This window comes from Tsuneonella sp. CC-YZS046 (genome assembly GCF_035581365.1).
Lineage (GTDB): Bacteria > Pseudomonadota > Alphaproteobacteria > Sphingomonadales > Sphingomonadaceae > JAWKXU01.
Genome location: NZ_CP141590.1, coordinates 56226 through 112910, shown reverse-complemented (window position 1 = coordinate 112910; position 56685 = coordinate 56226). Strand labels below are relative to the sequence as shown.

The window sequence follows — 56685 nt, the reverse complement described above, 5'->3', positions numbered from 1 at the left end:
GCGGAACTGCTGGCGGCGAACGATCCGCGCATCGGCTCCGCCGGGCAGGTCCGCACCGATGTGGAAGCGCTCTGCATCGATGCCGATGGCAACCCGCTGCCCGCAGGTCAGGCGGGAGAGGTGGTCGTCCGCGGCGATGTCGTGATGCCGGGATACTGGAACAATCCGGAAGCCAGCGCGGAAGCCCTGCGGGGCGGATGGCTGCATACCGGGGACATCGGCTATTTCGACGAGCACGGCTATCTCTTCCTGCTCGACCGCGCCAAGGACATGGTGATCTCCGGCGGCAACAACATCTATCCGCGCGAGGTCGAGGAAGTGATCATCCTGCATCCGGCGGTCGCCAATTGCGTCGTGTTCGGCATTCCGGATGCCTACTGGGGCGAGGCGGTTCACGCGGTAGTCGTCCCCAAGCCGGGCGAGGCCCTGACGGCGCAGGACATCATCGCCTTCTGCGGCGAGCACCTGGCCGGCTACAAGAAGCCCAAGGCCGTGGACTTCGTCGATGATCTGCCGGTCAGCGGCTATGGCAAGATCCTGCGCCGCGAAGTGCGCGACCGATACTGGCAGGGCCATTCCGGCCGGATCGGCGGCGGCGCAGCGGTGGAGGCCAAACCGCATAGGGCAAGCGAAGCATGAGGCGCGTCGCCATCGTGGGCGTCGGCATGACGCAGTTCGGCAAACAGCCGGGACGGGGCCTGCGCAGCCTGTCGGTGGAAGCGACCGAGCGAGCCTACAGGTCGGCGGGCCTCGCCTTCACGGACACGAACCGGGTCTATTTCGGCAATGCCATCGCGCCCACCGTCCTCCAGCAGGACATGATCAAGGGCCAGGTCGCTTTCCGCGATCACCCGCTCGGCCATTTGCCGCTCATCAATGTCGAGAACGCCTGCGCCTCGGGGGGTTCGGCCCTCCTGCTCGCGGTGGAAGGGGTGGCGAGCGGCTGTGCGGAAGTGGTGCTGGCGCTGGGGGTGGAGCAGATGTTCCATGCGGACCGGACGCGCGCGTTCAACGCGCTGCGCGGTTCGACGGATATCGACGACATCGGCGAAGCGGAACCGGGCGTCGAGAGCACGAACTCGATCCTGATGGATTATTATGCGCAGGTCGCGCAGAGCTATCTGGACGACTATGGCGCAACACCCGAGGATTTCGCGCGCATTGCCGTGAAGAACCGTGACAATGCCACCCGTAATCCGCTGGCGCAGATGCGCACGCCCCAAACCATCGAAGACGTGCTGAATGGCCGGATGATCGCGCCGCCGCTGACCCTGGCGATGTGCTCGCCGATGACCGATGGAGCGGCCGCCATTCTCGTCTGCTCGGAGGAGCGCGCCCGCGGCCTGCCTGCCCCCGCCATCATTGTGCGCGCCTGCCAGAATGCCTCGGGCGCGGCCGGCAGGCCGGTCGCGGATGCCGCCGCCAAGGCCTATGAAATCGCCGGGCTGGGCGCGGCGGATTGCGACGTGATCGAGCTGCACGACGCGGCGGCGCCGGCCGAGTTGATCCAGTATCACGAGATCGGCCTGTGCGCGGAAGGGGAAGGCTTCGTCCTGGCGCGAGAGGGACTGACCCAGCCGGCCGGCCCGCACCCGGTCAATATGAGCGGCGGCCTGCTGAGCCGTGGCCATGCGCTGGGGGCGACCGGCTGCGCGCAGCTTTGCGAGCTTGTCCTGCAATTGCGCGGGGAAGCCGGGGACCGCCAGATCGACAAGGCAAGGATCGGCATGGCAGTGAATGGCGGCGGATGGCTCGATGGCTCCTATGCGCTTGCCATCGCGACAATCCTCGAGCGGGAGGGAGGCAGCCGATGACGACAGCTTACGACACGATCATCCTGGAACGCCCGGCGGACGGGGTCGCCCTCATCACGCTCAACCGGCCGGACAGGGGCAATGGCGTGGTCCCCGAACTCGCCGCCGACCTGATCCATGCGCTCAACGTGCTGGAAGAGGATTTCTCCGTCCGCGTCCTCGTCATTACCGGGGCGGGCAAGCAGTTTTGCGCGGGGGCCGATCTGGTTGAGTTCAAACGCTATCTCGATGAAGATCACGCCGGGACGCAGGAGCCCTACAACGCCCGGGTGCTATGGCCGGTGACGCAGAAGATCGTCTCCTGCCGCCTCCCCGTGATCGCAGCGATCAATGGCGGGGCGACCGCCGGCGGGCTGGACTTCGCGCTGGCCTGCGACATCCGGATCGCCTCCACCCGGGCGAAGCTCGGCGAAACCTACATCAAGCTGGGGCTCAATCCCGGCAATGGCGGAACCTATTTCCTGCCCCGGCTGGTGGGCAGCGGCATGGCGGCCGAACTCGCCCTGACCGGGGATCTGGTCGATGCCGCGCAGGCGCTGGAGATCGGACTGGTCAATCGCGTGGTGGAGCCGGAGGAGCTGCTGGACACGGCGGTGGGGCTGGCCGCGCGCATAGCGGAACGCCCGCGCCTGGCCATCGAAGCGACCAAGCAGCAGCTGCGCCAGAGCTGGCACATGGATCTGCAAGGCTCGATGAACGCCAGCTTCTGGGCGGTCGCGGCGCTGACCTACAGCGACGATCTGCGCGAGGGCGTGAATGCCGCGCTGGAAAAGCGCGACCCGATCTATAACCGGAACGATGGCCCGAGATGATCGACGGCCAGATCATCGTCGATGCGGTGGTCCATCCGTGGGACATGTCGCCGGAAAACCAGAACCCGGCGGCAGAAGCGCAGATCGAGGCCGTTTACGCCTCGCACAAGCTCTCCTTCGATGAAGCGCATGCCGATTACGCGCTCCGGCCGGACGAGTTCTTTCGCGACCATTCCTTCGACACGATAGGCAGGGCCGAATTCGTCGAAAGCCCGGTCGATTTCGCGGTGCTGCACGCCCTGCCCAATCTCGGCTTCGGCCTCGGCCATATAACCCTGCCGGAAAAATGCGCCGCCTTCCGCGACGCGCACCCCGACCGGGTGAAGATGTATGGCACGGCCGGCAATCCAGGCGTCGCAAGCGCCAAGGAGGAGTTGAGGCAGCAGGTGGAGGAATTGGGCATCGACGGGGTGAAGCTCTATCCCGCCTTCTTCTATGGCGGGGTCGGCCAAGGCTGGCGGATGGACGGGGCGGATTGGGCAACGCCATTCTTCGAATATTGCCAGTCCCTCGGCATCAGCCGCATCGCGGTCCACAAGGCGCTTTGGCTCGCGCCAGCGCCGAAAGAAGCTTTCGAGATCGACGACATGGACTCGCCGCTCGCGCGCTTTCCGGACATCCGGTTCGAGATGGTGCATGGCGGAGCGGCCTTCCTCGATGAATCGATCGAGCTGATGAAGCGCCATCCCAATCTTTACATGACGCTGGAATCCACCTTCTCCTTCCTGCTCACCAGGCCGCGCGTCTTCGCCAGGGTGATAGGCCGGATGGTGACGGAAGTCGGGTCGGACCGCCTGCTGTTCGCCAGCGGCAATAATCTCACCCATCCGCGCCCGTTGATCGAGGCATTCCGCGATTACCAGTTCCCGACCGAGTGGCAGGAGGAGTTCGGCATCCGCGCGCTGACCCCGGAAGACCGGGCGAACATCCTGGGGCGCAACGGCCTCGGGCTCTATGGGTTCGACGCGGACGCGCTGCTGCCCCGCATTGCGGAGGACGTTTTCGCGCTGGCCCGCGCGGAGGGCATTCCCCAGCCCTGGAGCGCCATTCGCGGATGACCCGGGACCAGGCCCTGATGCTGGAAGTAATCCACGCACGGCTCGATGCGATTACGGACCCCTGCAGCATCGCGATGGGCAAGCCGATGAGCCTGCTGGAAATGGGGCTGGTCGAGAATGTCGCCATTGCGGCCGACGGCGCCGTGACCATCACATTGTGCCTGACGGACACGGCCTGCGTCCACTTCGGGGGAATGCGAGACTATATCGAACAATCTCTCCGGAATATCGCGGGGATCTGCTCCGTCCGCGTCGATCACACGACCGAGGTCATCTGGACCGACGAGAGGATACTCTCCCGGACGATGCCGCGCACGAAATTGCCGTCAGCGCGATAGGCCGGACCGTGCCCTGCGCCGAGGGGCGCGACTCGACCTCCAATCCGCTTCTTCCATTGCTCTCCCCAAGGCATTCGCCATGCCGCGCATCATCTCCGTGCCCTTCATTGCACTGACGGAAAAAGAGCGCCCTTTGCCCGGCTGGGAAGCCGCGCCAACTGGCTTAAAAAGCCGAACATCGTTCCAGCAAACTTTCCGATCCCCTTGGGTTTTTTCCCGAACAATGTTCTAAACTGGTTACTTTGTATATTATCCGAATTGGCAATAATTGGAATACAATCAACTGTTTTACAGTGATATTTTCGATAATAAAAATCGTAAATCAGTTGACATGATGCTCGGCGATCGTATTTTGCGTATCCGTTCACGCAAAAATACGTGGAACTTGTGAACGCTCTACAAGGGGAGGATCATATGAAGGCCATTGCTGCCGTAAGCGTCTTTGCGCTGGCTGCCGGAATCGCGGCACCGGCATTTGCCCAGCAAAGCGAAAGCGGATCGTCCACCGGCGGTCTTGAGGAAATCGTCGTCACCGCCACCAAGCGCAGTGAAAACCTGCAGGACGTTCCGGTCGCCGTTTCCGCAATCTCTTCCTCCGCCCTCCAGGCGAAGGGCGTCTTCGAAACATCGGACCTCAACGGCTCGATGCCCAATCTGCAAGTATCCTCGCCCTATGGCAGCCAGCAGCCGAATTTCTCCCTGCGCGGCGTCGGTGTGGGCACCGAATACAATGCCAACGCGGCTTCGCCCGTCGGCGTCTATGTCGACGAGGTCTATCAGGCCTTCCGCGCCAGCCATGGCCAGCAGCTCTACGATCTGGAGCAGGTCGAAGTGGTGCGCGGCCCGCAGGGCACGCTCTACGGCCGCAACACCACCGGCGGCGCGATCAACTTCATCACCCGCAAGCCCGACCTGGAAGGCACCAATGGCCAGCTGACGCTCGGCTACGGCAATTACGACCGCTACAACGCCGAAGGCGCCGTGGAATTCACCCCTGTCACCGACAAGATCGGCATCCGCCTCGCCGGCACCTACGTCAATTCCGATCCCTACATCCACAACCGCCTGCCGGCGGGCCTCAACACCTGGGCTGCCGGTGGCGCCTCCGGCCTGAACCTCGCGACCGGCCGCGATCCGGGCGGGGTCGAAAGCTATGGCATCCGCGGCACGCTGCGGGTCAAGCCGTCCGATCGGCTGGATATCTCGCTGAAGGGCTATTACGCCAAGGCCAAGGGCGGCGCCGAAGGGCCGCTGCCGACGGGCCAGGACAGGAACAGCGACGTCATCGACTATAACAGCCCGAACTTCCTGCTCGGTGGGCTGTTCCAGGCGCTTGGCCCGAACGGGGCCGGCATCCTTCCCGCCTCCTACAGCCAGTCCGGCAATGGGCTGGGCGTCAACGAACTGGAAGCGGACACGATCGGCACCGCCATCACCCGCGCGGAAGGCGCGGTCCTGACCGTGAAGGCGGAACTGACGGACAGCCTCAACCTTACCTCGATCTCGGGTTACGATTCAGGCCGCTACCTGAACTCGCCGACGGATTGCGACGGAACCCCGTTCCGGGGCTGCTCGATCGGATATGAATCCAACTTCAACGCCTTCAACCAGGATGTCCGGCTGGATTATGGCGATGGCCCGTTCAAGATGATCGTGGGCGCCTATTACGGGCGCGACAGCATCACGGCGGACAACAGGCCGGACTTCTTCAACTCGCTGCGCGACGTGAATGCCGCCTTCGGTGCGCTCGGAGCCTACGATGCGATCCCCGGCGGCTGGCAATCCTATTTCAATCCGGCCGGCGGCTTCAACGGCACCGCCCTTTCCGCCAGCTCGCTGCCCACCGGCATCACCGCGACCCAGCACTTCAAGCAGGTCCGCAAGAGCTGGGCGATCTACGGGGAAGGCAGCTTCGAAGTGACGCCGACCCTGAAGCTGACCGGCGGCCTTCGCTACACCATCGACAAGAACGCCTTCAAGGACGGCCTCACCACCTATTACGACGATGCCGGCGTGGCGCGGATGCTGTCCGTATCCGCTTTCGAGGACCCCTATTTCCTTGAAAACGTCTATGATGAAGCCGGAAACATCGTCATCCCGTCCTTCGCCGATCTGGGCATTCCGGTTCCCGAGGGGCTGGAGCGGCGCGGCAAGTCAAAGAAGCTTTCCGGCCGCGCGATCCTGGACTGGAAGCCGGTCGACAATGTCATGATGTATGCCAGCTACAGCCGGGGCTACCGCGCGGGCACCTTCAACGGTCTGGCCTATGGCAGCAGCGCGCAGGTCTACTTCGTCGATCCGGAAGAGGTGAACGCCTATGAGATCGGCTTCAAGACCCGGTTCTTCGACAACCGCCTGCAGATCAACGGGGCCTTGTTCTACTATGACTACATGGGCCAGCAGGGTCAGGTCGTGGACAATACCGCCACCGCCAATCTGATCTCGCTCGACGGCACGCTCAAGGGCCTGGAACTCGACGTCCAGTTCGCCGCGACCGATCGCCTGAAGCTGTCGGCCTCGCTCGGCCTGCTCGACAGCAAATACAAGGGCTACGATCAGGCTGCCTGCGCTGCGCTGGATCTTTCCGGCCAATTCCCGGCGCAGGACGGTTCCTGCGTCCAGTCGTCCGGCGGCAATGTCAGCGTGGGCGGAAATCCTTTTCCCTATGCGGCAAAATCCTCGATCAACCTCGCCTTCGACTGGGATGCGCTGGACATCGGCGAGGGCACGATCAGGGTGCATGGTGACGCATCCTACACCGGCCGCTTCTACTATGACGCCTACAAGGACTACAGCCGCGGCGTCCTGCCGACGGTCGCCACCGGCAAGTTCACGCAGGGCGAAGGCGACTACTGGGTGCTCAACGGCCGTGTGACCTATGACGCGGGCCGCTACAGCCTCTCGGTCTGGGGCAAGAACCTGACCAACGAGACTTATTATCCGTTCGGAATCTCGATCGAGAACCTGTTCGGCAATGGCTATCGCGCGCGTGCTCAACCGCGCACCTACGGGGTGGAGGCAACCTTCCGCTTCTGAACGCGCCAAATCAGCGCTTCTTCGCCGGGCCGCGGTCTTCCGTGGCCCGGCTTCTTGTATGCGCTTCCGAGAAACGGAACGCCTCATGCCGGCCAACTTTATGCAAGCACGGGATCGGGGGAATGCCGGATGACGCGCAGGCTCCGGCTTGCCGAACCTGTCTTTCGGCCGCTCATGCCTTTCTTATGACATATAATGGCTGATTTGATCGAGCAGCAGTCCGCCCTGAAAATTACTGATTTAAAACAATCTTAGACAGTTACAGCTATCGCCGCTCCGGGAATGTGTCGGTAGAATGACTATAATGATAAAAATTATCCTGATCCTGTCATATCTTGCTTGTGACTATCAGGCCTTCGTCGACCGGCTGGCGTCCGTCGGCGGCGGAGCGGCGCTGCTCGTGTTCTTCGCGCTCTATGCCTTGCTGGCGGCAAGCCTGTTCCTTTGCGCATTCATCCGCGCCCACACGGTTCGCGTGGCGCTCGCGGCGCTGTTTTCAGCCGCATCCGTCTTTCAGCAATCCTTCGAATGGACCACGCAAGGGGCCTTCACATACGAAGCGTTCCTCAACCTCTATAATGCGAGCGGACAGATCGGCGATGCGGTTGCCCAGCATGGGCAAGTCCTGTTCAAGACGATACTGGCCGCGGCACTGCTGTTTCTGGGCATTGCATTGCCACCCCGGCGGGTGCGTTTCGATCCGCGATTTGCGCCTGCCGCGCTGCTGATCGCGTTCGGGTCGCTTTCGGGGCTGCTCTACCTGCGGGGCGGCGAGGGTTCGCGCGCCCTGCCCGCCGCCTATCCCGCCATCTCCTATGTCACGCTGATGGCTGGCGAACGCCTGCTGGAAGACAAGGGGCCGCGCGAAAAGGTGGCCATTCAACGCAATGCCGCCCCCGTGGCCCGAGACATCGTGCTCCTTGTCGATGAAAGCGTGAGCGGCAATTATCTGGATATCAACAATCGCAACGGCGTGCGCAGCGGATTGCTGGAGCCGCGCGCGCGGATGCGGCTTGTCAATTTCGGCTATGCCGGCTCGATCCACCGCTGCAGCGCCAATTCCAATATCGTTCTGCGCTATGGCGGCACGCAGAAGAATTATCAGCAGGCGATCGCGCATTGGCCTTCGATCTGGAACTACGCCCGGCAGGCGGGCCTGCGCACGGTCTATATCGACGGGCAATCGACCGGCGGCGAACTCCAGAACATGATGGACAAGGCCGAACGCAGCGAAATCGACGACTTCATCCAGTTCGACGGAACCCCGGCGGTCGAGCGCGACATGCGGATCGCGGCGGCGCTGGCCGGCAGGATCAACAATGGCCGCCCTGAATTCATCCTGGTCAACAAGGTCGGCGCCCACTTCCCCATTCAGGACAAGTTCCCCGAAGCAGCCACACAATATCGGCCGGTGCTCGAACGGGGCGACCACCCGCTGGCGATCTGGACGAGCGATCGCACCGGCTTCAACGGAAGCGCGGAGGAATGGGTGCGCTACCGCAATTCCTATCGCAACACGCTGCTATGGAACGTCGGCACGTTCTTCGACCGCCTGCTGGACAAGGCGGACCTGAGCAAGGCGACCATCCTCTACACCTCGGATCATGGGCAGGATCTCCACGAGCGGGGCAATCCGGGCAACAACACCCATTGCGGCGCGGAATTCGCCGCGCAGGAGGAAGGGCTGGTGCCGCTCGCGGTGATCGAAGGCGCAAGCGGGCGCTCGCTGGACTGGGCCTCGGCGCTTGCGGCCAATCGCAACGGATCGAACCATTTCCGCATCTTCCCGACATTGCTCGTGCTGATGGGTTACGATCGGCCGGAGGTGCGCGAACGCTATGGCTCACCGCTGGACGAAGCGGGCGAACCTGCGCTGGCCTATAATGTGAATTTCTACACTTACCTCGGCCGGACGCCGGAATTCCGCCAGATCGAGCTGCGGGAGATCGTCGATCCGCCAGCCTCGGACTATAACGCACTGGTACGGAAATAGAATTATTTCACGCCATCCATCGGATTTCATAACCGGAACAGTCGTTGCGGGCAGTCCGCTTCACGTGCAATAGAAGCACCGCAGAGTTGGAGGCTGGAAATGATCGTGCGTGACATCATGCTGCAGGCAAACAGCTATCCGGAGCCGACCCCCGCCTGGGCAATGGAACGCACTGCGGAACTGGCCGCGCAATTCAACGCAAAGATCACCTTAGGGGTCTGCCAGGTTCATATTCCGCCCGTTTCGAACTGGCTGGCAAACTCGCTTCTCAATATTGATGGGATGATCGGCAGCGAAAATAAAAAAAGCATCGACAATGTAAACACGCTGGTATCTCAGTTCACTTCCATCGTGCCGGCGGAATATCGGGGCGAAACCATCGTGATTGATTGCCCCGGCACCGTCACGCCCTGGCAGCTCGCCGTCCAGGCACGGGTCCATGACCTGATCGTCGTTCCCGTTTACGAGCACGGCCAGATTTCCGCGATGACCGAGGGACTGGTCTTCGAATCCGGGCGCCCGGTGCTGTTGCTGCCCGCGATGGATGGCGGCGCATTGAAGCTCGACCGGATGGTCGTGGCATGGGATGGCAGCCGCGTGGCGGCTCGCGCCTTGGCCGATGCCCTCCCGTTCTGCCAGCAGGCGCAGGCCGTTTCGATCGTGCAGGTGACTGGCGAAAAGGATCTGTCGAAGACCCTGCCGCTATCCGGCGTGGTGCGCCATCTCGCCCTGCACGGCATCGCGGCCGAACCCGTTGAAATCGAGCTTGAAGGCCAGGATGCCGCCGCAACCCTGCACTCCTATTGCGAGCGCGTCGGAAGCACCCTGCTCGTCATGGGAGCTTACGGCCATTCGCGGGCGCGCGAATTCGTTTTCGGCGGCGTCACTCGATCCGTTCTCCATGACTCGAAATTGCCGGTGTTGATCTCGCATTGAGTTCTTCCTTCCCGGCCGAGGGCTGAAAGCGCCCTTCGCGCCATCAAGGGGAAGGAAGAGTTGGCACGACCCAACCTTCGAATAGAACGACCCGCGCGTCAGGGCTGCTTCTTCGAGGCCATATCTCATCCTGCCGCCGGCATTTCCTTTCTCCAGCGACGAAAATGCCCGGTTGATCCGCGTCAAAGACCCGCTTCCCCGAACAGATAAACAAAAAGCGCTTCGACACTGTTCGTATAAGCCTGAGAGGAAGCAATCATGACCCGCCTGCGCTTTGGAGCCTTTATCGCACCGCATTTTCCATCGAACGAGCATCCATCGCTCGCGATGGAAGAGGATATGGACCGCGTGGTCCTGATGGAGCGACTGGGCTTCGACGAAGCATGGATCGGCGAGCATCATTCCAGCGGGTGGGAAATCAACGGCAGCCCCGAGCTGTTCGCGGCTGCGGTTTCCCAGCGCACCAGCCGGATAAAGCTGGGCATGGGCGTCGTCTCCTTGCCCTATCACAATCCATTCATGGTCGCCGACCGCATTCGTCAGCTCGACCACATCACCAAGGGGCGGACGATATTGGGCATGGGACCCGGCTCGCTTCCATCCGACGCTTATATGATCGGGGTGCCAACGTCCGAAGCGCGCGACCGGATGGAAGAAGCGATCGAGCCGATCGTCCGGCTGCTGAATGGCGAAGTGGTTTCGGCGAGAACCAGCTGGTTCCATCTTCAGGAAGCCCAGCTCCAGCTCGATTCCTATAATGAGGGTGGCGTGAAATCGCGGTCGCCAGCCAGGTTTCGCCGACAGGCGCGATAGCCGCCGGCAAGCATGGCCTCTCACTGCTGTCCATCGGCGCGACTTCGGCAGGCGGTTACAATGCGCTCGCCAGCAATTGGCAGATCGCGGAGGAAACGGCAGCGGAAAGCGGCCAGAGCGTCAGCAGGGCCGGATGGCGTCTGGTCGGGCCGGTCCATATCGCAGAAACGCGCGAGAAGGCGCGCGCGAATGTCCGCTACGGCCTAGAGAACTGGATCAATTACATGTCGAATGTCGCGGCCCTGCCGCTGGCTCCGCCGCCGGGAGTCGATCCGATAGATTTTATTATCGATACCGGTTTCGGCGTGATCGGCACCCCGGACGATTTCGTGGCGCAGATGGACCGCTTGCAGGAGCAGTCGGGCGGCTTCGGCTGTTTCCTCAATCTCGACAACCATTGGGCCGATTGGGCGGAAACCAGGCGATCCTACGAATTGATCGCCCGCTTCGCCATTCCCAGGATCAACGAGCTTAACCGGCATCGCCATCGGTCCGAGGCGTTCCTGCGCGACAATCACGCCAAGTTCCGTGGCGAAATGGATGCCGCCGTTCGCGCGAAGCTGGAACAATATGCCCGCGAGAAAGGGGCCGACAAGCTCGCGCCCGACATCGTGGCTCACTACGCCGCCCAGGCGTGAGATTGCTCCGGGGAAGGTGGCGACGGAACCGATCCGCTACCTTTCCAGGAAGCCCCGCAGATATCGCTTCATCCGCTCCCGGGTGGATGGCTGATGATCATATCCGGCCTGCATGACGCTGACCGCGATATGCTTGCGGACCACGACGGCCTCATCGTCCTTCTGATCGTCGCGTGGCCCCTCGGGGTTGCTGGCGATCACAATGCCCGGGCCATGCATCTCGCCGAGGCCATGGACCGGGGTTAGCGAGGGATCGCTCCTGTCTGCCGCAAACTTGACCTGCAGCCCGTCGTAAGTGCCGATGCGCGCCAGTTTCCACTGTGCGCCTTGAAGCTCGTCCGGAAAATTCACGTTCAAGGCAATGCCGGCCGGAAGCAGGGCCTGCCCCTTCGACCGCTCATCCAAAGACTTCACCAGATGCACGATCAGCCTGGCAACCGCTTGCGACCCGGGATTGGCGAGATTCGCGTCATCGGCCGTGCCTGCCGAGGCACTCAGGGCAATCGCGGGAATCCCCCGGACCACGGCATATTGGGCATTGCTGACCGTGCCGGAACTGACCACGATGGAGCCGATATTCTGCCCCTCGTTCGGGCCGGAAAGCACCAGATCCGGCGCCTTGCCCCATCGCTTTGCGGCCACTACATCCAGCCCGTAGAGCATCGCCATGACCGGCGTGCCATCGACGTAGAAGAAGTCGTTCTCGAATCCGGCCCGCGTCATCGGCCCCGCTCCGGGATCGCCGGCTTTCGCCGCGTGGCCCTTGCAATTCACCGCCAGCGGACCGAGTGGCTTCGCGAACTGGACCGCCGCGCCCATGCCGCTCTGATTGAAGCAGGGCACCGAAACGATGACATCATGCCCCTCGGCCTTGAGAGCCTCGTAGAGCGCCTTCACATTGCTGGTCAGCCCATCATCGTTGGACAGCACGATGTTGCGGGCGAATGCGGTTGCCGGCTGGATGACGAGCGCAAGGGCCGCCAGAAATCGAAGATGCATATTTCAAGCTCCGCCTATGTTTGCGCCTCGGGCATATACCCTGGACGAGGGTTCTTTCGGTTCGGTATGGTCAGGCACGCTTCGAGAAGAAATTCATCGAACCCTATCCGGCCATTTGATGGGCCCTTGGCCTTGGCAGCGCCATGGGTCTTCATGGCTTCAACATTGGCTGGATTGGTCGGGTTGGGGAAATCCCATATCAAACGCGGCGATATTGAAGTGGCTTTGCGGTTCCAGATTCCGTTTTCATGCCGATTTCATCCCACGCTATTGTGTTTAACAGTCAATTACAAACGGTCTAGCAGCGATAAATGAACGACAAGCGACCAAGAGATGCCAAGATGCTGAGCAATCAGATATTGGGAATGGAGCGGGCGAAACAGCGCCGGCGCGAGGCGATATTCGCAGCCGCCGAGACGATGATCCGCTCGCGCGGCGATACGGGTTTCTCGATGAACGATCTGGCGCGGCAGGCCTCGATCAGCACCTATACCATCTATAATCTGATCGGCACCAAGGACACCGTCTTCTATACATTGCTCAACCTCGGGATCGACCGGATCGAGACCGTGCGCGCCGATAGCTTCGAGGAAGGGGATACCCTGGAAGCCATTTTCAGCGCCGCCGATTCCGTGGTGGCGACCTTCGTCAAGGACGCCGATTTCTATCGCCCCTTGATGCGCCATCTGCTGGGCGTTCCCGACCCGGTCAATCGCCCTCATTTCATGGCAAGATCGTTCGACTACTGGCTGTTCGCCATTACGCCGGCCTTGGAAGCAGGCGTTTTTCGCGAAGACACTGCCCCTCATGCCCTTGCCCTGACCATCCAGGTCTTTTTCACCGGCGTAACCGATTACTGGGTGCATGATGAAATGACGGATGACGAGTTTCTCCGACAGATCCGCTACGGCGTGGCCGCATTCCTGCTTGCATCTGTTAAAGACCCGGATCGACCGCGCCTGATGGCGATGATGGGCGACAACAAGGCCGGAATAGAAGCCGTCGTCGCCCGCCTGCGCTAGAGTGGGGAACCTCCCTGCGAGGATCGCTTATCCGAAGGGAGCCGTGCTTCGGATCAGTTTGATGGAATTGGGATAGGGGGTATCGGGAGCACGAGGCTGCCCATGAATCTCGACCGCCACCGATGCCTGGGCAAGCCCGAGCAGGAGCTTGGCGAGCCGGGCAACGTCGTCCGGCATTTCCCCTATCGGATAGCGTTCGATAAGATCGAATGCTTCGTCCGCGCGTTCGATCATGGAATCGTAGAATGAGCGGATTTCGCCCATGTCCGCCTCGCAGCGCACCTCCATCCGCTCCGCCGAAGTTTCGCAGCACCATTGCGCCATGAAAGGTTCCAGCGCCTCGAAGCCGCTGGGCAGCCCTTGCTGCACGGGTGAGGAATGTCCGCTCATGCCAGCGCCTCCTTGACCGTGGCGGATTGAGTCCATTTCAGGACATGATCGAGCGAGTGGCGAATGGCGACCTCGCTGTCCTGAAGGTGCATCGTCGCGGTGCCGCTGGATTCGATGCCGCGCTGGGTCCACCACAGGTTGCTCAAATCTTCCAGAACCACTTCCCCGACCCGGGCGATATAGAGTTCCTGCAGAAACCGTTCCCGGAAATGCTTCGCTTCGTTCATGTAGAAACGCACTTCATAGAAGCACTGGTTCTCGGACATGGGCCAGAACTGATGGGTGAGAAATCCGCCCGGGTTGGTGTCGATGTGAAAATTTGGGAAGACCTGGTTGATGTCCATCGACCAATGGTTGGTGCGGTTGGGATTGACCGCGGGATGCTTCAGGTAATCGGCCGCATCCTCCAGCGTGGCCTGAGCGATCACATTGCCCGCCTCGCCGGCCTTGCTGCCGAGTTTTTCCACCCTGGAATTCGGATCGGCCGCATATTCGGTGTTGCCGAAAGCCGAAATGGTGCGGTGAGGGCCAAGCGGTTGCGCGCTGATCAGCCGCGAGTGCGGATTGATCGTGCCGGCGAAGGTCGAACCGATGGTCTGCTTGTGGATATGGGGGATGTGATACGTCTCGATGAAAGCGTCCGACGCCGCCTTCCAGTTGGCTTCGAGAACTGCGGTATAGACGACCGGGTTATGCGCCCCGAGATAGATCATCCCGCTCAGATAGTCTTTTATCGGGCCGAGGAATTCCTCAAGCGTGACCTCCGGCTCGTCCATCAGATTGACGAAGATCCAGCCCTCCCACATCGCGGTGGAGATCTTCTTGAGCCCGCAAGCGGATTTCTGGAGGCTGGGGAAGAAGTTCTCTTCATCCGGCACACCCAGCAGGCTGCCCTTATTGTTGAAGGTCCACTTGTGATACTGGCAGGAGAACCGGCTCGCCCTTCCCGCTTCCGCCCTGACGACTATGCCGCCACGGTGCGGGCAGCTGTTGTGAAATGCCTGGATATGGCCCGATGCGTCCCGCGTGATCAGCACGGAGATGTTCCTCGGGTAGAGCTGCTTGACGATGAAGCTGTTCTGCTCGGGAAGCTCCTCTTCTCGCGCCATGTAGAGCCAGGCGCGATCGAAGACCTTCTCCCGCTCCAGCTCGAAGAATTCCCTCGAGCGATAAGGCTCCAGCGACCTTACTTCGGTATCCAGTCCGAACCGCTCGGTGAATGTTCCCCGGCCCGTAAAATCCTCTCGCGTCATATCCATGGAATGTGCCTTTTTGCTCTGGTTCCAAGAAGCTTGTGGAATCACTTTTAGCATCTATACTAAAAGTCTGCAATGCCAAGGCGGAACCCGGGGGCAAATCAGGCTACTCAATGCTGTCGCCTACACCCCCGGCCCGGCCCGCGCCATTGAAACTCAAGGGAGAAATCTGATGGAAGGTCTGAAAGGCAAATCGATCGTCGTAACCGGCGGCGGCAGCGGGATCGGTCGAGCGACCGCTGTGATGCTGGGAAAAGCCGGGTGCAATGTGACGATTGCGGATCTGCATCCCGATGCAGGCGAAGCCGTCGTCAGGGAAGTTCAGGCCGCGGGCGGAGACGCGCAATTCATCCGAACCGACGCCAACCTCGAGGACGATGCGCGGAACATGGTGAAGGCCGCGGTCGCTCGATATGGCTGGCTGGACGGCGCGTGCAACGCAGCCGGTGTCCAATCCTGCAGCAAGCTGGTTCATGAAATGTCGGCAGAGGAGTGGGACCGCTGCCATAACCTCAACATGCGCGGGCTGTTCTTCTGCAACAAGCACGAGATCGCGGCCATGCTGGAGAATGGCGGTGGATCGATCGTGAACATCGCCTCCAGCGGCGCCCTGGCGGCGTTTCCGAACGGCAGCGAATATTGCGCCAGCAAGGCGGGCGTATTGGGTTTCGTGAGAGCGGCGGCGCTGGATTATGCCACCAAGGGCATACGCATAAACGCGGTGCTTCCGGGCGGCACGCTCACCCCCATGCTTGCCGAAGCCATGGAAACCGATCCCGGGCTGGAACCCGCCATCGCGGCGGTTCATCCGATGAACAGGTTCGGGCAACCGTCCGAGATCGCATCCGGCATTTGCTGGCTGCTTTCGGACGGGGCCAGCTTCGTTACCGGCGTCAGCTTGCCGGTCGATGGAGGGCATACAGCAGTGTAGAATCTCGCTGGCAAGGCGGACTGGCCCTTTCAGGCCTATTTAGGCTCCGGCTGATCCTTTTGATCGCTTCGCGCGAACTCCTGCTTGCCGATGAAGCTGATCTTGCCATTCGGCTCGAGGATCGCCCAGTCGACCTCGCCTACCGTCGCGATCCCGGCCAGCCGCATTTCGGATTCGACCTCTTCGATGGTCATGCGATCCCGCCGGAGGTTCGCCTTCAAAAGCTGGCCGTTCCGGATGATGACGCGTGGCTCGTCCTCCAGCAGCTTGCGCAGCGCGGGAAAGGCATAGGCCAGCCAGCCGAGCAGCACGGTCCAGAAAGCGAAGGTGAATATCGCCAGCGTAGCCCCCGTGATGCTGAAGTCGTTATGGGTGACGCCCTGCTGGATCAGATCGCCGATAACGACGAGCATCACGACTTCAAACGGAGCCATCTGTCCCAGTTCGCGTTTGCCGAGCAGGCGCAGAAGCACGAATGTGATGGCGAACAGGATCGTCGCGCGGATTACGATATCCATCAGGGAAGCACCTTGATTGCGACCGGGATTGTCGCCAGCCTGCTCTGGCCGTCGAAAACAGCCACTTCGCCGCGATTTGTGCCGATCAACGGCGGGTTGACCTGCCCGTCGAATTTGATCCTGATCCGGCTTCCCGCTTCCACCGGCCCATATCGGAAGCGGAACTGGCCTTCGCGATAATCCTGCTCGCCAGCTTCGGGCAGCGTGGTGTTGATAGTCATGTCGCGCCACAATTCCGCAGTCAGCGCGATCGTCAGATCCTCGATGTCCCTGCGTGCGAGAACATCCACATCGGTTTCGAAGAATACGCCGCTGCGCAATGTCGTCGGCATGGCGAGCGTCACATGGGCCGAGGGAGCGTCAGCTGTCAGGCGCGCGGAGCGGCCGCCACCGAAAAGGCCGGCCATTGCCAGTATCAAGAGCGCAGCGGGGATGGAAAGAGAGAGCCAACCGCGAAGCGGCAGTGCTTCACCCTGGGCCAGATGCTTCTGTCGGATGCCGTCAGGAAGTATGTTCATAATGGCCGCTCCTGCCGCTAAGCAACGAAGCATCTCCGATGGGGTTCCGGCGGGCGAATTGGGGTTGATGCGCAGCGCTGGCTTCGGCCGAGCCTTGCCTCAAGCGGTTTGCCATGCCCTTTTACCGGGCCAGTGCGCCCCTCAGCAGGTCCAGCGCAAATCGGGTGGCGATCGCCTTTCCTTCTTCCCGCTCGACCGGGCCGAAATGACATTCCCGATGAATCCGGTAGCCATCGCGCTTGCAAACCGCGAAATGGACCAACCCGTTCTCGTGCTTTCCGGCCGAGCCGGTATAGCCGCTGACGGCCACGGCCACATCGGCAGAGGATCTGGCAAGCGCCCCTCCGGCCATGGCGAGAACGACGTCCTTGCTGACCGCCCCTTCCGCTTCGATCAGGGAAAGAGGGATGCCGAGCAATTCGTTCTTTGCCGCGTCGGAATAGGTCACGAAGCTGCAATGCACGCGATTGCTCAAGCCTTCCACCTCGGTCAGGACCGAAGCGATCTGGCCGCCGGTGCAGCTTTCCGCGGTAGCGATCACCATTCCAGCATCGTCCGCAAGCTCCAGCACCTGCCGGGCCAGATTTTCCAGCGCTCCGGCTTCGCCCTGCGTTTGCACATGTCCCATGAAGCGCTCGCCTCCCCCTATCGCTCGCGGCAGCGGAGATATGAGCAGAGGCCCGCGTTAACTGCCGACAATGATCCCACCATTGGGATGAAGCACCTGCCCGCTCATGTAGCTTGAATCCTCGCAGGCGAGGAAAAGGAAGCTGGGAGCCACTTCGTTCGGCTGGCCGGGGCGGCCCATGGGCGTGCTCTCGCCAAAATGCTCCATCTTCTCCTCGCTCGCCCCGCCGCAGGGATTGAGCGGCGTCCATATCGGCCCGGGGGCGACGGCATTCACCCGGATGCCATCGCCGATCAGGTTCTCGCTCAACGAGCGGGTGAAGGCCGTGATGGCGCCCTTGGTGCTGGAATAATCCAGCAGTTCCTTCGAGCCCTGATACATCGTGACCGAGGTGCAATTTATGATCGCCGCGCCTGGTCCGAGATGGGGCCGGACCGCCTGCGTCAGATAGAACATGCCGAAGATGTTGGTCTGGAAGGTCCGTTCCAATTGCTCCTCGGTGATGTCGGTGATGTCCTTGTCGGGATGCTGCTCGCCGGCATTGTTGACGAGAATGTCGATGTGTCCGAAGGCCTCGATCGTTTGCTGCACGATGCGGTCGCACATCTTCCTCGAACCTACGTCGGCCTTGATGGTTATGGCCCTGCGTCCTTCGGCCTCGACGATCTTCCTGCTATCGGCGGCATCGTCATCCTCGAGCAGATAGACAATGGCGACATCGGCGCCCTCCCGCGCATAGAGGGCCGCCACCGCGCGGCCGATGCCGCTGTCGGCGCCGGTTACGATCGCCACCTTGCCCTTGAGCCGGTCGGAGCTGCGATAGCGCGGCTGCCATTCGGGCTTCGGCTCCAGCCTGCTTTCGTGCCCGGGCAAGCCGTCTTCATGGATCATCGGCGCTGTTTCAACCATCTCGGTTCTCGAAGACCTATCGGGGAACTGCGGCGAGGTGGATTGCCCCGCCGCCGTTCCGTGCCTTTATCAATCGGCCCCGGTGCCGGAGGTTCCCGGCGGAGCGGGGCGGCGAAAGGCGGGAAGGGTTTCGCACCCTCCCCGCCGCTTCGATCCGTCCGTTCATTGCGGAGTCGATAGCTGAACGCGGAGATTGTTCTGGACGTGCTTGACGCCTGAAACGGCTTCGGCGCAATCTTCCGCGCGGCGCTTGGCGAGACGGCTTCCGACCGATCCATCCAGGCTCACCTCGCCTTCATCCACGCTTACGGTGATATTGCGGGCATCGACCTGCCAGTCATCCGTCAGCCGGTCGCAGACATCTTCCAGGATGCGGGAGTCGGAACGGGAATATCCGGACGGCCCATGGCCTCTATGGTCCTCCTCGATCCGACGGGCCGCTTCCTCGTCCCCGAACCACTTCGCTATATGATCGCCGGCCCTTTCCAGGAAGCCGCGCTCCTCATCGCCCTGACGATAGCTGTAGGGAGAAACCGGGGCATAGCGGCCACCTGACGGCTGGACGAAATCCCGCCCGCCATAATCGTCGCTGGTGAAACTTGCGAAGTTCGCTCCCGCGTCTGCGCCATAGGCATTGTGCGAATGCCGCAGAGGGGCCGCTCGACCTGCCCCACGCTGGTAATAGTTTTCATAGCCGCGATTTTGGGGGGCAGAGGGATAAGCCCTGCTTCTCTCGTAATTTTCATTTCGCTGCGGGTCAGAATAGGATTCCCCGAATTGATCCACGTCGCTCTGCCATTGCTGGGGCTGAGGGTAATCTTGCGAAAACTCGGATTCCCCGAATTGACTGCGGCGGCTCCGGTCACGGTTGTTCATGGCTTTTCCTCTCGGATTAAAGGATGCGTTCCCGTCATGCGATCCAAACGCCCGGCCGCGCGGCTATGTCCCCCTCTCGTCTCTAAATAGCGCCACCCCGGCGTAGATTTTCGAAGCGCGCCGCGCGCCGTTCGCGCGGCAGGGCGACCTGCTCGCCTGCCGCGTCCAGAGCGGGCACGATCATGGCGGCCGTCATCATCTCGAGCAGGGTGGCGAAGAAAGCGGGATGCCGGTTCGGATGGACGGCGCGGCCCTTGATTTTCGTCATATTAAGAAGGCCATCGAGCCGATAGAATGTTTGGCGGAATGGAGGGCTTTCGCTGATCCCCGGCGTCGGCCCGTATCTGGAGTAGGACTGCCATGGATGAACAGGACCGCAAAACCGCGCTGCGCATGATCCCTTACGGGATCTATGTCATGACCGCCGTGGGCGAAGACAATGCGATCGCCGGGGCCACCGTGAACTGGGTTACCCAGACCAGCTTCTCGCCGCCCTTGCTGGCATTGGGCGTGAAGGCCGATTCCGGCGTCTATGCCGCGGCCAAGGCGAGCGGGCATTTCGTCCTGAACATCCTCGGCAAGAACCAGCAGGGCACCGCCTTCGCTTTCTTCAAGCCCGCGGTGGTGGAAGACGGCAAGCTCTCGGGCGAGGAGATCGGCTGGGCGAGCAACGGCGCTCCGATCCTGAAGAGCGCCCCGGCCGCAGTCGAATGCCGGGTGGTGGATGTGGTCGAGATCGGGGACCATCATACCGTTGTCGCCGAAGTCACCGCCGCGCATGTCCATAGCCATCCGGAAGGCCGGCCCGACGATGCGGTTCTGGCGATGAAGGATCTGGGAGAGAAGGTCTTCTATGGCGGCTGAGCGATAAGGCCGGGGCGTGCCTTCGCCCTTTCCCGGCGAGGGCACGGCCTATCGCGATTTAACCATGTTCGTTGATCGAAACTTAGGCATTGGGGCCAAGGATCGCATGCGACAGGGGGGCAGGAATGGAGCCCCGAAATGCAGCATGCAGATTTCAAGAGCAGCAATTTTTCCGAGCCGCTGGGCGTGCTCCCGCGATCCTACAGAGTCCACTGGACGCCTTCCCGCAAGGCCCAGGTCGTAAGGGCCGTGCAGACAGGGCTGCTCAGCTTTGAAGACGCTCGCAAGCGGTACATGCTGAGCCGCTCAGAGTTTCAGAGCTGGCAGCGGTCCCTGACCGAGAACGGTCTGGACGGACTGCGGATTCAATAACCGGCCCGCGCCGCCCGTTCATCTGGGAACGCAGCGGCCGCGGTCCCCGGCCTGGCAGGCCGCGACATCCGCCTGCCATTTGGCCATCGCTTCCTGATGCGCGCGTTCGACCCGGGCCTTTTCCGCTTCATAGGCCTTCACGGCTTCCTCGTGCGCCCTCACCGCCTCCTGATTGGCGGCGTTCTGCTCCAGCTGCTTCTGCGCGAGTTCCGCCTGCTGGCGATTCAGTTCAGCGCGTTCTTCTTCCGGGGATACCTCGGCCGGCTGCGCCTCCGGCGCCGCGGCGGCAAGAACAAGAGCAAGCGTGAGGGTGATCATCTGCATCGTCTGTCTCCTCTGCAATGACCCGACCATAAGGTCTCCCAGCCATTTGCCCAACCGCTTTCAGCCGGGAGCCGAACCCGCGGGCCGCCCGGCCGGCGAGATCGGCAAGGATCACGCCCGCCAGACGGTTCCGCAAATCGAATAAAGCGCTGCCAACCGCATTGGCGCGCCCTGCCTTGCTTGTATTCAGCGTAGTGAATGCTCCTGCCCCATCGTCGATATCATCCACGACGCGAGGGCGGCGGCGATCAGGCTCTTGGCTTCGCTTTCGTCCAGAAAGCGGGCGTGCAGATCGAGAGATCTGCGAAGATCGTCGGGAACTTCCGTGCCAAGGAAATTGCTGGGAATCTGCACCTGCGACATTTCTGACATAAACCTTCTCCTGATTGTGATCATTTTTATATTCCCCGCCGAACGACATGATCCCGAAAGCGATTGTCAGGTCGTAAAGCCAAGCATTCCGTTACTCAGCAGGGTTGCCGTCTACAAAATCGGATTAGAACAAGGTCGCTTTTCGGCGGATTTTGAAAGACAAGACCGGATGATTGGCACTGCATGAACTGACAGTTCCAAAGATATGAAAAATCCAAGCGAAATATTATATCCCGCTGAGGCCCGGCCGTCTTTGGCTTATGTACATATTATCCTTCCGTCGTCGCTGAATGCGCACGGCTCATCATGCTCAAGGTTTATGGTAAACGATCCGTCGGCATGGGAACGATAGATAGCCGGCCGGCGACTCGGAATATGCGCGGCCGGCTTCGGCTCGCCGCTTCCCTCAACTTCAAGCAGGGCGGCCACGGCAGCGCCGGCCGCGATCCGCTTGCCGATTGACTCGTATCGGCCACGGGCCTACCCGTGCCGTTATGCTGACGGAAAGAGATCGAGCGAAGCAGCAGTTTCGCCGGATGGTGATATGGATCGCCGTTGCCGGCGTTCTCATGGTCGCCGGCGCCCTGACCTATCTGGGCTATCAAGGCTCCCTCAGCACGCACACCACGATCGCCACCATCCTGGGCGTGTTCATCTCCGTAGCGCTTGGCTCCGGGCTATTCGCGCTCGCATTTTTCAGTGACAAGAGCGGGCACGACGATCGTGTAACGGATGCAACCAAATCCGATAACGCGGACCAGCACTGATCTCGCGTCCGGTTGCCGGCACCTGCCCGCCTGTCGGTCTCAGCTAGCCACGCGGCCCGACCAAGAAAGACAGGCGATGGCGCAGGGCTTGGTCAGCCGCCATCGCTTTTATGATGGGCGCGATAGAGCTCCCATTCCTCGATGACGCGACCATCGGGCAGGTGGCAATAGCCGCTCTGACCATCCGGCCCTTCGCGGATCTCGAGTGTTCCGCCCTGTTCCTGGCAGAACACGGAGGCGGGATTGGCCATGCCGACGGGGCTGTTTTCCGCAGGGGTTGCCGCGCAGCCTGCCAAGGCAAGAAGGGCGCAGGCGGCCAGATACTTCATCCGTTTTCTCCCGATGGAGCCTGAAAAGCGCCCTGTCCTATAGGAACGGAGGCGCTCCAAGGCCAGCTTGCCCTGATTATTCCCGTCCCGTCACTTCTGCTGCGAGCGGGCAGCACTGTCTAGAAGCTATAGCTCTCGCCGGGGCTGACTATGATTGTGACGCGACGGTTCTCGCGCCGCCCCTGCGCCGTGCTGTTGTTCTCGATGGGGCGAGAGGCCCCCATGCCGCGCACCTGGACGCTGCTTTCCTCCATTCCGCCCGCTATGAGCGCGCTCCTGACCACTTCGGCGCGGCGGAGCGAAAGCTCGCGATTATACTGTTCGCTTCCCATCGCATCGGTATGGCCATCGATCCGGCATCCCGCGATCCCCACTTCCAGCAAACGTGCCGCCATGGTTTTCAGCCGTTCGAGCTGTTCGGGGGCGAGGCTGCTCTGATCGAACGGGAACAGCAGCTTCCCTTCCAGGCCCAGTTCCCACTGCCCGTCGGTCTCCACGAAATCATACGATTCCAGAACCGCGACTTGCTCCTTGGAGAACCCCGTGGGCGCTGGCGGCACGGTCTGGCATGATGCAAGCAGGGGGATGGCAAGGAAGAAAACGGCCAATCGCACCCAATAATCCTTACAAGGACGAAGCCAGGTCATTGTTCCTCCTCCGAAGCTTGTCTCGATACATGGCCTCATCGGCCATCTTGCAAAGTTCCGCCGCGCTCCGGCCATGGGCCGGATAGAGCGCGCACCCGACACTAAGGCTCATATGGACAAATCCGTGCGAGGGTATCGTTATGGGAAACCGCATCGTCTGGCCAATCCGCTCGACCACCGACGCGACCTCGTCCGGGCCGACGGGCGATGTCAGGATGACCGCAAATTCGTCTCCGCCCAAACGGTAGACGTGGTCGGCATTGCGGATACAGGAGGACAACCTCTCCGAAACCGCCCGCAGCACCGCATCCCCGGCATCGTGGCCATAAGTGTCGTTGATGCGCTTGAAGCCGTCCCCATCGAGGTAAAGCAGCGCAAAGCCGCTCTCCTGCTCCCGGGCGTTCCCGATGGCCTGCTCCAGCCGTTGTTCGAACAACGCCCGGTTTCCAACTCCGGTCAGCGGGTCATGTGTCGCCCGACGCTCCAGTTGCCGGTTCTCCTGCGTCAGTCCCTCATACCAACTCTGGAGTTCCGACAGCAGCGAGTTGAAGTCCTCGACGAAGTTGTCGACTTCCCTGAGCCCGGGCGCGGGGACGCGCCGGCTGAAAGCGCGCTCGACCCGAACCGAGCGGGCCACCTCCACCGCATGATTGAGCGGATCGATCACACCGGAGTGCAGCCTGCGCGCGAGAATGCTGGTGGCGAGCATCGCAATCCCGACGCAGCAGACGACAATGACAATCCCGGAGAAGAGGAACCGGATCATCGCCGATGAGCTGCCGAAGACGAGGACCTTGGCGATCACTTTCCCGTTTCTGGCTATCTCTATCTTCGCGGGAGTGGAAAACAGCACATCGTTGCCGAATTGCAGAATCGCCGGGGGGATGAGGCCCTCGAAACTCCGCGTGGATCGCGCCATTTCCTTGCCATCCGCACCGACGATCACCAGCCGGTCCACCATGTCCCCGGTCGCGACCGAGCCCATGCCTTCGCGGACGGCGGCCACATCGCCGAAGACGATGGCCGGCTCCACCGTGTAGGCCACGGTCCGCGCGGTAAGATGCAGGCTTCGCTCCATATGATGGATCATCGCGACCGCGCTGGATGCAATGATCGTTCCGCTGGCCAGGATGAGCGCGAGGAGGATCAGCGACCTGTATCCTCGGGAAAGGATGGAATGGAGGCTGGGAGAAACCATCTTGCCTGACATAAGTTTAAAGCCCCCTCGCCATTCGGAATATCCGGGGGTCAATCCTGACTTTCGACCGGGCGACAGCATCCACATTAAGCTCGAAGGACAGGCTGTTCCTGCCATAGATCAGGCAGATCATGGCTTCGCTGATGCATTGCGGATCGTGCTCGGCAATGGTCACGACCGGCGTTCCGCGCACCAGCGCGTTCCACTGCCTGGCCCTGCCCAGCTCGATCTTTCCCAGATAGAGGGCGTCGCAGGCCGATGCCGCGGCGGAATCGAACTGCGTGAAACTGCGCCGCCTGATCGGAACGCCATTGTCCAGCGAAGCATGGGGGAAGCCTTCACCGAAGCGCGCTTCACCCACCACGCACAGGTTTATGACCTCGCGGCGCTTGGGCCAGCGGGTATATTCCAGAACGGACTTCACCAGATGCGCCGTCGCCCGGGCAGCATCCGAACCGACCGGAACCGCGACCGGCGTGATGCCGTTGGTCGCGCAGATCAGCAGCGGCGCAGCCAGCAGCAGAAACCATCGCTTCATCCGCAAATCCGCCCTTGAACCTGTATGGTTCCGCTCGAAGCGTTCACCACCCGTATCCTGCGCCCTTCATCCGGAGATTCAGACTGCCAGTTCTTAGGCAGGCGACAAGCGGAAAGACAAGCCTGCTCTGCCTGCGCCCGGATGAAAGCCCGCACCGGCCCCTCATCGGATAGCGGCGAAGGTGCTAAGAGAATCCTTAACGCGGCCCCAGCATCGCCCGAAATTCAATCTGGCGAGCCAGCCTGGAAAAATCGCCTCCGAAGCGGAGAACAGGCAAAACCCGAAAACAGCCGAAATGCGAATGGTGCGCGACGCAGTCCAAAGCGAACCAGTCTCTTGGCTGTTTTCACTATTTTACAGGGAATCTACAGGGAAATTGCGATTTCTGGGGCAGCATCAGCTTATTCGGAGCCTTCGAAAATAGCAGAATTCCGCCATTTCCCGAAGCAAATTCCCTGTGCGTGGAACAGGGAATTGGATCCAGCGGATCAGCGATCCTGCTTCCGGCAAACAGGGATCCGATTAGGGAAAACAGCGACCCCGCTCTTGGCCGAAGTTGAGCCCGCGGACCCTCGATTGCAGCATTGATCAACGGCCTGCCAGCTCCACCCTCGTGTTACTGCGATTCGCTTGTTCCCTCTTCGTTCTTGACTGTCCGGCCTAAACGTGGTAAAAGCCGCACTCCATCGCCGTGACGGCTGACGGGAGAAACGAGCAATGAACTACCCTACCCAGCAGGTGATCGACCTATCGATCGACATCCTCAAGCCCTACCTGCGCAATGCGCGGACCCACTCCAGAAAACAGATCAGGCAGATCGCCAACTCGATCGAACGGTTCGGGTTCACCAACCCCGTGCTCGTGTCAGAGGACGGCGAGATCATCGCCGGCCATGGCCGGGTCGAAGCGGCGAGGTTGCTCGGACGCCGGTCCGTGCCAACGCTGTGCCTCGCGCACCTGTCGCAGACCGAGCAGCGCGCTTATATCCTTGCCGACAACAAGCTCGCGCTGAACGCCGGCTGGGACAAGGAGATCATCGCCATCGAGCTCCAGGCGCTCGTCGACCTCGAGTTCGACGTGGAGCTCACCGGGTTCAGCCTGGCCGAGATCGATCTCGCGATCGACGAGGCGAGCGAGGCTGCCACGGATGGTCCCATGGCGCCTGAAGACGCGGTGTCGCTGGTCAGTGGCGATCCGGTCTCTCGGATGGGTGATATCTGGGAGCTGGGACGTCACCGGCTGCTTTGTGGCGACTCCCGTGATGCCGCTGGAATGGATCGCCTGCTGGATGGTGCGCGAGCCGATCTCGTCTTCACCGACCCACCCTATAACGTCGCGATAGACGGCAACGTCTGCGGGCTCGGATCCGTCAAGCACCGCGAGTTCGCGTTTGCTTCGGGCGAGATGAGCGAAAGCCAGTTCACCGCGTTCCTGACCGAGACGCTTGGCAACATGTCCCGTGTCATGAGCGACGGGGCAATCGCCTACGTCTGCATGGACTGGCGTCACATGAGCGAACTCCTGACTGCGGGGAGCCAGTGCTTCACCGAGCTCAAGAACCTCGTGGTCTGGAACAAGACAAATGGCGGGATGGGCGCCTTCTATCGCTCGAAGCATGAGCTGGTGTTCGTCTTCAAGCAGGGGACCGCGACCCACACCAACACCTTCGGGCTCGGTGAGACGGGCCGCTATCGTACCAACGTGTGGGACTATGCCGGTATCAGCTCGGTTGGTGCTAACCGTTCGAACGAGCTCGCGATGCACCCCACGGTCAAGCCGGTCGCGCTTATCGCGGACGCAATCCGCGACTGTTCGAAGCGCGGGGAGATCGTGCTCGACGGGTTCGGCGGCTCGGGAAGTACGCTCATCGCGGCCGAGAAGACCGGTCGCTCGGCCCGCCTCATCGAATACGACCCGCTCTACTGCGACACCATTGTGAGGCGCTGGCAGGATTACACCGGTAAGCAGGCAATGCTCGCCGGCACTTCCGATTGTTTCGAGGATATCGGCGACGAACGTCTTGGCTTCGGCCGGGAGGCGGCTGAATGAGCGGCGCCGACGACAAGGGTGAGGTCGACGATAAGCGCTTGGCGCCCTACAAGGTCGGTTACGGTCGCCCTCCGGCCGAGCATCGGTTCCGGAAAGGCACCTCGGGCAATCCGCGTGGGCGCCCGCGCGGATCACCGAACAAGCCGAAGATCGACACTCGGGTCGGCATACGCGTTGCCGAGGCTTACCTGCGCGAAGAGGCCTACCGGACGGTCACGCTGCGCGAGGGTGACAGGGTCATTGAGCTCCCGGCGATCCAGGCGGTGTTCCGCGCGATGGGCGTCTCGGCTCTCAAGGGTAACCGGTTCGCTCAGCGCACGCTCACCGAGATGGTCACCAAGCTCGAACGCGACGACTTCACCTCTCGGCTGGAGTCGTTCGGAGCGTGGGTGAATTACAAGCACGAGTGGACCGAGGCGATCGAGCGGGCAGAACGAGCAGGCGCCGCGCCCCCTCGTCCGATACCCCATCCCGCCGACGTCATCCTCGACCCGAACGATGGCAGCGTCCGGTTCACCGGGCCGATGACCCGCGAGGCGCGGGACCGCCTCGATGAGGCGCTCAAGCGCCGCACCGAAGCGCAGGAAATCGTGACTGACTGCGCCAGGCAATACCGCGAGACCGACGATCCGAAATTGAAGGAGGTGTATCTCGACGAATGGCACTGGGAGCAGCGGATGTTCGACATCATCAACGATGCCGTCTCCGAGCGTTACAAGACGAAGTTGGAGAGCAGATCATATCGCGAGGGCGCTTCTCGGCCCGGCAAGGCCCTAGACGAACTCAGGGCAAGCAGGGCATTACGCGATGTGTCCGTCGTCGGAACACTAGTTCGCCGACAACGGCGGTGAATTTACCGGTCGCCTGGTCGATCTTTGGGCCTATCACCATGGCGTTCGGATCGACTTCAGCCGCCCTGGGAAGCCGACTGATAATGCCTATATCGAGACGTTCAACGGATCGTTCCGGGATGAATGCCAGAACCTGTATTGGTTCGCCTCGATCCCTGAAGCAAGGCGTCTGATTGAGGCTTGGCGAAGGGAATACAATGAGAGCCGTCCTCACATGGCCCTTGGCAATCTGACCCCGGCGGAATATCTTGCCGGATCAGGATTTTGCTTGGCCCCGATCGGGGCCAAGCAAGCCGGAAACTAACGCTGCAACTGGACCACCATCCCCAAGCACTTCATGCCGCATATCAACTAACTACGTAACCGGACCAGTCATCGCGGGCAGTCCAATCAACCGCAAGAAAATCTAGCGGCTTTATCGTGAGGAGAAGCTAGCCACGCATCATACCAAGGCCGCCGCGCGGTAATGGCGGTTCCAAACGTATGCCGTCGGTGTGGCGCAAAACGCGCTGGCTCATGCGATCGAGAAGCCCTAGCACCGCCCTCATATAACGATAGCCGAAGCGCTACCTTGTTATCTGGTTGTCCGACTTGTGCGAATACTGAAAAATAGTGCACCACAAAAGGCAATGGCTGCAAAGGGACCAAAAGCCATGGCCATGAACGAAATACCTTCATCGAGGTGACCGCTGCGGGAGCCGACCATATCCGATAGATAAACTGCGATCAGCGGGCCAAATGTATAGCTAATCAAGTATGATGTAAGGAGATATAGTGAAATAAGTCTCCCCCGAAAATTAGGTGGACCATATTGTTGTATAACGAGAGGTCCCAATATTCCGGTGGCCGCGATCCCGATCATGGATACGAAGAGCGCTATCATTGATGCTACAAGTGATTTTTCTTCGAGAGCGATCACAAGAAAAGTCATTGATATGATGCTGCTCGCAATCAACCCTATCATGGAACCGCTCGGCCGCCCCAACCGCGTCATCTTGTTAACGAAAACTGACCAGAAGAGCGCGGAAATAAGGCCCCCACCTGCCCCGATGGCTCCGAGAAGATAGCCAGCGTCGCCGGACAACAATCCAAATTTTCGGATGGCGATCGTTGGGAGCCATGACAAGGCCGCCAGATGCACGATTGTCGTGAGCATCAGTCCTGCGTAGAAGAGGCCATAAAATTTCCAATGAGTTCTTAGATATTTCGCCAGATCACCAAAGGAGCGAAAGTAGCCATTCTTCTCTAAAGAGCCTCCGCATCGTCTTGGCTCCGAGACCGAGCCCAGAAAGAGCACGGCTAACAATGTGCCCACAGATCCCAAAATAACTAAAGTCAGACGCCAGGGAGCAAGGGAGGATATGCCCTCAAACGAATTCGCAACGGCCAGAACTGCTGACCCGACGAACAGAGCCCCCACTCCCATTATACTGGCCATCGCGCCATACACCGCCGTCGGAAGGACGCGATCTTTTTTAGCAAACAGGTCGGCGATCATAGAGATAGCCGCCGGCGTCAAAACAGCCTCTCCTAGCGCGACACCACAACGCAAAACAAACAATGTCGAAAAACTCTGAGCGAAGCCGGATGCGGCAGTTGTCAGACTCCACAGGATTACCCCGCAGCCAATGAGGTTCCGGCGATTTCCACGATCCACAAGGCCAGCAAGGGGAATACCGGCAAGTGCATAAACTATCGAAAAACCTGCTCCCAAGAGCAAGCCCATTTGACGATCGCTTAATTCTAAAGATGTCGAAACGTCCTGAGCGAGCAGGGCCAAGATCATCCTATCGATGAATGAAACGGAATATAACAATGCGAGAAAAGCGACCGTATACCAAGCGCCGCCTGAGTTGGACCGTAAGTCTCCGTTATCCGCAACAACCCTCATTTTTCTCTCTCTATCCGATAAGATAGCCGCCTTTTTGCGAAGTGCGGATCCACTTTAACTCGATCATCGTTTTTGAGAATTTGTCTCTTGGGCATTGGGAGAACGAATTCGCATTGCCGCGACAACCAAGGCGCTCCTTCCACCGACCTCAAACGTCTCTTGAGGCGCGAGAGCGTAATATCCTATTCAATATCCTCATGATCTTCCACGCGCGCTGTACGATAATCCCGCGCATGCTTGGTATATTCATAAGGACGCGCCCGATGCATGGTACATCTGTTATCCCAAATGAGCAGATCGCGAGGCTTCCAGTGATGCGTATAGACACAACCTGGTCCGGTAGCCGCATCAATCAGTCTTTTGAGAAGCGCCAACCCCTCCTCTTTCGGAAGCGGCGCTATATCACCCACATGAGAAGCAATGCACAGCGCTTTACGACCGCTTGGCCGATGCATTTCCACTAATGGTCTTGCAACGATTTGAAGTTGCCGACGTTGCTCATCAGTCCAATCGTGGAAACCGGTAAGGGCTCGCGATTGAATTACGGAATGCTTTCCGATCAATCCTTCAAGGGTTGATTTTTCCTGCTCCGAGAGAGCTTCATAAGCACATCGCGTATCACAGAATTCGGTCTCCCCGCCTTCAGGTGCCACTTCGATCGCGTATAACATGGAAAGCGCCGTGCGCGGCCGCTGGTACGTGGTATCCGTATGCCAAAGTTCGTTTGCAGCATTAGATCGCATTCTGACATCATCCAGCGACAGAATATTTCCGTTCACATCAAGATTGCTTACTCGATAGATAAACTCACTTGGCTGTCCCTCTACTGCGACAAATTTATGCCTACCTCCTAAGCGATCAGAAAAATTTATCATTGTGTCTTCGGTTAAATTTTGCCCACGAAGCAAAATTACCCCGTATTGCTCGACTACATCTCTAATCTCTTTTGCTTCTTCTTGCAGGATTCCGTCAGAGATTTGGAAATCTAAAATCTCAGATCCAAATTTTTCGTGAATTTTTCTGATATCCAGAAGCATTTTTTAATCCTTCATTTTACGAAAAATACATGATCCACAAAATTTAAAAATATCCAAAGCTATGCTTAGAAATTTGTTTTTAACTCAACTCCGTAAGTCCTAGGCGCTCCTAAATATTTTATATTGTATCCGAGCGATTTATCGAAAGCTTGGGCTCCGCTTGCATACTCTTTATCGAGAATATTTCTTCCAAATATCGCGATTTGATACCTGGCATCGTCGATATCAAGCGAGATACGTCCATTGAGTAGTCCGTAAGCTTTTTGAGTAGTCTCTTCCGGACGCGCCCCGCCAGGATACAAATTTTGCCTTCCCTGTCCTTGATAGTCCGCCTGAAGGGAAAGTAGCCCTAAAGCGGATTCAACATCGTATCGTGCTGAAAAGGCATACGACCATTTCGGCGTGGGCCAATCTTCGTTCGTCCGGTCGCCAGTGGCATCCACAAAATAATCATACTTTGCGTCTACATAGCCAACGACGGCACTGAGCGTAAGCGCGCGGATGGGCCGCAAAGTGGCTTCGAAATCAATGCCCTTTATGGTTGATTGCGCGGCATTGGATACAGTGGTTGTCGTCCCACCGCCCGGGATTAGGGTCGTAATCGTTCTTTGAACATCCTTGTAATCGTCATGATAGGCAGCGATGTTCAATTGAAGCGCACGATCAAAGATCGAGACCTTCGTGCCAATCTCGTATTCAGTGATCGTTTCAGGATCGAAGGGAGCGAATGATTGAACCGAGCGCGCGCCCCGCATATTATGACCGCCGGCCCGGAAACCTTTCGCAAATTTAGCATATACCATGAAGTTCCGGTTGAATTTATAATCCAGTGACGCCAGCCACGACGGATCGGAATCCTTTTTATGGAATGTTCCCCTGCATTGGCCCGGAGCATCCAGAAGCTCAATCGGGATCGAACATCCTGATACAGTTTCATTAAATGATACAAGTTTCTTATTTTCTTTGCTGTACCGTGCTCCACCGGTGAAAGTTAAGGAGTCCGTTATTTTGTAATTTAATTGCCCGAATATACTGACATTTTTATTAGTTACGTCACCATTAGGAAATGCTAGGGGGTCTGCTAGAACCAGCGGTGCAGTTATACTCGCACCAGATTCATATCCATTTTCATAGCTGTAATAAGCTCCTACTACGAAATCTGCCCTTCCCATCTTGCCAAGCAATTGAAGTTCCTGGCTAAAGAAATCTGCTTTACTTTTAAAGGATCCGTTTGTGATCCAGAATGGGGTGGAGTCGTAATCGGTATCGTTCCTTCGTAGATAATGCCTGAAGCCGCTGATTGATCTCAGCTTCAAAGAATCATTGAGATCCAACTCCATGTCCAGACTCGCCGACCACCCCTTATATTTGGCAAAATTCGGAGAAGTTCCCTGATTTTCGAAATGATTCCCTGTCCCATTAGTATAAGTTACAAAAGCGTCGCGTGCTTGCTGCAGAGCTTCCGGAGTTGCTGGCGCGCCGACAAGATAAGCTGGAGACGTAGAAGGTAGCAATGGCAAACCCATTTCGGCAGCCACCTGATTGACGGCCAAGCTATATCCAGGATTGATGCCGGAAATGAAGTATGCGCCGCCACCCTGCTTGATTTCTCCATAGTCGCCGGAAAGAGTAGCCCGAAAGTTACCCCAATCACCGCGAATCTTGCCGCGCAAATATAAGCTGTCCTCATCACCGGCCGGCTTACCAAGGCCATCATGGCCATAGCCGTCGTGAGTACTCTTCTGAACCACGAAACGCGTTGCAACCTGAGGAGAGAGGGGTACGTTGAGTATTCCAACAACATTCGCGGCATCGTAATTACCAAAGCCGACCTTGACAGATCCCTCAAGCCGGTCCGTCGGGGAATTGGTTATGATGCTAACGGCGCCACCCGTCGTATTTCGCCCATAGAGGGTACCCTGCGGGCCTCTCAGGACTTCTACGCGGGCGAGATCCACCAAGGCGCTGCGCAGTCCATTCGAACGCGCGACATTGACACCGTCTACGTAGACCCCGACAGAGCTGTCCGTCGTCAGCAGGATTCCGGCTTGCGTTTGCCCCCTGAGGCTGACCAGCATGCCCTGCGGATTGTTGCTGTGCTCTTTGACATTGAGCGATGGCGAGGTGGAACTGAGTTGCCGAATTTCGGTGATTGACTGCCTGTCCAGATCGTTCCCACTGATAGCCGTAACGGCCAAGGGAATGTCCTGCAGGCGCTCGTCGGTCCTGCGCGCAGAAACTATGATCTCGGAACCGTCATTCGCAGCGGAATCCTGCGCAAGCGCTGGCGCGCTTGGCAGGAGCACGAAACAGCTGCAAAATAGGCCCGTCCGCCAAGATCGCTTCATACTCTCTCCCATTTAGGTTTGTTTTGTACGCAAGGGGCAATTGGAAAACCGCTCCTTTGTATATGCATATACATTGGCTTGTGAGGCGTCAAGAGTATATGCATATACCAGGCAGCGGATTACGGATTGGCCTAGGATCTTCAGCAGAAAATCCGGAAGCCGGTTCCGCTTTTCTCGCAAACGCCCTATGGCGCGCAGGACACATTTTAGGACAACATATTGGATCGGCACTCATGGGACGGACTTCAAATTCTCCAAGCGGAAGGCCCGCAAAAATTTCTAGGGAGCTAATAACCCGGACTGCAATGGCGATTGCTGAGGAAGATTCTGCCGATGCGGTGACTTTGGGAAAAGTCGCCAAGCGCCTGGAAGTAACGCCCATGGCACTTTATCGCCACATCGACGACAAAAAAGACCTCGATCAATTAATCGCCACTTCGATTCTCAAGAAGTCTTTTAAACCTCTAAAAATTGATGCGGACACCCCTTGGAGATGCATATTATTACAATCTTTAGAGGATTTAAGAATTATATTTTCTTCATTCCCGACGGTTCTAGCGGTATACAGTGATTCTCGCTTTTTCATGTCTCCAGAGCACTTGTCCTTACTTGAACAGATCCACGAAGGGCTAGCGCGATGCGGCGTTCCTCCTGAATCCTCGCGAACGATTACCCGCATTCTTGCTCACTTTGTATATGGATTTGTAAGCACGTCCCTGAGTTCGGGTGCGGAAGGTCTTGGACAAATCGAACGAATGTTCCTGCAACTGGCGGAGTCTGATGTTGCCGATGAAAAACGTTATCCCCGTCTAACCGCTGCGATCTCAGCCTCTCAGAATCTTTCTACAGGGGATTTTTCGGCTTGCCTTGACTGGATCATGGATATACTGGCGACGAAATATGCAAGCACGTGAGCAATCCGTTCTACCACGCATAAAATACCTCAACCCCGCTTTTTACAGATTGTGCGGCCACATTCCGGATTTCTCGGAGCGATTCATGTCAATTTTTCTGCAGCCTAGAAACTCGGGGCGGGGATGTCCGCGCAATCCATATCGCATGAGATAGCTTTGCCCCCAGATCCGACGGATTTAAAATGCATTGCCTCCCATATAGGGCGGCTGTCTGTCACAAATATCTCAGATTAGCATGGCGGAGACATAGTATAGTTCTGAAAAACGCGCTTCAATGTTGCCTTTGACCGTCAAAGGTCGAATGATCGTTCCGGTTGTGATTACCGTACCGGCAGACATCACGGATCCGGCAGCCTGTTTCCGGTTGATCAGCCATAGGCAAGTATCAAGAGGGTCTGCAGGCGACATGAAATTCGGACAGAATTCCTTTCCATCTACGAAGATTTTCAGATCTTCAAGAGGCGGAGGAATAGCGCACCCTGAACCATGTCCAACAATGATTGCCCCATTGACGCCCAAATCAGCGACGATCTCCGGCGTAGTAAGCGCCATGATATCCGAAAAGCGCGTCGCCAGAATTTCAATGACCGGTACAAATTCTGCTATCTTCTTCAGATCTTCCCTGCCTATTATATCTGTCTCTGTTATCGGAGCCAATATACGAAAGGCAAATTCGACCTCGACCCAGCCCGGTCGATAGTCGGCAGCATTCAACCGACTGCCCGACGAATGAACGGCATCCGCAGGGATAGGGGCCAAGATCCGCTCAACCGCATCAGGTGCAGCCCCCGCCTTATAGCCTCCCAACGCACCCAATTTCTCCATCTGAAAATTCTGGACTTTATACCCCTCCTCAATGGTTGCCGGAGTACGATCAGCGGAAAGGCGCTCAGTCGCGATCAAAGTTCTACGAGCGGCAAGAAGCTGTTCCGCAGCCCCTTTCGCATCAAACGACGTCATTTTCATCAACCAACCGGACTGAGCACATATCGCGGGCATAGCTGGGATCATAAGGACGTGCCCGATGCATGGTACATCGATTGTCCCACAACAGAAGATCACCTGCTTGCCAGCGATGTTTATAGACGCTGCCAGATTGTGTGGCCAAGTACGTCAGCCGTTCTACAAAATCCTGAGTGGCGAGATAATTCCACCCCTCAAAAGTCGCTATGTGTGACGCCAGACACAAAGCCTTCCTGCCGGTTGGCTTGTGGACATGGACCAGAGGACGCGCGATACGTGTGAATGCGCTTCGTTCATCTTCTGTCCAATCATCGAAGCCGGATAGCGCTCGCGACTGAAGAAGGGTGTGATTGGCGATTAGGCCTTCGGCTAACGTCTTATCTTGATCGGATAGACGATCATAGGCCAAACGCGTGTCACAAAACTCGGTTTCACCCGCTTCCGGTGGTACCACTATCGAATACAAAAGGGAGACAGATGAGCCGGGCCGCACATAGGTGGCGTCCGTATGCCAAAGCTCATTGGCCTTATTGAAAGAGATGATCTTGGAAGTGACTGGCAGTATTTTTCCTTCCGGATCCAAGTTTGTAAGACGAAAGGTCTTAGAACCCGCGATCCTGCCATAAGTCGATGTGACGCTTTGCGGACTCCAGATTTCGCCCATCAATTCCGCAAGCTTTCCGAGTTTATCTCCATCAAAATCTTGGTTGCGCAGTAACGCAACCCCAGACTGTTCGACAGCATTCTTGAGCTCAAGCGCCGTTTCCTCATTCCATTCGCCTGACGTGTCACCAGGATCAATCGCCACCCCAAAATCCGGGTGAAGCGGTTTCGTGGCAAAAGTCATATAGAATCCTTCTCCAGCCGATTAAGCAATTTGCCTTTCTGGCTTCTTGAATGTCTAATCGCCTGACCTGCGAGTCTAAGAAAGACCTTGGCGATACATCGGTTTGTAGGGATATCCCCTCGCTCCACTCCCTCTTCAGTTCACAGGCCGGATAATAATATATACATATACTATGTGCGCAAGCATATTCGACATTTGTTTCGATTAGCCATGGATGGGGGACGGCCGTGGAACATGCGAGTCCGGATAAGATCGGCAGGGATAGTCTGCATCGTCTCCGACGCCGCCTTGAACAGCAGTGCGGCACATGTTCAATCGTCGTGATGACCTTGAGCTGTGCGAGGCTCAGATGCCCAGCAGCGCGGGCGATGTCGGCGGCCAGCACCAACTTAGCCGTCGGGCGGCATATTCAAACACCGCAAGAGGATCACCGGCAGACCATCGAACATCGACGTTTGGAGCACCGCAAGCTCACCGCTTAGCATCAAACCCCAGACGAAGCCCAAACTCCACTAATCGACGCTGCAATCTTGGCTAAATGGCCTGACGACGGACACCGGGTTCCATTTGCGACGGTCAGCCGCCGGGGCCAACAATCTGAACGAATTGAGTGTCTATCATGGTCGGGGTCGCTTCAGACCAGTCAATCATCTGCACTTCCAGAGGCCACAATTTCTCCTTGAAGGTTTTAGTCTCCCGAACGGCCGCTTCCGCTTCCTGAGAATAAAACCAGACTTCTGCCATCGCGTCATAACCGATCGTTGTGGCCCCCGCCTCAGAAGCGGAGGATTCGGAGTATTCGTTTCCGGCGGGCTGCAGCTCATGCTGAATGTATCGGTACATCAGAGCCTGAATGTCTTCGGAGGTTTGACAAATGCGACCTACCTCGCGCCAAAGCCGACTGAATTCCTCCTTCGAAATATTAGGGTTCCTGCGGTAAAATGTTAAGACCTTTACAACCACTTGCCTCTCCTACGCCGCTTCCCACTCAGCAGATTAAGCAGGCGGGTTTAGGCCAACACTACAGCTAGAAGACCAGGAAAGCGGTATCAAGTTCCTCACGCCGAAGCTCGTTCATATACGCGGCCCCTTTGCTCGCACCCTCATCAGCGTAGCTTCGTGCAGCACCCGAAGCAGCGGTGTAATCGCTCAGGGTTGGTTCCGCCATACGCATGCTCCCTCAACTTGGCAATCAATGCACTTGGTCTGACCGAACCATCCCGACGCAAACCTGCTCTCAGTTCTGGGCCTTGAAGTGGGCGACAAGATCGGGAGAGAGCTTGTCCATGCCCTTTTCCTTGGCGTATTCTTCCATCTTGGAACGCACGGCCGCGGTCAGTTCGCCCTTGAACCGGACATTGTTGTCACGCAGCCAGGTTTCCGAACGGATCCGCGATTCATTGAGCTTGTTGATCTTCGGGATCGCAAAGCGCGCAATCAGCTCGTAGGAACGCTTGGTCTCAGGCCAGTCAGCCCAGTGGCTGTCGAGATTGAGGAACGCACCGAACCCACCGGACTGTTCCGACAGGCGGCCCATCTGCGCCACGAAATCGTCCGGGGTGCCGATCACCCCGAAGCCGGTTTCGATGATGTAATCGACAGGATCTTGACCGGAAGGGGGTGCAAGCGGAATAGCCGCGACCTTCTCCATATATTCGATCCAGCGCAGCAGCCCGTAGCGGACGTTTTCACGAGCCTTCTCGCGGGTTTCGGCGATATGCACCGGGCCAACCAGACGCCAGCCGTTGCGATCCATGGTGTTGCCATGTTCGGCAGCGGTTTCTTCCGCAATCGCCCAGTTCGATGCCAGCGCGTTGAAGCCGCCGGCCGAAGTGGCGCCGATGGCCAACATCGAAAGGCCGAACTTGCCGGCTGCGCGAGCACCCGTCGGCGATACCTGGCTGGCGACTGCGATTTCGACGCCATCGTCATTGTAGGCATCGAGCTGGAGACGCGCTTCCTGCAGGTTGAACCAGTCGGTCTTCGCGGTCACGATCTCGTTGTTCAGCAGCCGGACGATCGGTTCGATCGCCTGTTCCATCCGGTCGCGTGCTTCTGAAGTCGGCACGCCGATCATATAGGCGTCGGACGGCAGCGAACCCGGACCCATGCCGAGAATGGTGCGACCCTTGGTCACATGGTCCAGCTGGCGAATGCGATCGGCCAAGGTGAAGGGATTGTGATAAGGCAGCGAGGCCACGCCGGTGCCGAGCTTGATCCGGCTCGTGCGCTGCGAAACCGCGGCAATGAAGACTTCCGGGCTACCGTTGATTTCCCAGCCGCCGGAATGGTGCTCGCCAATCCAGGCTTCGTCGAAGCCCAGCTTCTCCATCCACACCACACGCTCCATATCCTCTTCGAGCGCAAGCGAAGGATGCTCGTCGGTAGGTGTGTGCGGCGCGATGAATGCACCAAACCTCATGCGCTTCGGCGCCATACTGTCTTTCCTTTCGCCTGCCTCATTTTAAGCGAAGTAACCGGTTTGCGAGGGTGGAGATAACTCCACCCAACGCATCCCTCCCTCAAGCTGGCCATATGTGGAACGTCGGTTGGGGCGCCTAAGCTGCCCATATTAATGGAAGAGAATCCATAGAACCGACGATGCCCCCACGCATCACGATGTCAGTGTCCGGCGCCACGTCAAAGTGCGGTATCCTTGCTAACCATTCCGCCAGCGTAATTCGCATCTCCACGCGAGCAAGATGAGCGCCAGGGCAGATATGTTGTCCCATACCAAATGTTGCATGATGACCGCGCTTCCTGCGAAAGTCGACATTCATAGGATCCGGGTTGAGACGCTCGTCATTGCCAACCAATGGACTGGCACAAATGATCATGTCGCCTTTCTTCAATGATGCGCCATGCCATTCGATATCGTTACGCACTTCCCGTGCCATACTCACCAATGGGAACCGGCGCAGCAATTCATTCACCGCTCCAGGGATCAATTCTGGATCATCGAGTAATTGTTGGCGATGCCCGGGATTGCGAGCGAGAAATAGAAAAGAATATGCGAGCAAGTTGTAGACCGTGTCCAACCCGCCCATCATAAATTGCATCAGAAGGTTTAGCATCTCCTCCATCGTCAATTGGCGGCCTTTAATCTCCGCATTCACGATGTCGCTAAGGACGTCCTCTCCACCCTTTCCCTGCCGTTCACGAACGACAGGCTCCAGGTAATCGTGGAAGCTCTGCATGACTTCTTCCAAAGTCATGCTCCCATCAGGGTGCACGACCTGGTCCGTCCAATATTTCATTTTAGGCGCATCTTCGCGAGGAAGATTGACCATATGCATGAAAACGCGAATGGGAAAATGGGCAGCGAAGTCTTTCAAGAGATCGCATCTACCTCTCGGTTTTACCTCTTCTATAAGCTCGATGCAGATTGAACGAATCATCTCAATCTGACGATTGACGGCCGCCGGAGAAAGATTGCGGTTCAAAAGACTTCGGACCGGGCGGTGCTCCGGCGGATCCAACGTCGTCGGCAGCATTCTGTAGTGCTCGCCACGCTCTTTCGGAATCGTCACCACGCGATTGGAGAATTTTTCGTAATCCGAGAATACTTCTTGGACCAAATCGCCTCGAGTAGCGATCCAATGCCCTCCGTTATATGGGGTCCATACAACATCCGGCACCCCGGGTTCCTGCAGCGTACGCCACGAAGCCTGAAAATCCCTCTCAACGCCAGGCGGTTCGAAGAAATCGAAATCGACAGTTTGTTCAATCGCGACATGCGAGGGCCGTTCAGCCAATGAATCGATGGTCACAACACCCCTCCTTTCCAAAACGCGTCCAGCATATTTTTATCGGAAACGAAATCTCGCCGATACTCCATAAACGGCTGGCCTGCCGGTCATAACGTACCTGGAATCGAGATATGATGTGATCGCGGTGATGTAGCGCTTGTTGGTGATATTGCGGCCAAAAGCGGTAACCTGCCAACTTCCATCTTCAGCACCAACCCCGACACGAGCATCAAAGGTGGTGTATTTATCTATCTCGAAATTGTCGGCGGGCAGATCGTCCGTGAAGAAAGTCGTGTTCTGCTTACCCTGGTAATGCAGTCCACCACCGATGAAGGGCTTCACGCCGCCCATGTTCCATTCATATTGAATGTCCGCATTCGCGCTGAATTTCGGAGTAAATGGCAGAAGCGAACCATCAAAGTTGCCAGCGTACCCTGCAGCATTATAGATCGGTTGTTTCTCCACCGCAGTGAGGCGGAATTCGCCATCCACCTTAGCGTTGAGATAGGTTGCGCTGGCATTGATACTCAACCCATCGAGGGGACGAGCAGAGAGTTCACCTTCCACACCGAAGACATAGGACTTAGGCACGTTGACCATTTTTTCCAACAGCCCGTAGATCTGGTCGTTAACACGACCCCGCACCTGCTTGTCGCTGTAATCGTAGTAGAAGACCGCTGCATTCAGATTGACGCGTCTGTTTGCGAATGGCGCCTTAAACCCAGCTTCGTATGCTATGAGCTTTTCCTGCAGCGCAGGTGAGTATTGCTGAGTTCCCGATGCTCCGATCGCTGAAAACAGGCCCGCCTTATAACCTTGGCTGACGGTTGCATAAATCAACGTACCACCATCAAACTTGTAATCGAGGCCGACGCGGAAGGACCAGTTGTCTTCTTTCAGACTTCGTGTGACCGGAGCGATCGTCGGTACGCCGAAGGTTGTTCCATAGAAGCCATCACCCAGTGGGAAACACTGATTGGCCTGAATGGCGGGGAGATTTGGATTACCGGAAATTGCGCCCTGCAGAATTGTGAAAACGGCCGCTACCGGAGCAGACCCTCCCACACCAAGACCTGGATCACTATAGCAGTATGTCCCGCTCTGCTTGTTTTCCGTATAGCGAATACCAGCATTTATCGTGAGATTATCGGAGATCTTATACTCGCCGTTGGCAAATATCCCAATGGTCTCGAGCTTTGAATTAAACTCATTCAAAGTTTTTCCGATGAATTGATCTGGATTGGTAAATCCTAGGGGATTGTTACCTGAGTAGGCCGTCAAATCATAAAAGTTGTCCTGCCTAGTCTTACCCTTATCGTAATTCGCACCGATCAACCACTTCAAGCGATCCATATCGCCTGCAAGCCGAATTTCTTGATTGAATACTCGTACGCGACCATCAATGGGAACATCGACGGAGCGCGCGCTGGTAGCGTCAAGGTCAGTATTGTAATGGATTTTCTTGTCAGCGTAGGCGGTGATGTTAGTTAATGTGAGCTGATCGCTCAACTCGAAATCCGCCCGTAAATATGCTTGGAAAAACTTGTTATCCGATCCACGCAGAAGACCTTCCGTCCAATCCGCAGCTCTTATACTATCACTCCTTACAGGAGTGCCAAGGATAGCTTGCGCACCGCTTTGGATATCCGTTCCTGCAATTAGTGGGTTCACGCCATTCATACGTGTTACCAACTCATTCTGACGCCCGAGAAAGGTTGGATCGAAACTTGCCGAGGCTGGTGTGGTCAAATCAGCGTATCGAGCATTATCAACAATGCCATATGGATTTGCAGTCGCGGGATTGGCATTCGCAGCCGCCAACGATGCGGCGCTGTAGATATTGAAATCCGTACCAGCATATTGCCCTGCCTGAACGTCTGATTTGTCTCTGACGCCTGTTAGCCCTGCCTGAAAGCGCACTCGATCGCTTGGCTCCCAATCGAGAGACAACCGACCCTCAAAACGATCCTGTTTGCCGTTTTCATCGCCAGGACGGGAAATGCTTCTCTGCCAATCTCCGCCTTGAGTGATGCGGCCAGCAAGGCGCGCGCGCAATGTTTCCGTTATCGGTCCACTTATAAACCCGCTCGCTTGCACTCGATCGAAACGTTCATAAGAAAGGTCAAAGCCAGCCTGTAATGTGCTCGTCGGCTTTGCTTGGATGTAGTTGATAGCTCCACCAGTTGAGCTTTGGCCAAACAGAGTACCTTGCGGCCCCTTGAGAACCTCGATCCGTTCCAGATCCAAGTCAATTGCATCAGACATGATGGCATAATTGCGTGGTATCTGATCGTTATAAATTGCTACAGCAGGCACAGCACCGAAAGTGGCATCGTAGAGGCCAATGCCGCGGAGTGTATAGACCGGAGTAACCCAGACCGATTCAGTGTATGTGAATCCGGGAACCAACTTACCCAAATCCGCCACGCTTTCGATTCCGCGTTGTTTCAGCGTGTCTGCGGTCGCAGCCTGTATAGTAAGGCCAACATCATTTATGGATTGCTCGCGCTTTTGTGCTGTAACGATAATTTCGTTGGATCCATTTGATGTCGTAGCTCCTTGGGCCATCGCCACATGAGGCGCTGCCAAACCCAATGACGACATAACCAGCAAACGCGCGCGCACTTTATTCATGCGATCCTCCCAAATCATCTACGACGCTTATGGCTGCGCCGGATCATGTTCCGGGATTAATTTGATGCCTGTACGAATGGAAGTCTTTCACAATCCGTTCGGAATTTTCAGAATTTTTCCGGATCACCCCTTTTGTGCCGACTCTCGCTCTGGTCTATGAGCATTAACGCCAACGTCAATTTTCGCTTCCTAGGTGATGTGGAAAAATTCAGCGAAGCGTTTCTACGCTCACCAGCTTGAGGTTGCCGTCGAAGGGCTCGACGTATGCACAGATGTTGTCCGAGAACTCGTCCATCAGATTGAGCCCTTCGGGGTCATAGTCGTTTTCGGCGACCAGCCCCAGCTTGCCGTCCACAAATGTACAACTGACGTTGTGTTCGTGCGGATAGTGAAGCCGAAACGCTTCGGTGATGTCGCGCGCCGCTTCGTCACCGCTGCGGCGGGAACACCATGGCATTGCAAAGTGATGCGATACATGTGTCGATGCTCCGAGTTTTGCGAACCTATCGGGAAACAGGGCTGACGGGGAAGCCGAAATGATTGACGAGGCGTGCGGGGATTGATTCAAGGCTGCTTTTTGGAGGCAGGCTTGAGCAGGGGCGATCTCACTGAAGCTGAATGGCGCGTGTTGAAGGACTTGTTGCCCATCGAGCCTGAGAACCGTGGTCGAGGCAGGCGTCTCCTGAGCAGAACCGCTCCATCATCAACGGCATTCTCTGGCGGCTGCGGTGTGGCGCTCCGTGGCGCGACGTTCCGCCCAAATATGGCAGTTGGAACACGATCTACCGGCGGTTTCGTCGATGGAGCGAAGCCGGGGTCTGGGAGACTGTGGCAGTGACGCTGGCCGAGGTGATGGCGGACAGTGGCCACTATAGCATCGATAGCACCACAGTCCGCGCCCACGTCTCGGCAGCGGGCGGAAAAGGGGGACTCATTTCGCCACAGTCAGTTAGCCACAGCCAGATACTGGCTCAAATTTGTCCACGCCACCTAGATGCCGCGTTGCTTAGCGTTGACCATGAGATCAGTGTGTGCGAGGCTTAAGACACACGAGGAGCGTGACTTTGATTATCTGAGAACGTGAAAATGGCACGAGCAGCAAGTTATTTTCCCTCTACCCGAATAATCATGGATTCTCTCGGTTGTGCGCCTATCCGTTCGACGATCGCCAAAGATTGGGCCGGCATACAGATGTGCAAATGGCACGGCACGATCGACACATGCGCCTACGATGCTCCCGATGATATATTGTTGGTGTATCACTTGGGGGGATCGTCTCATGTGCCAGTAAGCGCGAATATCAAGGGGCAATCTTCGATTTCACGGCCAGGACTTGTCTCCATACTTCATCGAAACACGTCTGTGCGATGGGAAGTGGACGGGAAGTTTAGCAGCCTTTCATTGCACATTTCCGATAAGTATTTCACCTTTCCTCCCAACTCAGACAATATTTGCGAAAGACTAAAAGCAGAACCTGCGTTAGCATTCAGAAATCCGTTTATTTCTGCAACTTTGGAAGCTCTTGCGGCCGAGATGTCGACCGAGATTGAAGATAACGGTCTTTTGGCCGAATCTTTAGTGAGTGCGCTTTGCGCTTATATAGAAAGAAATATATGCGTTGATTTTACATTGCTTTCTCCATCTGTTCTAAGCAAAGAACAAATGATAATTCTATATGATTATATTGATCAAATGCTTGAACAGCGGATTTCGGTTAGAGATTTAGCGGATATCGTTGATTTGCCGCAAGCCGAGTTTTCAAAGAGATTTTATCTCTCAAACAGGAAGACTCCTTATCAATTTATAATCGAGAGAAGAATTAATAAATCTTTAGATTTTCTTCGAAGAAAAAATTATGATATCTGCGAAATCGCTCTTCGATGCGGATTTTCTAGCCAATCTCATTTTTCCACTACATTCAAAAAAATACTGGGTGTCACTCCTGCATATTTTCGTACAAATAATAGCTAGATATATTTTTAGCATTCCGGCATGATACGGTCAGTATTGCGAATTGACTGATCTAGGTCATCGATGAATTTTCCACCGATCTTCACACTGAACATAGGTCGTGTGGAATTTCTGTTAGGCTCTGCCATCTCGATGCTACTTGCGTTAATCGCAAGGCCGCCAAAAATCCGGTGACGACCGATTGATGCTTCGCTAGTTCGCCTAGTTATGAAAATGCGCGAATTGGAAGAAAGAACTGGCGTAAACCGAGAGTCCATTCGCATTCTTGTGCGCAAAGGCCTCATTCCTGAGCCTGAACGCCCAAGGCAAACCGTCGCGCATTATACGGAAAAGCATGTGCGAGCGATTTTGGCAGTCAAGGAACTGCAACTGAAGCACCGGCTAAAGCTGGATGAAATTGGCGAGGTTATCAGAGGGAAGAATATCAACGTCCCCACGGAAGCCAGCCAATTCAGTCATCTTCAAGAGCTCGTCTCAGCAAACCTTGGTTATGATGAAGGCTCCATCCCTCTAAGGGCGCTCAAATGGCTTAACCCGCATGTGGTTGGAGATGCAAAGGCATTTCAAAGCATAGGGTTGATTAAGCTAAACAAGAAAGATCGGGTATACACGGTCTCGCGTCACGATGCGCAAATTTTAGCAATCTGGGGCAAGATGCGAGAGGCCGGGTTTGTCGAGAGTACTAACTTCTATCCCGAGATGCTCGATCATTATGTGGTAGCTGCAGAGGCCCTGGCGCGCGACGAGGTCGATCGCTTCCTGGCAAGAACAGAGGGTAGAATCGATGAGGATGAAGCTGCAAGAATGCTGACGACGGCGCTACCACTCATGATGGATTTGTTCGCTGCACTTCGCATCAAGTTTCTCTTGCGCAATCTCGAACATCATCGCGGCGGCGCTTAGGCACCGAGCTTTTTTTCTCGATCCCTCAGCCCAAAGGCACTCTTGTCCAGCATCGAAGCTGCGAGGGATAATTATCGCTGCAAGTCGAAGCGGCTTCAAACTACGTGTTACGTGCACGTAGTTGACAGATGTTGATGCTCCAAATAGCCTTGGATTATTGATTCTCGAGGTCCTTAGAAGGGCCCATACAAAAAGAGGATGCTGATGATTCTGGACAGCGATGTCGATTTCCATCCGACTGATCCGACCGCGCATGATTGGGCGGAAACCAACTACTTCGCGTTTTTCAACGCGGAACGGCGTATTTGCGGCCATCTACAGGCGCTATTCCGGCCCAACCTGGGCGTAGTGATGACCGATGTGCGCATTTGGCGCGGCCTAGTCGATCGTTCGCACGATGCGCTCTATGTCGCCAATCATCATCATCAGCCCGGCGCCAAGAGCCTGCGGGATTATTCGCTCGCCAGTGGCCTCAGCGTCAAGGCATCCAGCCCGCGCGACTATCGCGTGGACTATATCGGCATCGACGATACCGAAATCCATTTCGACATTAATGGCATCATGGATCCGTACGACATCTCCGATCCGGATATGGACCCGGTGACCAAGCGCCAGATGGACGGAGGCTTCGTTCTTGGCGAAGCCTATCGCGGCCACTGGGACATGCATGCGCGCCTCAAGGGAGAAATTCGCTGCCGGGGGGAAATAATCCCAGTCGATTGCGTGCAAGTGATCGACCATAGCTGGGGCCCACGCACAGAGGCGGATCTGCCGGGAATGATGTGGCTGGGCGGATACTTTCCGGAAATAGATACCGCCGTGCATGGCTTTTTCCCCGCAGACCCAGTTCACAGCGATGAGTTGGAACTCGCCCACGGCTATATCTGCCGGCAAGGCAAGGTGACCGGCCTTACTTCCGCGAAGCTCATTCTCTCGCGGCTCAACTATCTGCCGATCGCAGCGGAATGGCATGGGGTCGACGCTAATGGCGACACCTTCAGCCTGTACGGCGCCTCAATTGCCGGAGGTCCCTGGCCCGTTTACCCCAGTGTCGACGTGGGGATCACCTTGAAGCGTTGGACTATGGATGGGCATGTCGGCCATGGACTCGCCATGGAAAATACGTCCATGGCTTATCGCACCAGACACGGCCTCGCAGCGCAACAGGCAAAATGAGCCTGTGGCAGCCAGTCTCAATTTATGGCTACCTAAGACACTGACATGAAGATCACGGAAACTGCCGATTATCTGCGTGTTGCGATTCACACACTGGAAACGAAGATCGCGCCGGAGATGACATCCAGCGACGGGCAGGCAGCGGCGGCCATCCTGGGTCGGGTGCTTACAGAATTGCGCAGGCGTGAGGAAGTCTCCGCTCCCGTCCTTGCGGCAAGCGTTTCGGTCGCACGCCAGCTTGCGAAACAGCTTCGCGACCTCGCCGCAGATAACGGCGTTCCCGTGACAGTCGCTGCCACCGATACCCCCGATCAAGCGGATTTTTCCTCGCTGGCTTTGCAGCACGCTGCATTGACCCAAGAGATTGAAGCTCTCTCATCCACCCTCGCAAGCCGCCGGTCGGATTTGAAGGATGCTGCCGCGCAAGATCAACTCAGCGCGCTTTTGCTCGACGTCGGCCAATGGGATGAAGCATTCCCCTCAGGCCAGCGTACGATTGCCTTGCCTGCCGCGCCAGAAGCGCCCCCACTGCCTGGAGAGTCGCTGAGCCAGGATTTGCTCCAGGCATTCCTGCGAAGCGTGCATCCCGATGGTGATAAGGTGGAGATCATCGAGTTCAAGCCGATCCCTGGCGGTTTCGGCAAGCAAACGTCGCGGGCGACATATCGGGACGCATCTGGGGTCGAACATTTCGTCATTATACGGAAGTCCGATCCGACGCCGATGGCCCGCAAGGGAGCTTTCCTGGTCGATTACGAATTCCACCTGCTGCGCGATGTCTACAAGACCGGCATCCTGCCGATGGCCGAGCCGCTGTGGCTCGCGAAGGACTTCCCGGGGGTGGATGCCGATTTCTACGTAATGTCCGCGCTTCCAGGTGCCGTTCCCAGTTCCTTCCTCGGTGCCGCTTCGGCATCGATCCCCGAAGAAATCATTCTCGACATGGCCGAGAAGATGGCCAAGCTCCATCAAATGGAGCTTTCGCACCTGACCGCCTATCTCACCGCCTATGATAATCCTACAGTTCTGAACGAGACCATTGAAGATTGCTATCGCCGACTCATCGGCGAATGGAAGGATTATTACGAGCAGAACAATCATCTGCCCTCTCCCTTCGTGGTCTATCTGCTCGACTGGCTGGATCGCAACATTCCCCCCAACGACGCTTCTCCTGTGCTGGTCCACGGCGATTTCAACGTGCACAACGTCCTGGTCGACAACGGCCGGATCACCGGCGTGCTGGATTGGGAGTGCTCCAACATCGGCGCGCCCGAGCAGGACCTTGCCTATATCCGCCCGATCATTTCCCAGCATATCGATTGGAACCGCTTCATCGACCACTACGAGGCATCGGGCGGACGCAAGATCAACCGCGGCGCGATGGATTTTTACATGGCCTTTGCCGCGATGCGACTGTGCGTGATCTTCAATAAGGGCGTGAAGAACCTGCAGGATGGGGTCAACAGCGATATTCGCTACGGTATCATCGATCTCGATCTAACACCCGAATTCATGAAACAGGCGCTCGTCTGCACGCTAAAGAACTACTCACAATAGTAAGGACATCACAATGATAAGAGCAGAGGATGTCGGCTATCATACTCCTGATAATCTCGAGTATGACTGGGCTGAAACGAACTTTTTTTCCTTCTACATTCCCGAAGCGAACCTCACAGGCTGGATCTATCTCATTGCCCGCCCCGGTGTTGGCTGCATCGTCTGCGATATCGAAGTGATGGACCGGATCGGCCGAATCACTCTGGAAACTTGCTATTTCGATTTCCAGCAGCATCTCCCCCTTCCCGAGAAGCTGGAAGATTTCACTCTTCCCAATGGCCTATCCCTAAAGACCGAAAATGAGCCGCGGGACTATGTTCTTGACTATCAGGGAACCGACGACACCTTCTTCAAGTTGAAGTTCCGCGGCCTGATGGAACCGTTCGACATCCACGATCCCAGCATGGATCCGTTGGCTTCTACAGATCCGGCCAAGAGTGGGTACGGCTCCGCCTATGCGAACCATTTCGACATGACCGTGCATGCCATCGGCAAGGTGCGCATCCGCGGCAAAGACTACGATGTCGATTGCGTGACGACGATGGATCATAGCTGGGGCCCCCGCAACGAACGCGGCATGAATCCCATGGGATGGATCAACGGCAATTTCGGCACCGACTTCGCATTTCAGACGATCTGGAAGCTCGATCAGTTCAAGCAAGGCTGGGACCAGTTCGAACTGGCCCATGGCTATGTCCTGATCGACGGCAAGGTTAACGGGCTGACCAAGGGCCGCATACAGGCCGCGCGACAGGGTCCGTTCCCTGCAGGCTATGAAACCGTGCTGACCGATCTTGATGGTCGCGAATACATCTTTACCGGCACCACCGTGAACCAGACTCCCTGGGCCTGTTACAGCAATATCATGGCCATCAATTCGACCGTGAAATGGTTCCATGACGGCAGACCGGGCTATGGGCTTGCTCAGGAGAACTGGCCGATGGACCGCCTCACTGGGAAAGGTCTTGCTTGATCAAATAGTTGAATGACGCTGCCGGAGGGCATGAGTATTACTGTATCAACAGCAGCTTATCCTCCGGCTCATCGTCTCGACGCAGCGCCTAACATATCAGTCGGATAAATCCGACCCACACGATTTAACTAGGGCTTTCAGTGGTCGGAGCTTCAAACTGCAAGCCCAGCGTCTTGGTCGAAGCCACGCATACACGATGCGCGAGGCTGAGGTCCTGATCGGGCGCTGGCGTGAGCACTACAACACGGTTCGACCGCATAGCTCGCTGGGCTATCGACCACCCGCTCCCGAAGCCATCTTGCCTCGCCCTGCCGGCCTGTCCTACGCTGCGCTTCGATCAGCCCACCAGGGCGACCATAAGTCAGCACTGCACTTTGCCGTTCGGTAACACCCAGCTTCATTGTGTTATCACTCCTGTGATTGCAGGTGTCGTCACCCATGGCCCGACCACGCCTTGGAATGAGCGACAAGTCCAGATGCAGCTTTTCCGAAAGAGGCAGATTTTCTGCTCGACTTCGTTCGAAAGCCGAGCATTGCTGTCCGTATGAATCGCGCTGCGGATAGCGGCGCCTGCCCCGACCGATACTATCGGCAGGGCTTCGGGTGGTGGGGCAGGCAATGGTGCCCGTCCCTGATGAAGGATCACCCGATGACCACAGTGACGAAGATCAAACGCACCCGGCGGATGGCGCGTGAGCCCAAGGCATAAACCTCACCGGCGATCTCAGGGCACGCTTGAACAGCAAGATCGCGTGCTTGGCCTGATGGGGGTGAAGCCGATCCTCAACCGAGAACAAACAGGAAAGAATCTTCTTTCCTACACACAACCTACTTGGTTAGGTGAGCGGGAAAGAAGATTCGCGATGTATCTCGATCCCATTGTCCTGTTCGGGCTTGCAGCCCTGATCAGCGCCTTTGCCTCATTGGTCTGGGCGGTTCGGCGCAGGGCCTGATAACAGGTCTGCGAGCACTGCAATCGCTGTCCCTAGGATATCACCTCGCCGACAGCTGTCGTCCGCAGCGCTTCGGACCTTGCCCAAAAGCCGACGATTGAATCAGGCGCCCGACGTCCCCAGATCGTGCTTGGTATGAAGCGTAAAGGAAATCGACATGGCCGGTGGATGGTCACGGGATGGTGCGGTGCAGGATCAGATCGACGATACAATCAACGACGCAGTCCGTGCCGCTCGATCCTGTATGCCCATTGGTGAGGGCAGCGATCAATGTGAAGATTGCGGCGACCGCATCCCTGACCGGCGACGCGAGGCACTGCCTGGCGTCCGCACCTGTGTCCGCTGCCAGGCCGAACGCGACAAGGCGGTGGTTCATTCGACGATCAATCGGCGGGGGAGCGAGGACAGTCAGTTGCGGTGAACCTAGTCTGATTTCGCGGCTGTAGCCGCTGACATTGTGGTCGTTGCCGGTCAAAATTGGCTCGTCAGAAGCAGTCATACGTTCAGCACAGCTCGGCGACGGTAGTGGGCCGGGGCCGGCCTGTCCGGTTTCGGCCGAGCAATCGGCAAAGCCGGCATAGGCACACGCCGTCAAAGGCTCAGCTCGCATAGCGCTTGAGGCGAAGCTCAATTCCTCTGCGCGGCAAGCGACAACGGGGATGGGCCGCAGTCTTCGACAGGCAGCCATGCAATGTCGCAGCATCACATATGCCGGCTGCCTCGATGCGGTCGAATATCCACAGAACGCCATGGACGGCGATCCCTTCCGCCTCCGCGAAAGACCGAAGCACGCCGTCGCCGGTCAGAAGCGTCCATTGCCGCCCGTGCGCCAAGGCGAAAGCGAAGGTATCGGCTACGGACAGTCGTCCCTCGGCGCGGCGCAACTGGGTAGCGCGGCGGACTTCATTGCCATCGAGGGATTCGATGATGATGCCAAGTGCACGAAGCCGCGCGCCGAATTCGGCATCAAGCTCGCGTTCGAAGAGGAGGTCAGGGACTACTAGGCTGTCATCGAGCTCGAATGCAGCTTCGAGCAGGTCGCCGCGATCAAGGTCAATGATGACTGAAGTGTCCGAGACGAGAAACGGCACACGCTCAAACCGCCTCTGCCAAGCGCTGGTCAAGCTTCTGCAAGGTGATCCCGAGCATTTCGGCGGCCCGGCTCTCGCCGATCACGCCTTCGGCAAGCGCGCGGTAGCAGAGCCGTTCGAACCGTTTAGGCTCCTCATATTCGGGTGAAATGCAAGCCGGCTCGGCAAATGGTTCCTTGCGCCAACCCCGCTTCGTGAATTCCTTGAACAGCAGCGAAAAAGCCTTTTTCTCGATTATGCCGAGGTCGAGACAACGATAGGCAATAGCCTGCACACTGACCCCGAAGCGCTCCTTGATGGCCACGAACTCACCAATGCTGATGGCCGAGCGCTGCGCCCCGATTTCGGCGCGCACGACGTCGGCCGGCATCAGAAAGGCGCCAGCGAAACGGTGTGCCGCACGTTCCTCGTCGACCCCTGCCGCCGGCGTCATCACCATATGACCGAGCTCATGCGCGAGGGTGAGCCTCGACAATCTGATGCTGATGTGTGCGGTCCATCACAAGCTGATCGATGTCGACGGTCTGGTCGATCATCCCGAGGCCCTGCTCGTCGAAATGAAGGCCGAGCATGAGGCTCGCGTCGCGATGCTCGCCGAGATCGACAAGGATCGAGCCTCGCATGTGCTGCGGTTCGGCGCCAGCATCGGCGCGAATGAAGCGCTAGTTTCGACCCGGGCCATTTTCGCTGCTATGCCGCCAGATCACCATCCGGCGAGTGCGCAGACGATCGACCTGGAAATGACCGGTCATGCTTTCGCCGACAGCGATCCGGCGTTCTGGGCCATGCAGCAGGCCAACCTCCAGCGCAATTTCGCAGCAAGGGTTGGCGGTAGGATCGAGCGCCAGGACATCCGCCATCTCAGCGTGTTCGCGTTGGCGCCGCAGCCGCTGCTCATCGAACTCGGCCGTTTGCTCTGCGACATCGTACCGATGGTCGTCCATCAGCGGCACCGCGAGCCCTCGACTTGGACCTGGCAGCGCGACGGCGCGCGCGTGCGCTATCAGACGGCCGAACCGGCATCAGGGCGAAGCGGTGTAGTTGCCCTCAAGCTGGGCGTGAGCGCGACGATCACCGATGATCGGATTGAGCGTGTCGTCGGCAACGATGCCGCGATCTGGAGCCTATGCGCCGAAGCGCCCCATAACGACATCGTTCGCAGCCCCGAGGATCAGGCTGCCTATCGCACAGCGCTGCGCCAGCTGTTCGATGCGATCAAAGCCAGACACGGCGACGGGGTCGTCATTTATGTGTTTCCGGCCCTGCCGGCGTCGCTTGCCGTGGAAACCGGCAGGGTATGGATGCCCAAGGCCGATCCCGCACTCCGAATCTACGACCAGCAGCGGGATAGCGGCTTTGTTTACGCGCTGACGGTCGGTCAGCCGGGATCGGTGTAATGCGCCGCTGGGAAACCCATGAATATACGAAGGAAGGAATGCCCTGGTGCCGAAGAATATCGTGATCTATTCCGATGGCACCGGCCAGGACGGAGGCGTTCGGCCGGAACAGCGGATGAGCAACATCTTCAAAATGTATCGCGCGACGCGGCCCGGGCCCGACAGTGCGATCGATCCCACCGAGCAGGTGGCCTTTTACGATCCCGGCCTCGGTACCGACGCCGGGGCTTCGGGCTTCACCTCGGCCCGGCGCTGGTTCGCCAAGCTGCTGTCTTCAGTGACGGGGCGCGGCATCACCATCAATATCGCCGACTGTTACGAATTCATCATCAATCACTACCGGCCGGGCGACCGCATCTGGCTGTTTGGGTTCAGCCGCGGGGCCTACACCGCCCGCAGCCTCGCCAATGTGATCAGGCTGTGCGGCGTCCCGACGAAATCGCCCGACGGCGAGCTGTCGCGGTTTCGTCTCGGCGCGCGCGAGATCGCCGAGCGCGCCGTGTTTCGGGTTGCCGAGCATGGCGCCGGTCATGACCGTTACAAATACGAAAATGAGCGCGAGGAACTCGGTCGTCGATTTCGCGTGGCGCATGGGTCAGACGACGATGGCGAGGCGAACGTCGCGCCCTATTTTATCGGCGTCTTCGATACCGTGGCCTCGCTCGGCGCCAAAGGCCCGCTTCGCCTGGCGCTCGTATTCGCCCTCGGCTTGCTTATCGTGGGCGCCGCAGCGGTCACCGCCATAGCCCTGCGCTGGGCATTCGAGCTCGATTGGGGCTTGTCGTGCCTCGTCGCGACTGGCCTGTTCGGCATCTATGCGCTCTGGCGCTATCTGCGCACGTCGCTGAAGGTGATGTGGCCTCCGCTTGATGGACGCCGTTTCCCGAGCATTCATGTTGCGCAGTGGAGCGGAAAGTATTTCGACCGCTTACTTGGCCGGGCGGTTAGCTATGCCCGCCACGCAATCGCCATCGATGAGAACCGCGCCGACTTTCCGCGATTGCCCTGGGGCCCGGGCAAGGGCGTTGAGACTAGGCCCGAAATCGACGGTGAAGCCAAGCCTTTCGTGCAGCTATGGTTCGCAGGCAACCATTCGGACATCGGTGGAAGCTACCCGGAGCCAGAATCGCGCCTTTCGGACGTCGCCTTACAATGGATGGTCGATGAGGCCCGATCGGTTCCCGACCCATTGATCGTCGATGACGGTCGTCTGCATATCTTCCCATCGGCCGACGGTGTCCAGCACGACGAGATTGCAGGTATGGCTGACACGATAAGGCAGCGGACTCCTGCTTTGCTGCGGCGCTTGACCGAGCGACTAACCTGGAAAGCGGAGCTGCGCGATCCCATCGCGGCGGCCACGCTTCACCCTTCCGTCGAGGAAAGGTTTGGGCTTGAAAGCGTAGTTCGGCAAGGCGGTGAGGGGCCCTATCGGCCCGAAGCACTTCGAAGTCATGACCGCTTCCGCCACCTCTATAAGTGACAAAAGTTGGTCGGTCGGGCCCCGTCGATCGAGCAGATAAACGAGCGGCAGTTGTCGAGATGGTCAATGGGTCAGGTCAACGCCGATTTTGGAGACGCTAAGCCGCCAACACCGGCCTTGCCAATGAATGGCAGCTTACCGCCATGCGCTTCCTGATTCCGGACAGTCCGCAAGGTCCGACATTCCAGACAAGCCAAACTTAAACTAGGGCCTTGCGAATGAGATATCCACGGCGGGTAAGCTCGGCGATGAGATGGTCATCGGGGGCCATTTTTACCGATGGCGAGCACAGCCGGATATTGCGCCTGCGCCCTACGATACGCGTGATGTAGCCCATATATTCGAGAGCATCGAGAATGCGTGCAATCTCGCCGGTGCTGTAGCCTGTGGCTCTGGCAAGCTCTACCGTATTGGGCGGCGGCTTGCCGGTAGCGATTTCGTCTTCAAGGCAAGTCAGCACTGCACTTTGCCGCTCGGTCACACCTAGTTTCATGATGGTATCCTTCCCGTCTTTACCTGTTCGAGAAGCAAAGCTGCTCGAGGCCTCCAGCACGATGGATGGCATTGGCTCGGCCCAAGGTGAACACCAGGTCACGCACATCTTGGATCATACCGATGCACGCGCACAGACCGGATAGTGGTTCGCAGGTATCGTCATCCATGGCCTGACCACGCCGTGGAATGAGCGACAAGTCCATATGCAGCTTTTCCGAAAGAGGCAGATTCTCTGCTCGACTTCATTCGAAAGCCGAGCATTGGTGTCACTACTGAATCGCGGCCTTCAAGATGGGCTGCTGCCCTGACCGATACTATCGGCAGGGCTTCGGGTGGTGGGGCAGGCAATGCTGCCGTGTCCTTGATGAAGGATCACCCGATGACCACAGTGACGAAGATCAAACGCACCCGACGGATGGCGCGTGAGCCCAAGGCATGCACAGCTGCCATCTCATCGACAGTTGTAACTGCCGCCAAGCCTCCAGCTACTGCGCTACCAACATCTTGCAGCGGAGCCCATTCGACGACGCTAGCCCACAACACCACGACCGGCGAGCCTGCCGCCCCCTCAATCCCCGATACCAATGCAGCTAGCCTCACCACCACAACCCACACCAAGACAGGCAAGGTCCTGGCCCTGCTGCAACGTCCGGGTGGTGCCTCCCTGGATGAGCTGATTGAGGCAACCGGATGGCTGCCGCATACCACCCGCGCTGCCCTCACCGGATTGCGTAAGAAAGGGTGGTTGATCACCAGCGAGAAAACCGATGGCGTCCGCCGCTATCGTATCACGGCAAAGGCCTGAGCCGTGGCAAGGATCGACAAGGAACTGGAACGGCTGGGGGCACTGCCCCCAGCCATGCTACATGAAGAATGGAGCCGATGGTTCGATACACCCTGCCCCAGGCTATCACCCGACCTCATGCGCCATGCCCTCGCCTATGCCATGCAGGAAAAGGCCTTCGGCAAACTGGGGCGCCGCATCGCAAGGCAGATTGCCGAACCTTCGGTTGAGCCGGTCCGACAACGGATTGCGACCAGACCCGGCATGCAGTTGGTGCGCAGCTGGAACGACCGAACCATCAGCGTCCAGGTGCTGGAAGAAGGCTTCTTGTTCGAAGAGAGGACCTATCGCTCCCTTTCCGCCATCGCCCGCGAAATAACCGGTGTGCAATGGTCCGGACCTCGCTTCTTTGGACTGGATAGCCATGGCCGCTAAAATCCGCTGCGCGATCTATACCCGCAAATCGACCGAAGAAGGGCTCGAGCAGGAGTTCAACAGCCTCGACGCGCAGCGTGAAGCCTGCGCCGCTTATATTCTCAGCCAGCGCCATGAAGGCTGGGTAGAGGTACGCCAGGAGTACGATGATGGCGGCTTCTCAGGCGGCAATATGGAGCGGCCCGGGCTCAAGCGAATGCTGGCCGATATCCAGGGTGGCAGGATCGACGTCATCGTCGTCTACAAGGTTGACCGGCTAACCCGGAGCCTGGCTGACTTTGCCAGGATCGTGGACATCCTCGACAAGCGGGGCGCTTCCTTCGTCAGCGTTACGCAAGCCTTCAACACCACCACCAGCATGGGACGCCTGACTCTCAATGTGCTGCTCTCCTTCGCCCAGTTCGAGCGGGAAGTGACCGGCGAGCGGATCCGCGACAAGATTGCAGCGTCCAAGGCCAAAGGCATGTGGATGGGTGGTCCAGTGCCACTGGGGTACGTGGTCAAAGAACGCAAGCTGCTGATCGACGAAGCCGAGGCCAAGGTCGTCCGCCACATCTTCACGCGCTATCTTGCGCTGGGCTCGGGCCAAAAGCTGGTCGAGGAACTATGGGCAGAAGGCTATCGCACCAAGCTGCGCCATCCGCGCAATGGAGTTCGGGGTGGTGTCCCGTTCCAGCGCGGGCCACTCTTCACCCTTCTTTCCAACCCCATCTATATTGGCGAGATATCCCACAAAGGAACCCGCTATCCCGGCGAACATCCAGCCATCATCGATCGCGCGCTGTGGGATCAGGTGCAGGACCTGATCGAGCGCAATCGAAGTGGGTTACAATCTGGCGCCCGCGCAGAAAAAGTCAGCCTGCTCGCCGGGATTATTCGCGACGGTCATGATCGCCGGATAACGCCCAGCCACACCGCACGGCATGGCCGGCGCTACCGCTATTACATCACCCATGCTTCCGAAGTCAGGGAAGGCGATCCGCCTGCTTGGCGAATGCCGGCGATGGATGTCGAGAAGGCCGTCATCCGCCAGCTGGAAGACTGGCTGAATGACCGCCAGGCCATCCGCAGCATTCTTCCCGGCGATATTTCAGCCGATACCTTGCGCTCCGCTCTGGCAGCAGCCGAGCGTGCCGCCAAACGGCTTGGCGATCAGACATACAGGAGAACCATCGTCACCAGCCTTATCGCCCGTGTTCGAATCGAAAGCGATGCCATCGCAATCGAACTGAGCCCAGTCGGACTGGCACAGATGCTGGGCCTTTCATCCGAACCGGACATAGAACCG

59 protein-coding genes and 2 pseudogenes (2 of these 61 running past the window's edge) are annotated in these 56685 nt (G+C 57.9%); 33 read left to right on the top strand and 28 right to left on the bottom strand.

Annotated features, from left to right (window positions below; genetic code table 11):
* The 10 genes from U8326_RS00590 to U8326_RS00545 all read left to right on the top strand — a co-directional run.
* Window positions 1–639, top strand: the 3' portion of a protein-coding gene (locus U8326_RS00590) for a long-chain fatty acid--CoA ligase (protein ID WP_324741724.1). The gene continues 1014 nt to the left of window position 1, outside the view; the window shows 639 of its 1653 coding nt (coding positions 1015–1653); the start codon falls outside the window, past its left edge; the stop codon is at window positions 637–639.
* Entirely contained in the window at window positions 636–1814 is a 1179-nt protein-coding gene (locus U8326_RS00585) for a thiolase family protein (RefSeq protein WP_324741723.1), read from the top strand. Before U8326_RS00590 ends, U8326_RS00585 begins: the two co-directional genes overlap by 4 nt.
* Window positions 1811–2626 carry an enoyl-CoA hydratase/isomerase family protein gene (locus tag U8326_RS00580; RefSeq protein ID WP_324741722.1) on the top strand — a complete coding sequence of 272 codons (816 nt, stop codon included), beginning with the start codon at window positions 1811–1813 and terminating at the stop codon, window positions 2624–2626. The genes U8326_RS00585 and U8326_RS00580 overlap by 4 nt, the downstream gene beginning before the upstream one ends.
* Window positions 2623–3684, top strand: coding sequence for an amidohydrolase family protein (locus U8326_RS00575; protein WP_324741721.1), 1062 nt, complete (start codon window positions 2623–2625; stop codon window positions 3682–3684). The genes U8326_RS00580 and U8326_RS00575 overlap by 4 nt, the downstream gene beginning before the upstream one ends.
* Window positions 3681–4022, top strand: a complete 342-nt coding sequence (locus U8326_RS00570; protein ID WP_324741720.1) for an iron-sulfur cluster assembly protein — start codon at window positions 3681–3683, stop codon at window positions 4020–4022. Before U8326_RS00575 ends, U8326_RS00570 begins: the two co-directional genes overlap by 4 nt.
* Window positions 4023–4436: 414 nt before the next feature.
* Entirely contained in the window at window positions 4437–7058 is a 2622-nt protein-coding gene (locus U8326_RS00565; RefSeq protein ID WP_324741719.1) for a TonB-dependent receptor, read from the top strand.
* 304 nt (window positions 7059–7362) lie between these two features.
* On the top strand, window positions 7363–9051 hold the full coding sequence (locus U8326_RS00560) for a sulfatase-like hydrolase/transferase (RefSeq protein ID WP_324741718.1): 1689 nt from the start codon (window positions 7363–7365) through the stop codon (window positions 9049–9051).
* Between the two features lie 99 nt (window positions 9052–9150).
* Window positions 9151–9987: a universal stress protein gene (locus tag U8326_RS00555; RefSeq protein WP_324741717.1), complete on the top strand. Its 837-nt coding sequence runs from the start codon at window positions 9151–9153 to the stop codon at window positions 9985–9987.
* A 258-nt stretch (window positions 9988–10245) separates the two neighbouring features.
* A complete protein-coding gene (locus U8326_RS00550) occupies window positions 10246–10800 on the top strand; it encodes an LLM class flavin-dependent oxidoreductase (protein WP_324741716.1) in 555 nt (184 codons plus the stop codon).
* A 224-nt stretch (window positions 10801–11024) separates the two neighbouring features.
* Window positions 11025–11438: a hypothetical protein gene (locus U8326_RS00545; RefSeq protein WP_324741714.1), complete on the top strand. Its 414-nt coding sequence runs from the start codon at window positions 11025–11027 to the stop codon at window positions 11436–11438.
* A gap of 36 nt (window positions 11439–11474) precedes the next feature.
* Here the strand turns inward: U8326_RS00545 and U8326_RS00540 are convergent, their stop codons facing one another.
* Complete coding sequence (locus U8326_RS00540) at window positions 11475–12437, bottom strand: 5'/3'-nucleotidase SurE (RefSeq protein ID WP_324741713.1); 963 nt, start codon at window positions 12435–12437, stop codon at window positions 11475–11477.
* A gap of 311 nt (window positions 12438–12748) precedes the next feature.
* Here U8326_RS00540 and U8326_RS00535 point away from each other — a divergent pair, with 311 nt between their 5' ends.
* Complete coding sequence (locus tag U8326_RS00535; protein WP_324741711.1) at window positions 12749–13459, top strand: hypothetical protein; 711 nt, start codon at window positions 12749–12751, stop codon at window positions 13457–13459.
* Between the two features lie 27 nt (window positions 13460–13486).
* Here the strand turns inward: U8326_RS00535 and U8326_RS00530 are convergent, their stop codons facing one another.
* Window positions 13487–13849, bottom strand: coding sequence for a hypothetical protein (locus tag U8326_RS00530; protein ID WP_324741709.1), 363 nt, complete (start codon window positions 13847–13849; stop codon window positions 13487–13489).
* Window positions 13846–15108: an aromatic ring-hydroxylating dioxygenase subunit alpha gene (locus U8326_RS00525; RefSeq protein ID WP_324741708.1), complete on the bottom strand. Its 1263-nt coding sequence runs from the start codon at window positions 15106–15108 to the stop codon at window positions 13846–13848. Before U8326_RS00525 ends, U8326_RS00530 begins: the two co-directional genes overlap by 4 nt.
* Window positions 15109–15277: 169 nt before the next feature.
* Between U8326_RS00525 and U8326_RS00520 the strand changes: the two genes are divergently transcribed.
* A complete protein-coding gene (locus U8326_RS00520; RefSeq protein ID WP_324741707.1) occupies window positions 15278–16036 on the top strand; it encodes a glucose 1-dehydrogenase in 759 nt (252 codons plus the stop codon).
* 35 nt (window positions 16037–16071) lie between these two features.
* Here the strand turns inward: U8326_RS00520 and U8326_RS00515 are convergent, their stop codons facing one another.
* The 6 genes from U8326_RS00515 to U8326_RS00490 all read right to left on the bottom strand — a co-directional run bounded on the left by U8326_RS00515 (window position 16072) and on the right by U8326_RS00490 (window position 19753).
* Entirely contained in the window at window positions 16072–16554 is a 483-nt protein-coding gene (locus U8326_RS00515) for a DUF421 domain-containing protein (RefSeq protein WP_324741706.1), read from the bottom strand.
* On the bottom strand, window positions 16554–17072 hold the full coding sequence (locus U8326_RS00510) for a hypothetical protein (protein ID WP_324741705.1): 519 nt from the start codon (window positions 17070–17072) through the stop codon (window positions 16554–16556). Before U8326_RS00510 ends, U8326_RS00515 begins: the two co-directional genes overlap by 1 nt.
* Before the next feature lie 121 nt (window positions 17073–17193).
* Window positions 17194–17700: a CinA family protein gene (locus U8326_RS00505; RefSeq protein ID WP_324741704.1), complete on the bottom strand. Its 507-nt coding sequence runs from the start codon at window positions 17698–17700 to the stop codon at window positions 17194–17196.
* Window positions 17701–17757: 57 nt separating this feature from the next.
* Window positions 17758–18609, bottom strand: coding sequence for an SDR family oxidoreductase (locus U8326_RS00500; RefSeq protein WP_324741703.1), 852 nt, complete (start codon window positions 18607–18609; stop codon window positions 17758–17760).
* A gap of 162 nt (window positions 18610–18771) precedes the next feature.
* Complete coding sequence (locus tag U8326_RS00495; protein WP_324741701.1) at window positions 18772–19485, bottom strand: BON domain-containing protein; 714 nt, start codon at window positions 19483–19485, stop codon at window positions 18772–18774.
* An 82-nt stretch (window positions 19486–19567) separates the two neighbouring features.
* Window positions 19568–19753 carry a hypothetical protein gene (locus U8326_RS00490; protein ID WP_324741699.1) on the bottom strand — a complete coding sequence of 62 codons (186 nt, stop codon included), beginning with the start codon at window positions 19751–19753 and terminating at the stop codon, window positions 19568–19570.
* Window positions 19754–19845: 92 nt separating this feature from the next.
* Here U8326_RS00490 and U8326_RS00485 point away from each other — a divergent pair, with 92 nt between their 5' ends.
* Together U8326_RS00485 and U8326_RS00480 are read left to right on the top strand one after the other, a co-directional pair.
* On the top strand, window positions 19846–20349 hold the full coding sequence (locus U8326_RS00485) for a flavin reductase family protein (RefSeq protein WP_324741698.1): 504 nt from the start codon (window positions 19846–19848) through the stop codon (window positions 20347–20349).
* A 138-nt stretch (window positions 20350–20487) separates the two neighbouring features.
* Window positions 20488–20721, top strand: a complete 234-nt coding sequence (locus tag U8326_RS00480; protein WP_324741697.1) for a DUF1153 domain-containing protein — start codon at window positions 20488–20490, stop codon at window positions 20719–20721.
* Between the two features lie 18 nt (window positions 20722–20739).
* Here the strand turns inward: U8326_RS00480 and U8326_RS00475 are convergent, their stop codons facing one another.
* Both U8326_RS00475 and U8326_RS00470 read right to left on the bottom strand, forming a co-directional pair.
* Window positions 20740–21045, bottom strand: a complete 306-nt coding sequence (locus U8326_RS00475) for a hypothetical protein (RefSeq protein WP_324741696.1) — start codon at window positions 21043–21045, stop codon at window positions 20740–20742.
* A gap of 186 nt (window positions 21046–21231) precedes the next feature.
* Window positions 21232–21417 carry a hypothetical protein gene (locus tag U8326_RS00470; protein WP_324741695.1) on the bottom strand — a complete coding sequence of 62 codons (186 nt, stop codon included), beginning with the start codon at window positions 21415–21417 and terminating at the stop codon, window positions 21232–21234.
* Window positions 21418–21911: 494 nt separating this feature from the next.
* On the opposite strand from U8326_RS00470, the gene U8326_RS00465 reads away from it, so the two are divergent.
* Window positions 21912–22184: a hypothetical protein gene (locus U8326_RS00465; protein WP_324741694.1), complete on the top strand. Its 273-nt coding sequence runs from the start codon at window positions 21912–21914 to the stop codon at window positions 22182–22184.
* 92 nt (window positions 22185–22276) lie between these two features.
* On the opposite strand, the gene U8326_RS00460 is transcribed toward U8326_RS00465, so the two are convergent.
* The 4 genes from U8326_RS00460 to U8326_RS00445 form a co-directional block, all read right to left on the bottom strand.
* The gene (locus tag U8326_RS00460; protein ID WP_324741693.1) at window positions 22277–22513 is read right to left on the bottom strand and encodes a DUF333 domain-containing protein; all 237 of its coding nucleotides are present in this window, start codon (window positions 22511–22513) and stop codon (window positions 22277–22279) included.
* A gap of 119 nt (window positions 22514–22632) precedes the next feature.
* Entirely contained in the window at window positions 22633–23127 is a 495-nt protein-coding gene (locus tag U8326_RS00455; protein WP_324741692.1) for an OmpA family protein, read from the bottom strand.
* Between the two features lie 10 nt (window positions 23128–23137).
* The gene (locus tag U8326_RS00450; RefSeq protein ID WP_324741691.1) at window positions 23138–24370 is read right to left on the bottom strand and encodes a diguanylate cyclase domain-containing protein; all 1233 of its coding nucleotides are present in this window, start codon (window positions 24368–24370) and stop codon (window positions 23138–23140) included.
* Window positions 24371–24374: 4 nt separating this feature from the next.
* Window positions 24375–24896, bottom strand: a complete 522-nt coding sequence (locus U8326_RS00445) for a YfiR family protein (RefSeq protein WP_324741689.1) — start codon at window positions 24894–24896, stop codon at window positions 24375–24377.
* 717 nt (window positions 24897–25613) lie between these two features.
* Here U8326_RS00445 and U8326_RS00440 point away from each other — a divergent pair.
* From U8326_RS00440 to U8326_RS00430, 3 genes and pseudogenes are all read left to right on the top strand, one after another.
* A complete protein-coding gene (locus tag U8326_RS00440; protein ID WP_324741688.1) occupies window positions 25614–26945 on the top strand; it encodes a DNA methyltransferase in 1332 nt (443 codons plus the stop codon).
* Window positions 26942–27796: a DUF5681 domain-containing protein gene (locus U8326_RS00435; RefSeq protein WP_324741687.1), complete on the top strand. Its 855-nt coding sequence runs from the start codon at window positions 26942–26944 to the stop codon at window positions 27794–27796. Before U8326_RS00440 ends, U8326_RS00435 begins: the two co-directional genes overlap by 4 nt.
* Window positions 27783–28100, top strand: a pseudogene (locus U8326_RS00430) (integrase core domain-containing protein); the annotation flags it as partial. The gene U8326_RS00435 and the pseudogene U8326_RS00430, both read left to right, overlap by 14 nt.
* A gap of 270 nt (window positions 28101–28370) precedes the next feature.
* Here U8326_RS00430 and U8326_RS00425 read toward each other — a convergent pair.
* The 3 genes from U8326_RS00425 to U8326_RS00415 all read right to left on the bottom strand — a co-directional run bounded on the left by U8326_RS00425 (window position 28371) and on the right by U8326_RS00415 (window position 33030).
* Window positions 28371–29687, bottom strand: a complete 1317-nt coding sequence (locus tag U8326_RS00425) for an MFS transporter (RefSeq protein WP_324741686.1) — start codon at window positions 29685–29687, stop codon at window positions 28371–28373.
* A 182-nt stretch (window positions 29688–29869) separates the two neighbouring features.
* Window positions 29870–30724 (bottom strand): TauD/TfdA family dioxygenase, encoded by an 855-nt coding sequence (locus U8326_RS00420; RefSeq protein WP_324741685.1) that lies wholly within the window; start codon window positions 30722–30724, stop codon window positions 29870–29872.
* A gap of 65 nt (window positions 30725–30789) precedes the next feature.
* Window positions 30790–33030: a TonB-dependent receptor gene (locus U8326_RS00415; RefSeq protein WP_324741684.1), complete on the bottom strand. Its 2241-nt coding sequence runs from the start codon at window positions 33028–33030 to the stop codon at window positions 30790–30792.
* 347 nt (window positions 33031–33377) lie between these two features.
* On the opposite strand from U8326_RS00415, the gene U8326_RS00410 reads away from it, so the two are divergent.
* On the top strand, window positions 33378–33986 hold the full coding sequence (locus tag U8326_RS00410) for a TetR/AcrR family transcriptional regulator (RefSeq protein WP_324741683.1): 609 nt from the start codon (window positions 33378–33380) through the stop codon (window positions 33984–33986).
* A gap of 225 nt (window positions 33987–34211) precedes the next feature.
* Here U8326_RS00410 and U8326_RS00405 read toward each other — a convergent pair whose 3' ends face one another.
* From U8326_RS00405 to U8326_RS00375, 7 genes are all read right to left on the bottom strand, one after another.
* Window positions 34212–34946 (bottom strand): hypothetical protein, encoded by a 735-nt coding sequence (locus U8326_RS00405; protein ID WP_324741682.1) that lies wholly within the window; start codon window positions 34944–34946, stop codon window positions 34212–34214.
* Window positions 34933–35796, bottom strand: coding sequence for a TauD/TfdA family dioxygenase (locus U8326_RS00400; RefSeq protein WP_324741681.1), 864 nt, complete (start codon window positions 35794–35796; stop codon window positions 34933–34935). The genes U8326_RS00405 and U8326_RS00400 overlap by 14 nt, the downstream gene beginning before the upstream one ends.
* Window positions 35797–36372: 576 nt before the next feature.
* Window positions 36373–36759, bottom strand: a complete 387-nt coding sequence (locus U8326_RS00395) for an EthD domain-containing protein (RefSeq protein ID WP_324741680.1) — start codon at window positions 36757–36759, stop codon at window positions 36373–36375.
* A 274-nt stretch (window positions 36760–37033) separates the two neighbouring features.
* Window positions 37034–38218: an LLM class flavin-dependent oxidoreductase gene (locus U8326_RS00390; RefSeq protein ID WP_324741679.1), complete on the bottom strand. Its 1185-nt coding sequence runs from the start codon at window positions 38216–38218 to the stop codon at window positions 37034–37036.
* A gap of 136 nt (window positions 38219–38354) precedes the next feature.
* Window positions 38355–39566: a cytochrome P450 gene (locus U8326_RS00385; RefSeq protein WP_324741678.1), complete on the bottom strand. Its 1212-nt coding sequence runs from the start codon at window positions 39564–39566 to the stop codon at window positions 38355–38357.
* A 36-nt stretch (window positions 39567–39602) separates the two neighbouring features.
* On the bottom strand, window positions 39603–42179 hold the full coding sequence (locus U8326_RS00380) for a TonB-dependent receptor (RefSeq protein ID WP_324741677.1): 2577 nt from the start codon (window positions 42177–42179) through the stop codon (window positions 39603–39605).
* A 208-nt stretch (window positions 42180–42387) separates the two neighbouring features.
* Complete coding sequence (locus U8326_RS00375) at window positions 42388–42747, bottom strand: hypothetical protein (protein WP_324741676.1); 360 nt, start codon at window positions 42745–42747, stop codon at window positions 42388–42390.
* 125 nt (window positions 42748–42872) lie between these two features.
* Here U8326_RS00375 and U8326_RS16395 point away from each other — a divergent pair.
* The 9 genes and pseudogenes from U8326_RS16395 to U8326_RS00335 form a co-directional block, all read left to right on the top strand.
* Window positions 42873–43223 (top strand): annotated as a pseudogene (locus U8326_RS16395) (transposase); the annotation flags it as partial.
* Between the two features lie 42 nt (window positions 43224–43265).
* On the top strand, window positions 43266–44150 hold the full coding sequence (locus tag U8326_RS00370; protein WP_324743652.1) for an AraC family transcriptional regulator: 885 nt from the start codon (window positions 43266–43268) through the stop codon (window positions 44148–44150).
* A 207-nt stretch (window positions 44151–44357) separates the two neighbouring features.
* On the top strand, window positions 44358–45053 hold the full coding sequence (locus U8326_RS00365) for a MerR family transcriptional regulator (protein ID WP_324741675.1): 696 nt from the start codon (window positions 44358–44360) through the stop codon (window positions 45051–45053).
* Between the two features lie 198 nt (window positions 45054–45251).
* Window positions 45252–46229 (top strand): hypothetical protein, encoded by a 978-nt coding sequence (locus U8326_RS00360; protein ID WP_324741674.1) that lies wholly within the window; start codon window positions 45252–45254, stop codon window positions 46227–46229.
* A gap of 45 nt (window positions 46230–46274) precedes the next feature.
* Window positions 46275–47786, top strand: a complete 1512-nt coding sequence (locus U8326_RS00355; protein ID WP_324741672.1) for a phosphotransferase family protein — start codon at window positions 46275–46277, stop codon at window positions 47784–47786.
* A 13-nt stretch (window positions 47787–47799) separates the two neighbouring features.
* Window positions 47800–48759 (top strand): DUF7064 domain-containing protein, encoded by a 960-nt coding sequence (locus U8326_RS00350; RefSeq protein WP_324741670.1) that lies wholly within the window; start codon window positions 47800–47802, stop codon window positions 48757–48759.
* Window positions 48760–48799: 40 nt separating this feature from the next.
* On the top strand, window positions 48800–49147 hold the full coding sequence (locus U8326_RS00345) for an integrase core domain-containing protein (protein WP_416385538.1): 348 nt from the start codon (window positions 48800–48802) through the stop codon (window positions 49145–49147).
* 304 nt (window positions 49148–49451) lie between these two features.
* Window positions 49452–49712 carry a hypothetical protein gene (locus U8326_RS00340; protein WP_324741669.1) on the top strand — a complete coding sequence of 87 codons (261 nt, stop codon included), beginning with the start codon at window positions 49452–49454 and terminating at the stop codon, window positions 49710–49712.
* A 157-nt stretch (window positions 49713–49869) separates the two neighbouring features.
* Window positions 49870–50133, top strand: a complete 264-nt coding sequence (locus tag U8326_RS00335; RefSeq protein ID WP_324741668.1) for a DksA/TraR family C4-type zinc finger protein — start codon at window positions 49870–49872, stop codon at window positions 50131–50133.
* Window positions 50134–50311: 178 nt separating this feature from the next.
* On the opposite strand, the gene U8326_RS00330 is transcribed toward U8326_RS00335, so the two are convergent.
* On the bottom strand, window positions 50312–50803 hold the full coding sequence (locus U8326_RS00330; RefSeq protein ID WP_324741667.1) for a hypothetical protein: 492 nt from the start codon (window positions 50801–50803) through the stop codon (window positions 50312–50314).
* A gap of 4 nt (window positions 50804–50807) precedes the next feature.
* Window positions 50808–51242, bottom strand: coding sequence for an ImmA/IrrE family metallo-endopeptidase (locus tag U8326_RS00325; RefSeq protein WP_324741665.1), 435 nt, complete (start codon window positions 51240–51242; stop codon window positions 50808–50810).
* 22 nt (window positions 51243–51264) lie between these two features.
* On the opposite strand from U8326_RS00325, the gene U8326_RS00320 reads away from it, so the two are divergent.
* Window positions 51265–52200: an SAVED domain-containing protein gene (locus U8326_RS00320; protein WP_324741663.1), complete on the top strand. Its 936-nt coding sequence runs from the start codon at window positions 51265–51267 to the stop codon at window positions 52198–52200.
* Window positions 52201–52246: 46 nt separating this feature from the next.
* A complete protein-coding gene (locus U8326_RS00315) occupies window positions 52247–53683 on the top strand; it encodes a DUF2235 domain-containing protein (RefSeq protein WP_324741661.1) in 1437 nt (478 codons plus the stop codon).
* A 199-nt stretch (window positions 53684–53882) separates the two neighbouring features.
* Here U8326_RS00315 and U8326_RS00310 read toward each other — a convergent pair whose 3' ends face one another.
* A complete protein-coding gene (locus tag U8326_RS00310) occupies window positions 53883–54176 on the bottom strand; it encodes a hypothetical protein (RefSeq protein WP_324741660.1) in 294 nt (97 codons plus the stop codon).
* Between the two features lie 381 nt (window positions 54177–54557).
* Here U8326_RS00310 and U8326_RS00305 point away from each other — a divergent pair, with 381 nt between their 5' ends.
* The 3 genes in view from U8326_RS00305 to U8326_RS00295 are tightly spaced (at most 3 nt apart) and all read left to right on the top strand, a layout consistent with a single transcriptional unit that may run on beyond the window.
* Entirely contained in the window at window positions 54558–54983 is a 426-nt protein-coding gene (locus U8326_RS00305) for a DUF3489 domain-containing protein (protein ID WP_324741659.1), read from the top strand.
* 3 nt (window positions 54984–54986) lie between these two features.
* Window positions 54987–55397 (top strand): DUF2924 domain-containing protein, encoded by a 411-nt coding sequence (locus U8326_RS00300; protein ID WP_324741658.1) that lies wholly within the window; start codon window positions 54987–54989, stop codon window positions 55395–55397.
* Window positions 55387–56685, top strand: the 5' portion of a protein-coding gene (locus tag U8326_RS00295; protein WP_324741657.1) for a recombinase family protein. 363 nt of this gene lie beyond the right edge of the window; 1299 of the gene's 1662 nt are visible here — the first part of the coding sequence; its start codon is at window positions 55387–55389; its stop codon lies off the right edge, out of view. The genes U8326_RS00300 and U8326_RS00295 overlap by 11 nt, the downstream gene beginning before the upstream one ends.

Bases quoted from the DNA above. Each gene is read 5' to 3' on its own strand.
- U8326_RS00585 (WP_324741723.1), top strand. From the start codon at position 636: ATGAGGCGCGTCGCCATCGTGGGCGTCGGCATGACGCAGTTCGGCAAA.
- U8326_RS00580 (WP_324741722.1), top strand. From the start codon at position 1,811: ATGACGACAGCTTACGACACGATCATCCTGGAACGCCCGGCGGACGGG.
- U8326_RS00575 (WP_324741721.1), top strand. From the start codon at position 2,623: ATGATCGACGGCCAGATCATCGTCGATGCGGTGGTCCATCCGTGGGAC.
- U8326_RS00570 (WP_324741720.1), top strand. From the start codon at position 3,681: ATGACCCGGGACCAGGCCCTGATGCTGGAAGTAATCCACGCACGGCTC.
- U8326_RS00565 (WP_324741719.1), top strand. From the start codon at position 4,437: ATGAAGGCCATTGCTGCCGTAAGCGTCTTTGCGCTGGCTGCCGGAATC.
- U8326_RS00560 (WP_324741718.1), top strand. From the start codon at position 7,363: ATGATAAAAATTATCCTGATCCTGTCATATCTTGCTTGTGACTATCAG.
- U8326_RS00555 (WP_324741717.1), top strand. From the start codon at position 9,151: ATGATCGTGCGTGACATCATGCTGCAGGCAAACAGCTATCCGGAGCCG.
- U8326_RS00550 (WP_324741716.1), top strand. From the start codon at position 10,246: ATGACCCGCCTGCGCTTTGGAGCCTTTATCGCACCGCATTTTCCATCG.
- U8326_RS00545 (WP_324741714.1), top strand. From the start codon at position 11,025: ATGTCGAATGTCGCGGCCCTGCCGCTGGCTCCGCCGCCGGGAGTCGAT.
- U8326_RS00540 (WP_324741713.1), bottom strand. From the start codon at position 12,437: ATGCATCTTCGATTTCTGGCGGCCCTTGCGCTCGTCATCCAGCCGGCA.
- U8326_RS00535 (WP_324741711.1), top strand. From the start codon at position 12,749: ATGAACGACAAGCGACCAAGAGATGCCAAGATGCTGAGCAATCAGATA.
- U8326_RS00530 (WP_324741709.1), bottom strand. From the start codon at position 13,849: ATGAGCGGACATTCCTCACCCGTGCAGCAAGGGCTGCCCAGCGGCTTC.
- U8326_RS00525 (WP_324741708.1), bottom strand. From the start codon at position 15,108: ATGGATATGACGCGAGAGGATTTTACGGGCCGGGGAACATTCACCGAG.
- U8326_RS00520 (WP_324741707.1), top strand. From the start codon at position 15,278: ATGGAAGGTCTGAAAGGCAAATCGATCGTCGTAACCGGCGGCGGCAGC.
- U8326_RS00515 (WP_324741706.1), bottom strand. From the start codon at position 16,554: ATGGATATCGTAATCCGCGCGACGATCCTGTTCGCCATCACATTCGTG.
- U8326_RS00510 (WP_324741705.1), bottom strand. From the start codon at position 17,072: ATGAACATACTTCCTGACGGCATCCGACAGAAGCATCTGGCCCAGGGT.
- U8326_RS00505 (WP_324741704.1), bottom strand. From the start codon at position 17,700: ATGGGACATGTGCAAACGCAGGGCGAAGCCGGAGCGCTGGAAAATCTG.
- U8326_RS00500 (WP_324741703.1), bottom strand. From the start codon at position 18,609: ATGGTTGAAACAGCGCCGATGATCCATGAAGACGGCTTGCCCGGGCAC.
- U8326_RS00495 (WP_324741701.1), bottom strand. From the start codon at position 19,485: ATGAACAACCGTGACCGGAGCCGCCGCAGTCAATTCGGGGAATCCGAG.
- U8326_RS00490 (WP_324741699.1), bottom strand. From the start codon at position 19,753: ATGACGAAAATCAAGGGCCGCGCCGTCCATCCGAACCGGCATCCCGCT.
- U8326_RS00485 (WP_324741698.1), top strand. From the start codon at position 19,846: ATGGATGAACAGGACCGCAAAACCGCGCTGCGCATGATCCCTTACGGG.
- U8326_RS00480 (WP_324741697.1), top strand. From the start codon at position 20,488: ATGCAGCATGCAGATTTCAAGAGCAGCAATTTTTCCGAGCCGCTGGGC.
- U8326_RS00475 (WP_324741696.1), bottom strand. From the start codon at position 21,045: ATGCAGATGATCACCCTCACGCTTGCTCTTGTTCTTGCCGCCGCGGCG.
- U8326_RS00470 (WP_324741695.1), bottom strand. From the start codon at position 21,417: ATGTCAGAAATGTCGCAGGTGCAGATTCCCAGCAATTTCCTTGGCACG.
- U8326_RS00465 (WP_324741694.1), top strand. From the start codon at position 21,912: ATGCTGACGGAAAGAGATCGAGCGAAGCAGCAGTTTCGCCGGATGGTG.
- U8326_RS00460 (WP_324741693.1), bottom strand. From the start codon at position 22,513: ATGAAGTATCTGGCCGCCTGCGCCCTTCTTGCCTTGGCAGGCTGCGCG.
- U8326_RS00450 (WP_324741691.1), bottom strand. From the start codon at position 24,370: ATGTCAGGCAAGATGGTTTCTCCCAGCCTCCATTCCATCCTTTCCCGA.
- U8326_RS00445 (WP_324741689.1), bottom strand. From the start codon at position 24,896: ATGAAGCGATGGTTTCTGCTGCTGGCTGCGCCGCTGCTGATCTGCGCG.
- U8326_RS00440 (WP_324741688.1), top strand. From the start codon at position 25,614: ATGAACTACCCTACCCAGCAGGTGATCGACCTATCGATCGACATCCTC.
- U8326_RS00435 (WP_324741687.1), top strand. From the start codon at position 26,942: ATGAGCGGCGCCGACGACAAGGGTGAGGTCGACGATAAGCGCTTGGCG.
- U8326_RS00425 (WP_324741686.1), bottom strand. From the start codon at position 29,687: ATGAGGGTTGTTGCGGATAACGGAGACTTACGGTCCAACTCAGGCGGC.
- U8326_RS00420 (WP_324741685.1), bottom strand. From the start codon at position 30,724: ATGCTTCTGGATATCAGAAAAATTCACGAAAAATTTGGATCTGAGATT.
- U8326_RS00410 (WP_324741683.1), top strand. From the start codon at position 33,378: ATGGCGATTGCTGAGGAAGATTCTGCCGATGCGGTGACTTTGGGAAAA.
- U8326_RS00405 (WP_324741682.1), bottom strand. From the start codon at position 34,946: ATGACGTCGTTTGATGCGAAAGGGGCTGCGGAACAGCTTCTTGCCGCT.
- U8326_RS00400 (WP_324741681.1), bottom strand. From the start codon at position 35,796: ATGACTTTTGCCACGAAACCGCTTCACCCGGATTTTGGGGTGGCGATT.
- U8326_RS00390 (WP_324741679.1), bottom strand. From the start codon at position 38,218: ATGAGGTTTGGTGCATTCATCGCGCCGCACACACCTACCGACGAGCAT.
- U8326_RS00380 (WP_324741677.1), bottom strand. From the start codon at position 42,179: ATGAATAAAGTGCGCGCGCGTTTGCTGGTTATGTCGTCATTGGGTTTG.
- U8326_RS00370 (WP_324743652.1), top strand. From the start codon at position 43,266: ATGGCACGAGCAGCAAGTTATTTTCCCTCTACCCGAATAATCATGGAT.
- U8326_RS00365 (WP_324741675.1), top strand. From the start codon at position 44,358: ATGAAAATGCGCGAATTGGAAGAAAGAACTGGCGTAAACCGAGAGTCC.
- U8326_RS00360 (WP_324741674.1), top strand. From the start codon at position 45,252: ATGCTGATGATTCTGGACAGCGATGTCGATTTCCATCCGACTGATCCG.
- U8326_RS00355 (WP_324741672.1), top strand. From the start codon at position 46,275: ATGAAGATCACGGAAACTGCCGATTATCTGCGTGTTGCGATTCACACA.
- U8326_RS00350 (WP_324741670.1), top strand. From the start codon at position 47,800: ATGATAAGAGCAGAGGATGTCGGCTATCATACTCCTGATAATCTCGAG.
- U8326_RS00335 (WP_324741668.1), top strand. From the start codon at position 49,870: ATGGCCGGTGGATGGTCACGGGATGGTGCGGTGCAGGATCAGATCGAC.
- U8326_RS00325 (WP_324741665.1), bottom strand. From the start codon at position 51,242: ATGGTGATGACGCCGGCGGCAGGGGTCGACGAGGAACGTGCGGCACAC.
- U8326_RS00310 (WP_324741660.1), bottom strand. From the start codon at position 54,176: ATGAAACTAGGTGTGACCGAGCGGCAAAGTGCAGTGCTGACTTGCCTT.
- U8326_RS00305 (WP_324741659.1), top strand. From the start codon at position 54,558: ATGACCACAGTGACGAAGATCAAACGCACCCGACGGATGGCGCGTGAG.